Source organism: Streptomyces hiroshimensis (assembly GCF_014650335.1).
In the GTDB taxonomy this organism is placed as follows: domain Bacteria; phylum Actinomycetota; class Actinomycetes; order Streptomycetales; family Streptomycetaceae; genus Streptomyces; species Streptomyces hiroshimensis.
On record NZ_BMUT01000007.1, the window covers coordinates 248148 to 305818 of the forward strand.

At 72.7% G+C, this 57671-nt stretch carries 47 protein-coding genes (2 of these 47 cut by a window edge); 12 read left to right on the forward strand and 35 right to left on the reverse strand.

The window, feature by feature from the left end; translation table 11 throughout:
* From IE241_RS18070 to IE241_RS18105, 8 genes are all read right to left on the reverse strand, one after another.
* Positions 1-868, reverse strand: the 5' portion of a protein-coding gene (locus IE241_RS18070; RefSeq protein WP_190022791.1) for an alanine racemase. 563 nt of this gene lie to the left of the window's left edge; the window shows 868 of its 1431 coding nt (coding positions 1-868); the start codon lies at positions 866-868; its stop codon lies off the left edge, out of view.
* Complete coding sequence (locus IE241_RS18075; RefSeq protein ID WP_190022792.1) at positions 868-1935, reverse strand: amidinotransferase; 1068 nt, start codon at positions 1933-1935, stop codon at positions 868-870. The genes IE241_RS18070 and IE241_RS18075 overlap by 1 nt, the downstream gene beginning before the upstream one ends.
* 46 nt (positions 1936-1981) lie before the next feature.
* Entirely contained in the window at positions 1982-3010 is a 1029-nt protein-coding gene (locus tag IE241_RS18080; protein ID WP_190022793.1) for a fatty acid desaturase family protein, read from the reverse strand.
* A gap of 42 nt (positions 3011-3052) precedes the next feature.
* Positions 3053-4051, reverse strand: a complete 999-nt coding sequence (locus tag IE241_RS18085; protein ID WP_190022794.1) for a hypothetical protein — start codon at positions 4049-4051, stop codon at positions 3053-3055.
* Positions 4048-5295, reverse strand: coding sequence for a metallopeptidase TldD-related protein (locus IE241_RS18090; RefSeq protein ID WP_190022795.1), 1248 nt, complete (start codon positions 5293-5295; stop codon positions 4048-4050). Before IE241_RS18090 ends, IE241_RS18085 begins: the two co-directional genes overlap by 4 nt.
* Positions 5285-7333 carry a B12-binding domain-containing radical SAM protein gene (locus IE241_RS18095; protein WP_190022796.1) on the reverse strand — a complete coding sequence of 683 codons (2049 nt, stop codon included), beginning with the start codon at positions 7331-7333 and terminating at the stop codon, positions 5285-5287. Before IE241_RS18095 ends, IE241_RS18090 begins: the two co-directional genes overlap by 11 nt.
* Complete coding sequence (locus IE241_RS18100) at positions 7330-8664, reverse strand: radical SAM/SPASM domain-containing protein (RefSeq protein WP_190022797.1); 1335 nt, start codon at positions 8662-8664, stop codon at positions 7330-7332. Before IE241_RS18100 ends, IE241_RS18095 begins: the two co-directional genes overlap by 4 nt.
* Before the next feature lie 147 nt (positions 8665-8811).
* Positions 8812-9309: a YybH family protein gene (locus IE241_RS18105; protein ID WP_190022798.1), complete on the reverse strand. Its 498-nt coding sequence runs from the start codon at positions 9307-9309 to the stop codon at positions 8812-8814.
* A gap of 475 nt (positions 9310-9784) precedes the next feature.
* Here IE241_RS18105 and IE241_RS18110 point away from each other — a divergent pair, with 475 nt between their 5' ends.
* Entirely contained in the window at positions 9785-10333 is a 549-nt protein-coding gene (locus IE241_RS18110; RefSeq protein ID WP_190022799.1) for a hypothetical protein, read from the forward strand.
* Positions 10334-10385: 52 nt separating this feature from the next.
* Positions 10386-11231: a DUF4097 family beta strand repeat-containing protein gene (locus IE241_RS18115; protein ID WP_190022800.1), complete on the forward strand. Its 846-nt coding sequence runs from the start codon at positions 10386-10388 to the stop codon at positions 11229-11231.
* A gap of 63 nt (positions 11232-11294) precedes the next feature.
* Here the strand turns inward: IE241_RS18115 and IE241_RS18120 are convergent, their stop codons facing one another.
* The 5 genes from IE241_RS18120 to IE241_RS18140 form a co-directional block, all read right to left on the reverse strand.
* The gene (locus tag IE241_RS18120; RefSeq protein WP_190022801.1) at positions 11295-12284 is read right to left on the reverse strand and encodes a zinc-dependent alcohol dehydrogenase family protein; all 990 of its coding nucleotides are present in this window, start codon (positions 12282-12284) and stop codon (positions 11295-11297) included.
* Positions 12281-13153 carry a carbohydrate ABC transporter permease gene (locus IE241_RS18125; protein ID WP_190022802.1) on the reverse strand — a complete coding sequence of 291 codons (873 nt, stop codon included), beginning with the start codon at positions 13151-13153 and terminating at the stop codon, positions 12281-12283. Before IE241_RS18125 ends, IE241_RS18120 begins: the two co-directional genes overlap by 4 nt.
* Positions 13150-14124, reverse strand: coding sequence for a carbohydrate ABC transporter permease (locus tag IE241_RS18130; protein WP_190022803.1), 975 nt, complete (start codon positions 14122-14124; stop codon positions 13150-13152). Before IE241_RS18130 ends, IE241_RS18125 begins: the two co-directional genes overlap by 4 nt.
* Complete coding sequence (locus IE241_RS18135) at positions 14121-15479, reverse strand: ABC transporter substrate-binding protein (RefSeq protein WP_190022804.1); 1359 nt, start codon at positions 15477-15479, stop codon at positions 14121-14123. Before IE241_RS18135 ends, IE241_RS18130 begins: the two co-directional genes overlap by 4 nt.
* A gap of 69 nt (positions 15480-15548) precedes the next feature.
* A complete protein-coding gene (locus tag IE241_RS18140; RefSeq protein ID WP_229899445.1) occupies positions 15549-16310 on the reverse strand; it encodes a DeoR/GlpR family DNA-binding transcription regulator in 762 nt (253 codons plus the stop codon).
* Between the two features lie 627 nt (positions 16311-16937).
* On the opposite strand from IE241_RS18140, the gene IE241_RS18145 reads away from it, so the two are divergent.
* Genes IE241_RS18145 through IE241_RS18160 form a run of 4 tightly spaced genes read left to right on the forward strand, consistent with a single transcriptional unit; the run spans position 16938 to position 20570 of the window.
* A complete protein-coding gene (locus IE241_RS18145; RefSeq protein ID WP_190022805.1) occupies positions 16938-17483 on the forward strand; it encodes a nucleoside 2-deoxyribosyltransferase in 546 nt (181 codons plus the stop codon).
* 18 nt (positions 17484-17501) lie between these two features.
* Positions 17502-18365 (forward strand): beta/alpha barrel domain-containing protein, encoded by an 864-nt coding sequence (locus IE241_RS18150; protein ID WP_229899446.1) that lies wholly within the window; start codon positions 17502-17504, stop codon positions 18363-18365.
* Positions 18362-19267 (forward strand): creatininase family protein, encoded by a 906-nt coding sequence (locus IE241_RS18155; RefSeq protein ID WP_190022806.1) that lies wholly within the window; start codon positions 18362-18364, stop codon positions 19265-19267. The genes IE241_RS18150 and IE241_RS18155 overlap by 4 nt, the downstream gene beginning before the upstream one ends.
* Positions 19257-20570 (forward strand): NtaA/DmoA family FMN-dependent monooxygenase, encoded by a 1314-nt coding sequence (locus IE241_RS18160; protein WP_190022807.1) that lies wholly within the window; start codon positions 19257-19259, stop codon positions 20568-20570. The genes IE241_RS18155 and IE241_RS18160 overlap by 11 nt, the downstream gene beginning before the upstream one ends.
* Here the strand turns inward: IE241_RS18160 and IE241_RS18165 are convergent.
* A complete protein-coding gene (locus IE241_RS18165; protein ID WP_229899447.1) occupies positions 20567-20953 on the reverse strand; it encodes a winged helix-turn-helix transcriptional regulator in 387 nt (128 codons plus the stop codon). The two genes, IE241_RS18160 and IE241_RS18165, sit on opposite strands and share 4 nt — an antisense overlap.
* A 119-nt stretch (positions 20954-21072) precedes the next feature.
* Between IE241_RS18165 and IE241_RS18170 the strand changes: the two genes are divergently transcribed.
* Positions 21073-22626, forward strand: a complete 1554-nt coding sequence (locus tag IE241_RS18170; RefSeq protein WP_190022808.1) for an MFS transporter — start codon at positions 21073-21075, stop codon at positions 22624-22626.
* Between the two features lie 37 nt (positions 22627-22663).
* Here IE241_RS18170 and IE241_RS18175 read toward each other — a convergent pair whose 3' ends face one another.
* The 3 genes from IE241_RS18175 to rpmF are packed head-to-tail and all read right to left on the reverse strand — an operon-like array spanning position 22664 to position 24245.
* The gene (locus IE241_RS18175; protein WP_190022809.1) at positions 22664-22864 is read right to left on the reverse strand and encodes a hypothetical protein; all 201 of its coding nucleotides are present in this window, start codon (positions 22862-22864) and stop codon (positions 22664-22666) included.
* A gap of 8 nt (positions 22865-22872) precedes the next feature.
* The gene (locus IE241_RS18180) at positions 22873-24069 is read right to left on the reverse strand and encodes a GTP-binding protein (RefSeq protein WP_190022810.1); all 1197 of its coding nucleotides are present in this window, start codon (positions 24067-24069) and stop codon (positions 22873-22875) included.
* Positions 24070-24074: 5 nt separating this feature from the next.
* Positions 24075-24245: a 50S ribosomal protein L32 gene (gene rpmF / locus IE241_RS18185; RefSeq protein WP_190022811.1), complete on the reverse strand. Its 171-nt coding sequence runs from the start codon at positions 24243-24245 to the stop codon at positions 24075-24077.
* A 176-nt stretch (positions 24246-24421) separates the two neighbouring features.
* Between rpmF and IE241_RS18190 the strand changes: the two genes are divergently transcribed.
* Positions 24422-25681, forward strand: coding sequence for a lipase/acyltransferase domain-containing protein (locus tag IE241_RS18190; RefSeq protein WP_190022812.1), 1260 nt, complete (start codon positions 24422-24424; stop codon positions 25679-25681).
* 18 nt (positions 25682-25699) lie between these two features.
* Here IE241_RS18190 and IE241_RS18195 read toward each other — a convergent pair whose 3' ends face one another.
* Positions 25700-26515 (reverse strand): LysR family substrate-binding domain-containing protein, encoded by an 816-nt coding sequence (locus IE241_RS18195; RefSeq protein WP_190022813.1) that lies wholly within the window; start codon positions 26513-26515, stop codon positions 25700-25702.
* Positions 26516-26573: 58 nt separating this feature from the next.
* On the opposite strand from IE241_RS18195, the gene IE241_RS18200 reads away from it, so the two are divergent.
* Complete coding sequence (locus IE241_RS18200; RefSeq protein ID WP_190022814.1) at positions 26574-26978, forward strand: DUF5997 family protein; 405 nt, start codon at positions 26574-26576, stop codon at positions 26976-26978.
* 126 nt (positions 26979-27104) lie between these two features.
* On the opposite strand, the gene IE241_RS18205 is transcribed toward IE241_RS18200, so the two are convergent.
* Complete coding sequence (locus IE241_RS18205) at positions 27105-27497, reverse strand: hypothetical protein (protein ID WP_190022815.1); 393 nt, start codon at positions 27495-27497, stop codon at positions 27105-27107.
* A 156-nt stretch (positions 27498-27653) separates the two neighbouring features.
* Between IE241_RS18205 and IE241_RS18210 the strand changes: the two genes are divergently transcribed.
* Entirely contained in the window at positions 27654-28010 is a 357-nt protein-coding gene (locus tag IE241_RS18210) for a hypothetical protein (protein ID WP_190022816.1), read from the forward strand.
* 6 nt (positions 28011-28016) lie between these two features.
* Here the strand turns inward: IE241_RS18210 and IE241_RS18215 are convergent, their stop codons facing one another.
* From IE241_RS18215 to IE241_RS18260, 10 genes are all read right to left on the reverse strand, one after another.
* On the reverse strand, positions 28017-28844 hold the full coding sequence (locus IE241_RS18215) for a HalD/BesD family halogenase (protein WP_229899449.1): 828 nt from the start codon (positions 28842-28844) through the stop codon (positions 28017-28019).
* Entirely contained in the window at positions 28841-30085 is a 1245-nt protein-coding gene (locus IE241_RS18220; RefSeq protein ID WP_229899451.1) for an MFS transporter, read from the reverse strand. The genes IE241_RS18215 and IE241_RS18220 overlap by 4 nt, the downstream gene beginning before the upstream one ends.
* The gene (locus IE241_RS18225; RefSeq protein ID WP_229899453.1) at positions 30085-31329 is read right to left on the reverse strand and encodes an ATP-grasp domain-containing protein; all 1245 of its coding nucleotides are present in this window, start codon (positions 31327-31329) and stop codon (positions 30085-30087) included. The genes IE241_RS18220 and IE241_RS18225 overlap by 1 nt, the downstream gene beginning before the upstream one ends.
* 54 nt (positions 31330-31383) lie before the next feature.
* The gene (locus IE241_RS18230; protein ID WP_190022817.1) at positions 31384-32394 is read right to left on the reverse strand and encodes an isopenicillin N synthase family dioxygenase; all 1011 of its coding nucleotides are present in this window, start codon (positions 32392-32394) and stop codon (positions 31384-31386) included.
* A 78-nt stretch (positions 32395-32472) separates the two neighbouring features.
* Entirely contained in the window at positions 32473-33069 is a 597-nt protein-coding gene (folE, locus tag IE241_RS18235; RefSeq protein WP_229899455.1) for a GTP cyclohydrolase I, read from the reverse strand.
* A gap of 3 nt (positions 33070-33072) precedes the next feature.
* The gene (locus IE241_RS18240) at positions 33073-33801 is read right to left on the reverse strand and encodes a 7-carboxy-7-deazaguanine synthase QueE (protein WP_308433714.1); all 729 of its coding nucleotides are present in this window, start codon (positions 33799-33801) and stop codon (positions 33073-33075) included.
* Between the two features lie 70 nt (positions 33802-33871).
* Positions 33872-34237: a 6-pyruvoyl trahydropterin synthase family protein gene (locus IE241_RS18245; protein WP_190022818.1), complete on the reverse strand. Its 366-nt coding sequence runs from the start codon at positions 34235-34237 to the stop codon at positions 33872-33874.
* Complete coding sequence (locus IE241_RS18250) at positions 34234-34914, reverse strand: 7-cyano-7-deazaguanine synthase (RefSeq protein WP_190022819.1); 681 nt, start codon at positions 34912-34914, stop codon at positions 34234-34236. Before IE241_RS18250 ends, IE241_RS18245 begins: the two co-directional genes overlap by 4 nt.
* A gap of 64 nt (positions 34915-34978) precedes the next feature.
* On the reverse strand, positions 34979-37447 hold the full coding sequence (locus tag IE241_RS18255) for an ATP-grasp domain-containing protein (protein ID WP_190022820.1): 2469 nt from the start codon (positions 37445-37447) through the stop codon (positions 34979-34981).
* 41 nt (positions 37448-37488) lie between these two features.
* Positions 37489-38757: a Rieske 2Fe-2S domain-containing protein gene (locus IE241_RS18260; protein ID WP_229899482.1), complete on the reverse strand. Its 1269-nt coding sequence runs from the start codon at positions 38755-38757 to the stop codon at positions 37489-37491.
* A gap of 405 nt (positions 38758-39162) precedes the next feature.
* On the opposite strand from IE241_RS18260, the gene IE241_RS18265 reads away from it, so the two are divergent.
* Together IE241_RS18265 and IE241_RS18270 are read left to right on the forward strand one after the other, a co-directional pair.
* Positions 39163-41625 carry a tetratricopeptide repeat protein gene (locus IE241_RS18265; RefSeq protein WP_190022822.1) on the forward strand — a complete coding sequence of 821 codons (2463 nt, stop codon included), beginning with the start codon at positions 39163-39165 and terminating at the stop codon, positions 41623-41625.
* A gap of 187 nt (positions 41626-41812) precedes the next feature.
* A complete protein-coding gene (locus IE241_RS18270; protein WP_190022823.1) occupies positions 41813-42469 on the forward strand; it encodes an HAD-IA family hydrolase in 657 nt (218 codons plus the stop codon).
* Positions 42470-42533: 64 nt separating this feature from the next.
* On the opposite strand, the gene IE241_RS18275 is transcribed toward IE241_RS18270, so the two are convergent.
* From IE241_RS18275 to aceB, 6 genes are all read right to left on the reverse strand, one after another.
* Positions 42534-45302, reverse strand: a complete 2769-nt coding sequence (locus IE241_RS18275; protein ID WP_190022824.1) for a discoidin domain-containing protein — start codon at positions 45300-45302, stop codon at positions 42534-42536.
* 208 nt (positions 45303-45510) lie between these two features.
* Complete coding sequence (locus tag IE241_RS18280; protein WP_190022825.1) at positions 45511-47121, reverse strand: PfaD family polyunsaturated fatty acid/polyketide biosynthesis protein; 1611 nt, start codon at positions 47119-47121, stop codon at positions 45511-45513.
* Positions 47121-49589, reverse strand: a complete 2469-nt coding sequence (locus IE241_RS18285) for a 3-hydroxyacyl-ACP dehydratase (protein ID WP_190022826.1) — start codon at positions 49587-49589, stop codon at positions 47121-47123. Before IE241_RS18285 ends, IE241_RS18280 begins: the two co-directional genes overlap by 1 nt.
* Positions 49590-49600: 11 nt before the next feature.
* On the reverse strand, positions 49601-55648 hold the full coding sequence (locus tag IE241_RS18290) for a type I polyketide synthase (RefSeq protein ID WP_229899457.1): 6048 nt from the start codon (positions 55646-55648) through the stop codon (positions 49601-49603).
* 235 nt (positions 55649-55883) lie between these two features.
* Positions 55884-56771, reverse strand: coding sequence for a 3-hydroxybutyryl-CoA dehydrogenase (locus IE241_RS18295; RefSeq protein WP_190022828.1), 888 nt, complete (start codon positions 56769-56771; stop codon positions 55884-55886).
* Positions 56768-57671: the 3' portion of a malate synthase A gene (gene aceB / locus IE241_RS18300; protein WP_190022829.1), read on the reverse strand. Its footprint extends 704 nt past the window's final position; the window shows 904 of its 1608 coding nt (coding positions 705-1608); the start codon falls outside the window, past its right edge — the gene reads right to left on this strand; its stop codon occupies positions 56768-56770. The genes IE241_RS18295 and aceB overlap by 4 nt, the downstream gene beginning before the upstream one ends.

Sequence of the window (57671 nt, forward strand, 5' to 3'; positions counted from 1 at the left end):
GGTCGAAGGGTGCCACGCCGCGCGGCGCGACGCCGAGGCCGCCGCCCGCGTCGAGCACGCGCAGGGCGAAGCCGTGCTCGCGGGCGGCCCGGACGGCCCAGTGCAGCCGCGCGCGTAGGTGATCGGCGTGGGCGTCGGCGTCGAGGTTGTTGGAGACCACGTGGAAGTGGTAGCCGACGAGGTCGAGGCCGGGCAAGGAGCGGGCGACGGCGGCCGCCTCCGGCAGGTCGTCCTCGCCGATGCCGAACTGCGTGGCGTGGCCGTCCATGCACAGCGCGCCCTGCAGCGGGCCCGTGGCCGCGTTGACGCGGAGCACGACCGGGACGCGGCGGCCGGCCCGGTGCGCGGCGGCGGCGATCCGGTGGAGTTCGAGGGTGCTCTCGGCGCTGACGAAGTCCGCGCCCGCCCGGACCGCGGCCGTCAGCATGGCGTCGGTCTTGCCGGGCCCGGTGGCGATCAGGGCCCGGGCGGAGGCTGCGCGGGCGGCACCGGCCTCACCCTCGGAGGAGACGTCGAATCCGTCGGTCCCGGGGGCGAGCGCTTCGAGCGTGGCCGGGAAGGAGTTGGCCTTCACGGCGTAGAAGACCTCCGCCCAGTCCGGGAGCCGGGCGCGCAGCAGCGCCGCCCTGCGGGCCGCCGCTGCCGGGTCGTGGACGTAGGCGCACAGCGGCTCCGGCCCGGCCTCCTGCGCGAGCCGGCGCAGCCGCTCGACGACCGGGCGAGGCAGGGCCGAGGGCGGCAGGGCCGGGCGGACGCCGGTGCCGGGCGACCACTGCTGGGCGGGCCAGGGGACCGCCGGGGCGGACTGCGGGACGGGCTGAGGGACAGGCTGAGGGACGGGCTGCGGGGCGGGCTGCGGGGCGGCCATCAGAAGTACGTCTCCAGGGGGCCGGTGCGCCGGATGTCCAGCGTGGCGCAGTGGAAGGCGCCGCCGAAGGCCGTGTAGTGCTCGAACGAGCAGGGGACGGGGTCGAACCCCCACTGCTCGAAGGCCTTGATGAGCGGTGTCTGGGACCGTTCGACGACCACGTGGGCGGGGTCGAGCATGAGCACGTTCAGGCTGCTCCACACGCTCATCAGCCCCCGCTGCATCACCGGGGTGACGACCGGCTCCGGGGGGATGAGCACGTCCCAGGACCGGAAGGCGGAGGGAAGCCCTTCCGGATCGATGAACTCGGGGTTGACCAGGACCTTCCCGGGTGCCAGGGGCAGCAGGGAGGTGTCGATGTGCATGGCCCGCGGGTAGCGGGAGACGACCTCGTGGACGCGGTACTCCGGTCCGAGGTGGCGGCGCAGCCACTCCAGGCCGAGGGCGTTGGTGACGTGGCTGCGCTCCATGAACAGGTCCCGTCCGCAGCGCATGACGTCGGCCGCGTCGAAGACCGGTTCGGCCTCGGTGACCAGGTACGTCATCTCCTCGCCGGGCGGCGGGATCTCGTAGCCGGGGCGGTACTGCGCGTCGAGGAGGCGGGGCTTGGGCGCGGCGGTCCAGCGGGCGCCGCGCTCGAAGTACTCGGCGAGCAGGCCGCGGTAGGGCCAGGTCTCGAAGTACCGGTTGCGGTCGGCCATCGGCACTTCGATGATCTCGTCCCCGACGACGAGCAGGAGGTCGCGCGGGTTCGCGGCGGAGATGCCGTTGGCGACGGCCCAGGCGGGGGTCGCGAACGGGCGGGAGGTGTCGGGAGGGTCGGGGCGGCGCACGGTGACGTGGGCGTCGTGGAGGATCCCGATGAGCTCCTCCAGGCCGCGCTCCGCTTCCTCCACCGCGTCCTGGGGCATCCGGGTGCCGGCGGAGGCGCCGAGGTGCTCCTGCGCCGCGGGCGGTACGGAGATGCGGTCGAGCACCTCCCACGACGACGTCATCGCGCCGTCGACCCTGCCGACGACGACTTCCTCCAGGGGGTCCCATTCGTTGTGCGAGGAGACCACGGGCATGAGGGGGCTTCCTTCCGTGCGGGGCGGCGGGACGACGAGGACGGGGCTAGCGGGTCATGCAGTTCTCGTCGCTCGCCCGGCCGCCCTGGTAGGCGATCTCCCCCTTGAGGACCTTGCGGTAGAAGCTCCAGTACGAGGTCTCGGTGACGAGGATCTTCTCCTGCATGGCGGCGTGCAGCTGCGGCACGTTCACCATGGGGACGCCCTGGTGGTAGTGGTGCGCGGTGTGCAGGTTGTTGTAGTTGGTGAGCCAGCGGGCGAATGTTGAGGCGTGGATGGTCCTGGTGTTGCCGAGGACGTTGTCGTCGGTCTGGGTGTTCAGGCCGAAGTGCTCGGGCATCTCGATCAGGAAGTGGGCCGCCTCGCTCACCAGGAGCGCGGGGGCGAACCAGGCCAGGACGACGAACCAGTCGCGGGTCAGCACACCGGCCGCGACCGCACCGGCCAGCAGGACGAGCAGCAGGGCGTACTCACTCTGGATCGCCCGTGCGGCGCGCGGCCGCTCGACGCCGGGGATGGGGCGCCGGGCGGCTCCGCGGCCGAGGTTGCGCAGGACGTCGGCGTAGCGGCCGGGGTGGAACGCCGCGAGGGCGAAGCCGTGCACGCTGTCCAGGCCGTGGAAGCGGTAGTTGAAGAACTCCTGGTTGCGGGGGGTGCCGAGGAAGGCGTGGTGCCGGAGATGCTCGTACTTGTAGTGCGAGTACGAGCTGAACATGAACACCCCGCAGACGAAGCCCCAGGTCCGGTTCGCCCACCGGGCGTGGAAGGCGTGCTCGTGGAGGCACTCGTGCTGGAGCTCCACCAGGTAGGCGTACATCACGCCGAGGACGAGGACGGCGGCCACGCAGGTGACGGGGTTGCGGAATTCCAGCAGGGCCGTCCAGCAGACCACGATCACGGCGAAGGCGACGGCGATCTTGGCGATGAAGCGGCGCGGGCGGCGTTCGAAGTACGACGCCGGCAGGCCGCGCCGGGTGTCGGTGCCGCGGACCGGCGCCAGGGCCACGTCGTGGGAGCCGTCGAGGGAGCCGTCGAGGCCGAGCTGTTCCCCTTCGCGGGGAGCCGTGCGGGACATGGCTGTTCCTCCTTCTGCCGGGGGGTGGGGGCGCTCCGCGGGTTACGGATGCGCAGGGACGATCAGCCGGCCGGCCGTCAGCGCCGTGGTCACACAGGGGGCCTGTGCGTAGGACTCGCGGCCGATCGGGTCGCGGGCGAGTGCCGGGCGGGCCGGGGCGCAGGCGGCCCCGGCCTCCCGCAGGAGTGCGTCGGGCGCGCCCCGCACCCGCAGGAGCCCCCTCCCCCGGGCCTGCTCCGCACCGTCCACCAGGCAGTACGCCGCGAGCCAGTCGGGACGGCCGTCGGCGCAGCGGCCGCAGGGCGTGAGGGAGTCGAGGAGGAGGGCGCGCGGGGGGAAGGCCTTGCGGGGTGGGCGGTCCGCTACGGCCGGGGGGCGGGTGCCGGTGCCGAAGGTGCCGTGCGGCACCAGCCAGCGGTCCGGTTCGGCCAGCAGCTCGCACGCCCGGCAGAGGTCGGCGTGCGGGCGCCCGGTCGCGGTGACGAGCCCGTGGAGGGGGAAGTCGTGCGGCGGATAGGGCGAGGAGCACCCGCTGCCGGGCGCGCCGGCGGTGCCGTCCTCCTCGTGTGCGGCGGCGGTCAGCGCCAGCAGCGCGGCGGGGCCGAGGACGACGGGGTCGCCGGGGCGGACGTCGCCGGGACCGGCGGCGGCCGCCCAGGGCAGGGAGCGGGGCGGGTCCGTGCCGTCCTGCAGGTGGAGCACGCGGTCGCGGTCGCGGACGAGGAGGTACGTACGCGCGGATACGGCCACGCGGCGGCCGTCGCACGTGACGTCCGTCGTGATGCGGCCGGCCTCCACGAGCAGGCCGTCCTCGCCGAGGGCGGGTGCGGCGCGGCCGCGGAGGGCGCGGTGGACGGCGAGGGCGTGGCGCCCCGGGTCCGGCTCCTCGCCGGTGCCAGGCGGCGCGGTCGTCGCCGACAGCCTCCATGTGCCGCTTTCGCCGGACGCGGCGGTCATGGCCAGCCGGGTGCGCGTCTCGCCGGTCCCGGCGTCGAGGCGCGCGATGTCGTGGCTGCGGGTGACGGTGACGGCGGGGGTCATGGTGTGCACCGCAGGCGGGAGAGCCGGAGGGCGGGCGCGCACATGCCGACGTCGAAGAGCAGCTGGCCGTCCTTGCCGCACAGGGCGTTGTCGCCGAACTCGGCGTGCGCGCCCGTCTCCACGACGCGGGTGAGGACGTCGGCGCGCTCGCGCAGGCGGCCGCGGACGTATTCGCCCGTGCGGCGGCCGGAGCGGATCAGCTCGCCGAGCACCAGGCGGGCTTCGAGGGTGGCGCCGGTGCGGATCCCGTCCGCGAGCCGGTGGACGAGGAGCCCGTGGCCGGCGTTCTCGACGAGCGCTCCGGTCTCGGCGTCGCCGGGCCGGCAGACCACGTTCGACATGCGGGGCACCGGCCGGTGCAGCACCGATGCGGCGCGGCTGTTGGCGGTGGGCATGGCCGCCTCGGCGGCGGCGCTGGAGAGGCTGTGCAGCTGGCGTACGAGCCTGCCCTCGTGCACGATCCGCTGCCGGCCGAGGCAGACGATGCCTTCGTCGTCGGTGTCGTAGTGGGCCGGTCCGCCCTCGGCGAGCGGGTCGTCGTCCAGGGTGATCAGCTCACCGGCCACGCGGCAGCCGAGCCGGTGGGCGAGGGCGGGCGTGCCGCCGGGGGACGCCTCGGCGAAGTGGCCCGCCGCCTCGTGCAGCAGGACGCCCGCGGCCTGGGGCATGAGCACCGCCGCGCACTCCCCCGGCTCCGCGGCCCGGGCCGCGTCGACGGCGGCCAGCAGCCGGGCGGCCGACTCGCACCACGCCGGGTCGGTGAGCCGGGGCAGCGCCGGGCCGCGGCCGCTGCGCCCGACGGGGACCTCGTGCCCGCCGGGCGTGAGCAGGCCGCCGGTCAGGGACCAGACGCGGCGGGCCTGGGGGGCGGTGGTGCCGTGCGCCGTCCCCGCGACGACGCGGACCGAGGAGACCTGCGAGAACTGCAGGTCGGCGCGGCCTCCGAAGCGGTCGCGGAGGGCGGTGAGGGCGGCCAGGACCTCGTCGTGGTCGTCCGGCGGCTCGGGCTCGGGGAGGCCGGTGCGCCAGGGGGCGGGCGGGTCGCCGGAGAAGATCCGCGTGCCGCGGCCCGGGCCCCGGTCGTGGCGGCCCATGCGGGTGGACAGGCGGTGGGCCGACGTCCCGCGGGGGCCGGCCGTCACCAGGCCGCCGACGGCGCGCTCGCAGGCGACGGTCTCCCCCGCCGGAGCCTCGGCCGGTATCGCCGGGGCGTCAGCGCGTATCGCCCGGGCGTCAGCGGGCATCGGTGTCGCCGTTGACCGGTGCCTCCAGCAGCAGGCCCATCCCGGCCAGCGAGCGGACCAGCTCCAGGCCGCGGCGGAGCGTGGTGTCCGGGTCTCCGGCCTCCTCGGGGAAGACCTCGGCGATGAGCTGGCGCGCGGTGCGCCGGCCGTCGGCGCGTTCCAGCAGGTCGCGTGCGCTGCGGCCGAGCTGGATGGTCTCGATCTTGTCGCTCGCGCTCTTCCGGGTGACGACGTAACTGCTGCCGTTCGCGGAGCCCTTGCCGTCCTCGGCCGCGGGTTCCTCCGCCGGGCCGCGCAGCATCCGGTGCAGGTCGTGCGGGAACTCGGCGCTGAGGAAGTCCCCGGCGCGGAGGGCGGATTCGGGGCCGACGCTCGGTGCGGCGGGGCGCGGGGGCGGCTCGGGCAGGTCGGCCGCGGCCAGCCGCATCATCTCGTAGCGCACGAGGGACGCGGCCGGCGAGTCCTCGATGCCGAGCCGGACGGTCTCCTCCTGGGCGAAGACCAGCAGGTCGCGCGCCTCGCTCTGGTGACGGAAGCGGGTCCCCGGCGCGTGCTCGGCGTTGTACTCCTCGATCCAGGCGACCCAGCGCTCGTACCAGTCCATGGGCGAGTCGTAGTACGGCAGGAGCCGCGGCCACAGGGACGCGAGAACGACGACGTGGCCCGAGAGCTCCTCGGCGGCGTCGATCAGCGCGTCGCCCACTTCCGGGCAGGCGAAGCGGTAGTCGGTGCAGAACATGTCCTTGTGCTCGCGCCGGTACTGCTGGATCTGTGCCATGGGCCGGTCGGTGACGGGGATGTCGTAGTACTCGGCGGGCCGGTTGAGGGTGGGCGCGTACTGCTTGTACATGGGCGACTGGTGCAGCGGCACGAGCGTGAAGAGCTGGCTGCGGCCCTGGCCCTCCTCCAGGAACTGGAAGAAGCGGGTGAGGGTCTCGGACATGGTTTCGCGGGTCTCGGTCGGGTAGCCGACGATGAAGCCGGTGACGGGACGGATGCCCGCGGCCTTCGTCGCCCGGACGACCTCCAGGGACCGTTCGAGATCGAGGTTCTTCTTGATCCAGCGCTGCATCTTCGGCGAGCCGCTCTCGATGCCGTAATAGATCTCCTCGCAGCCCGCCGCGCCCATCTTGTCCAGGAGTTCGGCGTCGATGAGGTCGGTCCGGGTGCTGCAGCCCCAGGTGACGCCGAGGTCGCGGGCGATCACGGCGTCGCAGAACTTGTGGGCCCAGGGGCGGTCGCAGGTGAAGATGTCGTGCGAGAAGTTCACGCTGGTGCGGCCGAAGGCGTCGCGGACGTACTCCAGCTGCCGGATGATGTCGTCGATCGGCCGCATGCGGAACTTGCGCTCCCAGAAGGGTGCGGTGGCGCAGAAGGAGCAGCGGAAGGGGCAGCCGCGGCCGACGTCCAGGTACAGGCGGGCGCCCTTGGACATGTCGTAGGCGTAGTAGGCGGGCCAGGGCAGCTCGGCGAGGTCCTGGAACAGCGGCCGTTCGGCGTTGACGACGGCCCGGCCGTCCTTGCGGTGGGTCAGGCCGCGGACCCCCGAGGGGTCCTGGCCGGCGTGCAGGGTCTCCAGGAGCTCGGTGAAGGTCGCCTCGCCCTCGCCCCGCACGATGAAGTCGGCCCAGGGGAAGCGGTCGAGGAACTCGGCGCTGATGGGGGTGACGGCCGGCCCGCCGAGGCAGATCCGGGTGTCCGGGGAGCGCCTGCGCAGGGCCTGCCCGAGGAGGACGGTGTGGACGAGCGAGTCCGCGTCGGTCATCAGGCCGACCAGGGAGTCGCCGGCCGCGAGCACGGACCGGGCGAGGCCGTCGTAGAGGGCGTCGTCGTTGGGGACGGCGCCGTCGAGCAGCAGCTGATTGGTCTCGACGACCTCGATCGCGGCGGGCGCCCCGGCCGCGTCGGCGGCGGCCTTGAGGGACAGCAGGCCGACGGGGACGAAGTTCTGCATGGGCGGCGGGTCGCCGGGCCGGGTCCGCAGGGACATCCCGCCGTGGTTGAGGTGCGGGCTGGTGGCGAGCGCGACCTTCATCATGAGCGCTCCCCGGGTACGGTGCTGTGTTCGCCGCGGCGCAGTTCGACGCGCGGCTCGGCCATGATGCGTTCGCGGAAGAGCTCTTCCCGGCGCAGGATGCTCTGCCGCTGGAAGTCGCTGGTGCCGCAGCCGTCGAAGGTGCCGTTGAGGATGCTGGACTGGCTCGGGCAGCGCCCGGTGCAGAAGTACTTGTCGTCGTTGATGGGGCAGCCTTCGCAGGTGTCGCGGTAGTTGTCCCAGGTGATCTTTCTGACGAGCCAGTCCTCGCTCTCCCAGATCCCGGCGAACGGCGTCAGCTGGACGTTCCCGCCGCACAGCACCTTGTTCCCGGCGCAGGTGCTGCACGGGAAGACGTCCCCGGCGGAGTTCACGTAGCAGACGCCGCGCCCGCTCATGCAGCGGCGCGTCGCGAAGACCATGGTGTAGAGGAAGTCCAGCACCTTGCCCGCGCACAGGCCGAGGGTGCGGTCCTTCTCGCGGCCCCACTCCTCCTCGTCGATCCAGAACCGGGCGGTCCGCTCGACGTCGTGCATCGAGCTCGCGAGGTCGTGGTGGAGGGCGCCGCGGCCCATCGGGATGAACGGGACGCTGCGCAGGCTGACGTCGTTCTCCTTCGCCCAGCCGATGATGACGGGGAGGTCGTCGACGTTCTCGTGGGTCGTGGTGGTCATGATGCTGGTGTTGAATCCCCGGTCCCGGAGTTCGGCGAGCCGGCGCGTGACGTAGGCGAATTCGCCCTCGTTGCGGTATTTCCCCTGTCCGTGCAGGCCGTCGATGCTCATGCTGATGATGACGTCGTCCTGCGGTATGCGGGAGAGGATGCGTTCGCCGAGCGTCGTGCCGTTCGTGGCGATGCCGATGACGAATCCCAGGTCGTACGCGCGCTGCACGATGTCGCAGAAATCGGGGTGCATGGTGGGTTCGCCGCCGGTCACGATCAGCGAGAAGACACCCATGGCCGCCCATTCGTCGAGCAGCCGCATGATGAGCTCGGTGGGCAATTCCGAGCTGCGCGCCCGGCCGCCCTCGACGAAGCAGTGCGGGCAGCGGAGATTGCAGGAGCGGGTGATCTCCAGCCACACCATGGCGGGTGCCCGGAAATGGAAATCCGTCTCCACGGAGAGTCTTTCGACGAGGTGGTCCGTGCACCGTTCGGGTGGTTCGCCCGCACGCAGCAGGGCTTCGGCGCCCTCGTCGTACATGGCCACCGAACCGTCCGGGAACGCGGCCAGCCAGCCGAAGTCCTCCCGGCGGTAGCGAATCAGCGGCCGGGTCCTCGGTGGCAGCCGCCGGGCGTATTCGGGCGTACAGGACGAAACGTGCTGCAGCAACGTACCCCTCCATCGTCTCCGTCGTCGTCCGTCTCCCTCGCGCGGGACGGACGCTCCCTCGCGCGCGGCACGGACGTGAACCGCCGGGACCCTCGCCCGGTGAGCACGAGAGCCCCGGCGGTCGTCGGGTGCTCCGGTCCCCCGCTGCTACTTGGGGGTACCGACGGTGCTGGCCGTGGTGGCCGTGCGCTCTTCGATGACGGAGATCTCCTCGACGGCGCGCTCGGGCGAGTCGGGGACGGACGGCATGTCCTGGGGCGAGATGTGCAGGTGGGCGATGCGCAGCTCACCACGCGCCCCGCGGGTCACCACGAGGGTCTCGCGCAGGTACTGCTGCTCCTCGCCGAGGGCCACCCGGCAGTGCAGGCTGACGAGGGCCGTGTCGCCGAGGATCCGGATCTCGGGCGAGAGCAGCTGGCTGCGCCGGGCCGGGCCGGCGGAGAGGGTGAACACCCGCTGGAATTCCTCACGGCTGTCGATGCGGGTGGGCGACGACAGAATGAAGAAGGTGGCGTCGGGGGCGAACAGGTCGAAGTACCCCTGGTCGCAGCGGTCATATGCCGACCGGTACTCCTCGAGGAGCTGCTGGACGGCTTCCCTGGTGATGGCGCCCGCGGTCACCGTGGGCACGAAATCTATGGTCATTGAGCGATTCCCTTGTTTTTCGGCTGCTCCGGCTGCGTCGACTGCATGAGGGACCGGAAAGGGACGTCGTGCGGGAGCACCCCCAGCGGAGGCTGAGGGAGGGTACCTGCGGAGAATTTCTCACTCTCGCCCTTGCATCAGATCGCAAGGCTCACCCAGTCGCTCGCATGTTCGCTGGTACCCGACTATCACCGAGGGTGAGTGGGCTGTCAATACCCGGGAACTCCCCGGGAAAGGCGCCCAGTTGGGAGGTTTGATCGCGGCCTCGATCAGCGGTTTTCGGCACGGAATCCGATATTCACGCGGGGCGTGAATTCGGGAATCCCGTTCCGCATACAGGACCGCCCGCCCCGGGCGCCCGGACGGCCGTGGCGCAGATCTGGCGCCACGGGCTGGACGACCGGCCGCGACCGGCCCCGGCCCGCAGGCCCCGGGCGGTTTGCGCATGGCGCCACGGCGGTGCGAGGATGACGCCATGGAACTCATGCGGTATGTCGACAATCTGCGCCAGGAACTCCTGGTCGCAGCCGAGGCGGGCGACGCGGAATCGCGTGAGGTCGCCGAGCGTCTCGTCGCGCCGCTCTCCTCCGCCGTCCGGCTCGTGCTGCTCGACGCCCTGTCCGCCGCCGCGGACGAGATCACCAGCGATCTGGCGCCGGGCTCGGTCGAGGTCCGGCTGCGCGGGCTCGACCCGAGCTTCGTCGTCACGCTCCCCCCGGCCGACCACGGCCCCGGCGACGCCGAGGGCGGCTTCGAGCGCCCGCACGCCGGTGCGGTGCCCTCGCTGCCCGCCGCGCCGCCGGCGCCCGCGGGCGGGGAGGACGGCGCGACGTCCCGCATCAACTTCCGGCCGCCCGAGCACCTGAAGGCACGGATCGAGGAGGCCGCCGGGCGCGAGGGCCTGTCGGTCAACGCCTGGCTGGTCCGGGCGGTGTCCGCGATGCTCGACTTCGACGAGCAGGCGCGTCGTCCCGAGCGCCGCGCGCCGCGCGGCGGCCAGCACTACACGGGCTGGGTGACCTGACCCCGGCCGGTACCGGAGCACGACCACCCTTCCGACCAGCGGGGACGACACCATGCCTGTTTTCGAGACGCCGCACCCCATCACCGTCTCCGTCGACCTCCCCGTCGGAGACGTCCGCCTCCGGGCGGGCGACCGCACCGACACCGTGGTCGAGGTGCGCCCGAGCGATCCGGGCAGCGCGGCGGACACGAAGGCCGCCGAGGACACCCGCGTCGAGTACGCCGGGGGCCGGCTGCTCGTCAAAGGGCCCAAGCCGCGCGTCTTCGGCCGGGCCGGATCCGTCGACGTGACGATCGGCCTGCCGTCGGATTCGGAGGTCCAGGGGACGGGCCAGATGACCGCCTTCCACTGCAGCGGGCGTCTGGGCGAGTGCCGGATCAAGACGTCGACGGGCGGCATCCACCTCCAGGAATCCGGCCGGCTCACCGCCACCACCTCGCTCGGCGACGTCACGGCGGACCGGGTGGACGGCACCGCCGCGATCACGACCGGGACGGGCGGGGTACGGGCCGGCGCGCTGACCGGCCCGGCGGTGATCAAGAACTCCAACGGGGAGACCTGGGTCGGCGAGGCCTCGGCGGACCTGCGGGTGCGCTCGGCCAGCGGCAGCATCGCCGTCGGCACGGCGCACGCGGACCTGGAGGCCAAGACCGCCCACGGGGACATCCGCGTCGGCGAGGTCGTGCGCGGCTCGGCGGTGCTCGCCACGTCGAGCGGCCAGATCGAGATCGGCATCCGCCCCGGCACGGCCGCACGCCTCGACGTACGGACGAAGTTCGGGCACGTCCACAACCTCCTGACGGCCTCCGACGGGCCCGGACGGTCGGATGAGAGGGCCGAGGTGTACGCGACCACGTCGGTCGGCGACGTGACGGTCCGCCGCGCCGGGGGCGCGTGACGCGGACGGCGCCGCCGTAGCCCGCGCCTCCACGTCCAAGGCACCGCGTCTAAGGCACCGCGTCTAAGGCACCACCACGATCTTGCAGCCCTCCCCGGCCCGGAAGCGGTCCATCGCCTCGGGGTACCGCTCCAGCGGCAGCCGGTGGCTGATGAACACCCCGGGGTCGAGGACCCCGGCCGCGAACAGCTCGGCGGCCCGCTCGTAGCTGTGGAGTACCGCCATGGATCCGGTGATGGTGATCTCGTGGTGGTAGATGCGGTACGGCTCGATGGTGGCCGTGGCCGCGAGCTCGCTGACGCCGAACTGCAGGAACGTGCCGGCCTTGGCGACCCGCCCCAGGCCGTCCTGGATGGCGGCGGCGTTGCCGGTGGCGTCGATGACCACGTCCCAGCCGCGCGCCTGCTCCAGTTCCTGCGCCGAGGCGGCGGTCCGCGTACAGCCCAGGGCGCGGGCCGTCGCCAGCCGCGCGGGGTTGACGTCGACGACGTCCACGGAGCCGGCCCCCGTGCGCTTGGCCAGCTCCAGCATCATCAGGCCCATCGTCCCCGAGCCGTAGATCAGCACGTCGGCGCCGAGCCGGCTGCCGAGCACGTCGTAGCCGCGCACCGCGCAGGACAGCGGCTCGATGAGCGGCGCGTCGCGCACGTCGACGTGCTCGGGCAGGCGCACGCAGTTGGCCGCCGGGGCGAGGGCGTACTCGGCGGCACCGCCCGCCGCGGTGACGCCGATCGCGCCCCGGCGGTCGCACAGGTTGCCCCGCCCCATGCGGCAGTAGCGGCACTCCTGGCAGTAGAGCGAGGGGTCGACGGCCACCCGGTCGCCGACCCGCAGCCGGGTCACGCCGGAACCGGTGCCGACGACCTCCCCCGCGAACTCGTGCCCCGGTACGACCGGCAGGCTCGCGGCGCACCCTCCCTGCACGATGTGCAGGTCGGTGCCGCACAGCCCGCACGCGGCCACGTCGATCACGACCTCGTGCGGGCCCGGGGCCGGGTCCGCGAGCGTGGCGATACGGATCCGGCCCGGGGCTTCGACGACGGCGGCCTTCATTTGACGGCTCCTAGGGAGAGGCCCTGGACGAGCTTGTCCTGGGCGGCGAAGCCGCCGGCCAGGACCGGCAGCGAGATGACGACCGAGGCGGCGCAGACCTGTGCGAGGAAGAGGCCCTGGCTGGTGATGAACCCGGTCAGGAAGACCGGCGCGGTCTGCGCGGTCACCGCGGTCAGGGCCCGGGCGAAGAGCAGCTCGTTCCAGCTGAAGATGAAGCAGATCAGTGCAGTGGCCGCGATCCCCGGGCCGGCCAGCGGGGCGACCACCCGGCCGAGGACCGCGGGCAGCCGGGCGCCGTCGAGTCGGGCGGCCTCGACGAGGGAGACGGGGATGTCGGAGAGGAAGGACTGCAGCATCCACACGGCGACCGGCAGGTTCATCGACGTGTGGAGGACGACGAGCAGCCAGATGTTGTCGAGCAGCGAGGTGTCCCTGGCGAACAGGTACACGGGCAGCAGCCCGGCCACCACCGGCAGCATCTTCGTGGAGAGGAAGAAGAACAGCGCGTCGGTCCACTTGCGCACCGGACGGATGGACAGCGCGTAGGCCGCGGGCAGCGCGAGGGTCAGGACGAGCACCGTCGACGTCACTCCGGCCGTGGCCGAGTTGATCAGCGCGGGCCAGGGGCTCGTCCCTCCCCCGGCCCCGAAGAACGTGCGGTAGCCGTCGAGGGTCAGGGAAGCGGCGACCGACGGGGGGTTGGTGGCGGCGTCGCTCTCCGAGTGCAGGGAGGTGAGCACCATCCAGGCCACCGGCAGGAAGAGGACGAGGCCTGCCAGCCAGGCCAGCAGCCCCGGCAGGAGGCCGCGGCAGCGGGCCCGGCGGGCCTCCGGCGGCAGGGCGGCGGCGTCGGCATCGGCGGCGGTCATCCTCGGGACACCCCTCCCCGGAACAGGGACGAGACCACGCGCAGGGCGAATGTCGCGATCACGGCCGAGCCGGTCACGACGAGCACTCCGGCGGCGGAGGCCTGCCCGTACTCGTGGGCCTGGTAGAAGGTCCGGTAGATCGCGTACGGCAGATTCGCGGTGCCCAGGCTCCCGGAGGTGACGGTGAACACCGCGTCGAAGTTCTGCACGATGTGGATCGCGCCCAGGAGCGTGCCCAGTTCGAGGTACCGGCGCAGGTGAGGCAGCGTCACGTACCGGAAGACCTGCCAGTCGCCGGCGCCGTCCAGCCGGGCCGCCTGCACCGTCTCCGGGGAGCGGCTCTGCAGCCCGGCCAGCAGGATGAGCATCATGAACGGCGTCCACTGCCACACCAGCGCGGCCTCCACCGCGGGCAGCGGCATCGAGGAGATCCAGTCCGGCTGGGGCGGGCTGTCGACGCCGAAGAGCCGGCCGGCCCAGGTGAGGGCGCCGTTGAGCAGCCCGTACTCGGGGTTGTAGAGCACGTGCTTCCACAGCAGGGCGGCCGCGACGGGCACGAGCAGGAAGGGTGCGATCAGGAGGGTGCGCACCAGCCCGCGGCCGCGGAACGAGCGGTCGAGCAGCAGGGCGAGCAGCAGTCCGAGGACGAGACTGGTGACGACCACGGAGGCGGTCAGGACCATGGTCGTGACGACCGCGTCCCGCAGACCGGCGTCGTGCACGACGGCGGTGTAGTTCGACAGGCCGGTGAAGCGGCGCTCGCCGGGCCGGAGGGCATTCCAGTCGAAGAGGGAGATGACCAGGGTGGCCGCGAACGGCAGCTGGGTGACCGCGATCAGGAACACCAGCGCCGGCAGCAGCGGGGCACGGGTGGCCCAGGCCCGCAGGGCCGGGGGCTTCGGCCGGGGGCCGGCGGTGCGGGGCACGGCTCCGGCGCGGGCTGCGGGCGCCGCCGTCAGCGGATCGGTCATCGGTTGCGGTACTCCTCGCCGATCTTGGCCGCCATCGCCTGGGACTTCCGCAGCGCCTCCCCGACGGACCGGCGCCCGGCGATGGCGGCGCTGATCTCCTGGGAGACCCTGGTGCCCAGGTCGGAGAATTCCAGGATGCCGACGAACTGAATGCCGGGGGCCGGGCGCGGCTGGGTGCCCGGGCTGCGCGGATCGGCGCTGCCGATGGCCTCGCGGGTGACCTCGGCGAAGGCGCCCGCCGCCTTGCGGTAGTCCTCGTTCGCATAGGTCGAGGCCCGCTTGCCGGCCGGCGCGGCGGCCCAGCCGGCCTCCTTGCCCACCAGCGCCTCGTACGCCTTGCCCGACGCCCAGGAGATGAACTTCCACGCCTTGTCCGGGTGCCTGGCGGCCTTCTGCACTCCCCAGGCCCAGGTGTAGAGCCAGCCGGAGGACTTCGTCCTGTCCACCGGGGCCGGTGCGTAGCCGATCCTGCCCTTCACCGGGGACCCGGCGGCCTCCAGCGATCCGGCGGCGGCCGTCGCGTCGTACCACATGGCGGTCCTGCCCTGGGTGAGGCTGTTGAGGCACTCGGCGTAGCCGGCCTGGGCGGCTCCGGCCTCACCGTGCTTGCGCACGAGGCCGACGTAGAACTCCGTCGCCCTGACGAACTCCGGCGCGGTGAGCTGCGCCCGCCAGTCCTCGCCGAACCAGGTGCCGCCGAAGGTGTTGACGACGGTGGTCAGCGGGGCGATCACCTCTCCCCAGCCGGGCTGGCCGCGCAGGCAGATGCCCTTCATGCCGGGCCGTGCGCCGTCGGCCTTCGCGGCGAGGCCTGCGACCTGCTCCCAGGTGGGGCGGGCGGGCATGGTCAGGCCTTTCTCCGCGAAGACGTCCTTGCGGTACATGAGGAAGGACGACTCGCCGTAGAAGGGCTCGGCGTACAGCCTGCCGTCGTCCGCCGTCAGCGAGTCCCGGACCGGCTTGAGGATGTCGTCCTGGTCGAAGGCGGTGTCCTGTGCCGCGTACGCGTCCAGGGGGAGCAGCCAGCGGTTCTTCGCGTAGAAGGGGACTTCGTAATTGCTGATGGTGGCCACGTCGTACTGGCCCGTCTGGTGGGAGAAGTCCTGGCCCGTCTTGTCGCGGACGTCGTTCTCCGGGAGCAGCGTGTAGTTCACCTTGATGCCGGTGGCCTTGGTGAAGTGCGCGGCGGTCAGCTTCTGCAACTGCGCCATCTGCGGGTTGTTGACCATGAGCACGTTGAGGGCGTCGCCGCCGAAGGCTGCGGTGCCGCCGGCCCCGGCGCATGCGGCGAGCAGTCCGGACGCTGCGGCGGCCGCGACGAGCGCCCTCGGGCCGCGTGGGGTTCGGTGGGTCATCGCAGGGCTCCCGGTCTGGGGTGGAGGCGTCCGGTCGGGTTCCAGGGGCGCCGGTCGGCAGGGGGCCGGTCATACGCGGATGACCTGGGGGCCCATGAGCGAGTAGCGGTGCGCCTCGGCCAGGGGCAGCGCCGTGTCCGTGATGATCGTTTCGAAGTCGGAGACGTCCGCGAACCGGCAGAAGCTGCCGGCCCCGAACTTGGTGTGCACACCGGCGAACACCCGGCGCCGCGAGACCCGTACGGCCTGGGCCTTGACCTCGCCGACGGCGGGGTCGGGCGTGGTCAGCCCGTACTCCCGGGAGATGCCGTTGGCACCGATGAACGCCAGGTCGATCACGAACCCGGCGAGCATGCGGGTGGCCCAGTGGCTCACGGTCGCCAGGGTGCTGCCGCGCACCCTCCCGCCGAGCAGCAGGACGGTGACGAGTTCGGCGGACGCCAGGCTGCTCGCCGCCGCGAGGGAGGCGGTGACCACCGTCAGGGGACGGTCGCGGGGCAGTGCCTGCGCGATCAGCTGAGGGGTGAACCCCTCGTCGACGAAGACCGTCTCGGCGTCCCCGACGACCTCCCCGGCGGCGGCCGCGATCCGCTGCTTCTCCAGGACGTGCATGGTGGTCCGGAAGGCCAGCGTGGTCTCGTAGCCCGCGCTCTCCACGGGATACGCGCCCCCGTGGGTGCGCCGGACCAGCCCGTGCTCCTCCAGGACCCGCAGGTCGCGGCGGACGGTCTCTCTCGACACACCGAAGTCGACGGCGAGTTTGCCGACGTCGACCATTCCGTTGCGCCGGGCCAGTTCGAGCATCCCCCGTCTTCGCTCTTCGGCTTCCAAGGTGCACTCCCTGCCGCGTGGTGGTGGCACCGCGATGCCCGTACGGGCCTCCGGGTGCGTTTCTACAAGTGCCCGGGTGGAGTGGGCATGCCCGGCGCAGGGGAGTTCCTGCCCGGATCCGCCCGCCGGGGAACGCGAAGCGATGCGGCGGGACCTGGCCTTCGCCGGCCGGCCCCGGCGTTCCCGCGCCCGGTCGCGGCGGTGCGGGCAACCGCTTCATGACCGTCCCGCTCCTTCCGCTTTCCCGTCCGGCGGTCGGAGAGGGGGTGGGCGGAGCGCCGGGTCCAACGACGACAAGCGTGGCCGGTATTCAACCGGGCCGTTCCGGCGCGCCCCGGCCTCTCAGGCGTCCCTGGCCGCCCCTTTGCGGGTTGTCATTTCTTTTCGGCGCGTCGTTCCGGGCACCCCTGAACCCCGGTACGGGCATTCGCCGTGCCCGCTCGGTCATCGCCCGTGCAAAGCGCCTGCGTTCAGGGCCGGTTGATGATTCGGCCAACCGTCCCGGCGTTGATTGACGCTGCTTGAGGGCCGGTGCCACGCTTTCTTCATCGTCGATGACGCACACCGGGAAGATGTGAAGAAGCAAGTGAAGAAGCGCATGCAGAAGCAAGTGAAGGAGCAATCGCGGTGAAAATCGTAAGGAATCGTCCCGGCCCCCTCACCGGCCTCGACGTATTCGTCGGCGGACCGATCCAGCACGCCATTCTCCCCGGCGGGTTCACCGCCTCGCTGCAGGATGCGATCTCGACCGCGATCGCCGTCGTCGAAGAGAACGGCGGGAACATATTCTCCGCCCACGTCGTGGAGAAGTTCGGTGCGGAGACCGATTCCTTCACCCCGGAGCAGGTGTCGGTGCGCGATTACCGCTGGATGCGGAAGTGCGACGTCTTCGTCCCCGTTCTCCCCCTGCTGGACGACAAGACGCTGCACCGGACGGACGGCACGCACGTGGAACTCGGCTGGGCCACGGCCATGGGCCGCCCCGTCGTCCTCATCACCCGGCAGCCCTTCGCCGAATCGGCGAGCCACCTTCTCAAGGGCCTGCACCGTGTGGGCTCCGTACACGCCGTCGACTTCGACGAATTCGCCGGGAAGCCGGACCTGCTGATCGACGCCATCGTGTCGGCCACCGGACAGCAGCAGAAAGCCGTCCAGGCCGGCATCCCCGCCTGACACCTCCCGGAGGACCGTGTGTCCGCTGTTCACGTACTGGGCCTGAGGATCAGGAACGCCGTGATCGTCGGGTCCGGGCTCCTGACGGACCAGGAGCGCAACATCCGCAGGCTCCTGGAGACCGGCGCAGGAGCCGTGGTCACCAAGACCATTCACCCCAGCCCGCCGAGGGGGCTGGACGAGCGGCTCGTGCGGCTGCCCGTGGGCATGCTCAACAGCACCACGTACTCGAAGCGGACGGTCGACCACTGGCTCATGGTGCTCCGCTCCTTCGCCCAGGACGACCTGCCGGTCATCGCCTCGCTGCACGCCGACACCCCCCGCGAGCTGGGCGCGCTGGCCGCCGAGGTGCAGGCCACGGGGTGCCGGGCCCTGGAGCTCGGCATCTCGTGCCTGAACGAGGGGCCGGGGCTCACCGACGACACTCCGGAGCGGGTGTACGCCTACGCCGCCGCGACGCGGAGCCGGACCTCGCTGCCCTTCTCGGTGAAACTGGCCATCGGCGAGGGCCTGGAGGCCCGGGTGCGTGCGGCGCTGGCCGGCGGGGCCGACGCCGTGACCGTGAGCGACACGATCCCGGGGGCGGCCGTGGTGCCGGACACCGGCGAGCTGGAGCTGGGCGGCACCTTCGGCTATTCCGGCCCCGGCATCAAGCCGCTCGTCCTCGCGGCCGTCTGGCGCCTGCGCAAGCGCGGCTTCGATCTGCCCGTGCTGGGCTGCGGAGGCGTCGCCTCGGGCCGCGACGTCGCCGACTACCTGAGCGTCGGCGCCCAGGCCGTGCAGGTCTACACGGCGCTGCACACCGACACGTACGCCACCTTGGACCGCATCGTCGGCGAAGCCGCGGGCCTCGCACAGGGCCCCCTGGAGGCGGCCACATGAGCAGCCTGCTCCCGGACCCCTGCTCCTCCCCCGCTCCCGTCTCCGGTTCCTTCGCCGATCTCACCAGCTCCTGCGTCGAGGAGCGGGTGGCCGCGGCCCGTACGCTGGTCTGGCCGATCGGGGCCACCGAGCAGCACGGTCCGCACCTCCCGCTCTGCGTGGACACCGTGCTCGCCGAGGAGTTCGCCCGGCAGCTCGCGGCCGACCTGGGCGGGATCACCCTGCCCGTGCAGTCGGTCGCCGCCCGCTCGCTGCCGCAGAGCGGCGGCGGGCTGTCCTTTCCCGGCACGGTGTACGTGAACGGCGACACCCTCATCCGGTTCCTCCGCGACGCCCTCACGTCCCTGGCCGGGCTGCCGTTCCTGCGCCTGATCGTGGTCAACGGGCACTACGAGAACGAGCCGTTCATCTTCGAGGCCCTGGAGCAGGTGCGGCAGGAAGGGCTGGTCGAGGAGCAGGAGATCTTCGCCTTCAGCTGGTGGAGCCTCGTCCAGGAGTCCTGGCTGACGGCGGAGTTCCCCGCCTTCCCCGGCTGGCACGCCGAACACGCCGGGCTGACCGAGACGAGCCTGATGCTGTACCTGCGGCCCGACCTGGTGGGCGCATCCCGCCCGGACCACGACCGCCCGCCGCGCAGCGGGGTGTACCTGCATCCCGTCGACACGGAGCAGACCACCACCGGCGGGGTGCTGTCGCCCACGTCGGGGGCGAGCGCCGCCTTCGGGGAGAAGCTGTTCCGCCATGTGACCGCGGAGGCGGCCGCCCTGGTGCGCGGCGGCGAGGGCCTGCTCTTCGCCCGCTCCCGGCCGGACCGGCGCGAGGCGTCCACCGGGAGCGGGCCGGCATCCACCGGGAGCGGCGCGGCATCCACCGAGAGCGGAGGGAAGACGCATGACGCGTAAGTTCCACCTCGCCTTCATCTTCAACTTCACGCCCGACGACTGGCAGGGGCCGTTCGGTACGGGCGGGTCCCCGTGGGACGGAAAGTTCCACACCGAGGTCGCCCGGGCCCTGGAGCGCGCCTGCTTCGACTACGTGATCGTCGAGGACAAGCTGATGGTCCCGGAGAGCTACGGCGGCTCCACGGAGGCGGCCCTCCGTCAGGCGATGTCCGTTCCCAAGCACGATCCGGTGCCGCTGGCCGTGGCCATGGGGCTGGCCACCTCGCACCTGGGCATCGTCACCACACTGTCCACGATGGCCTATCCGCCGTTCATGACCGCACGCCTGGCCTCGACGATGGACAGCATGCTGGGCGGGCGCTTCGGGTGGAACATCGTCACCAGCGCGGAGACCCTGGCGGCGCGGAACTTCGGCATGGACGAGCTGCCGCCGCGTAACGTCCGGTACGAGATGGCGGACGAGTACGTCGACGTGGTCCGGCAGCTGTTCGCCTCCTGGGACCGCGACGCCGTCGTCCTGGACCGGGAGAAGGGGATCTACGCCGACCACACCAAGGTGCGCCCGATCCACTTCAGGGGCAAGCACTTCAGCGTGCGCGGCCCGCTGAACACCGTGCCCTCGCCCCAGCACCGCCCCGCGTTCGTCCAGGCCGGCGCCTCTCCGCGCGGGCGGGTCTTCGCCGCACGGAACGCCGACTCGATCATCGCCATCGCCAACGGCGTCGAGGGGATGCGGAAGTTCCGTGACGACGTGCGCCGCCACGCCGCGGACTTCGGCCGCGATCCGGACCGCATCAAGGTGCTGTTCTGCGTCACGCCCGTGCTGGGCGAGACCGAGCAGGACGCCCGCGACAAGCACGCCCGCATGGTCTCCTCACCGCAGTTCATCCACGACATCCTGGCCCAGACCTCCGCGCTCACGGAGATCGACTTCGCCCGGTTCGACCTCGACGAGCCCCTGCCGTACCGGCTGGAGACCAACGGCGAGCAGGGCTCCCTCGACCAGCTGCAGCAGTGGGGCAGCGGCAAGACCCTGCGCGAGCTGGTCGTGGACGGCGCGGGCGGGCTGGTGTCCTCGGTGGACCTGGTCGGCACGCCGGATCAGGTCGCGGAGCGCATGGGCGAGGTGATGGAGGAGGCCGGGGGCGACGGCTTCATGCTCACCACGCCCCTGCTGCGGCTGAACCGGCGCTACATCGCGGAGGTCACCGACGGCCTCGTCCCCGCGCTGCAGCGCCGCGGCCTGACCCGTGCGGCCTACGAGCCCGGCCGCACGCTCAAGGAGAACCTCAGGGAGTTCTAGGGAGTTCCGACGGCCGTGGCGGTGGGCTGCTCCTGCGCGGAGCGGTCCGCCGCGCGGTACGTGTCGCGGTACCAGCGGCCCCATGTGTCGAGCTGGTCCGCGATGGCGTCCAGGCTCCGGCCGGCCTCGGTCAGCGCGTACTCGACGCGCGGCGGCACCTCGCGGTACACGGTGCGGGTGATCAGCCCGTCCGCCTCCAGCTCGCGCAGCTGGCGCGTGAGCATGCGCTGGGTGATACGGGGCAGGGCGCGCTTGAGCTCGCTGAACCGCAGCGTCCCCGTGAGCAGTTGTTTGAGGATGGCGAGCTTCCAGCGGCCGCCGAGCACCTCCATCGCGGTCTCGATCGCGCAGTACTCCGGCGTCTCCTGGCTGCTGTCCCGCACGGGGACCACCTCCAAGTCGGTGGGCAGAGTCGATATGCAGAGTCGGTATACAGAGTGGTACTACGGCACATTCATGACCGTTCTTGTATGCCGCGTGGGTAGCGTCCCATAGTGCGGGTATGGCGAAAAGCGAGGCACCGGCACGCGCGGAAGCGGGAACGGAAGCGGAGTCGCCGGTCACCCCGGGCAGACGCCGGGCGGTCCTGGCCGTGCTCTGCACGAGCCTGCTGCTGTGCGGCATCGACCTGACCGTGCTCCACGTCGCCGTACCGAGCATGAGCAGGGACCTGCACCCGAGCGGAGTGCAGCTGCTGTGGATCGTCGACGTCTATTCCCTGACGCTCGCCGCCCTGCTGGTCACGTGCGGCACGCTGGGCGACCGCATCGGCCGCAAGCGCATGGTGCTCGGCGGCTTCGCCGTGTTCGGCCTGGCGTCCGCGGCCGCCGCGTTCTCCGCCTCGACGCCCCAGCTGATCGCCGCGCGGATCGCCCTCGGCGTCGGCGCCGCCATGATCATGGCCTCGACGGTCGCCGTCATCAGGGTCGTCTTCACCGACGCCCGTGAGCGGGCCGTCGCCATCGGCATCTGGACGGCGGCGCACAGCGTCGGCGCGACCATAGGACCGCTGGTGGGCGGGCTGGTGACGGAGCGGTGGGGCTGGGGCGCCGTCTTCCTCGTCAACGTGCCGATCGTCCTCGTCATCCTGGCCGTCGGCGCGCGCGTCATCCCCGAGTCGAGGAACCCCGCGCCGCGCCGCTGGGACCTGGCGAGCGTCGCGCTGTCCGTCACGGGCCTCGGCGGCGTCGTCTACGCCCTCAAGCAGGCCGGCGAGCGTCTGAGCGTGGACTGGGCCGTGGTTGTCGCCGCCCTCGGCGGGGCCCTGTTGCTTCACGCCTTCGTACGGCGGCAGCGGCGGCTCGCCGAACCCCTGCTGGACTTCTCGCTGTTCGCCGACCGCCGGTTCTCGACGGCCACCGTGTGCGTCATCAGCTGCTTCGGCAGCTACGTCGCCCTGCTGTTCTTCCTCACGCAGTGGCTGCAGCAGACCGGGGGCTACTCCCCCCTGCGGGCGGGGCTCGCGCTGATGCCCCTGGCGGGCGCCAACGCCGTCGGCGCGACGACCGCGCCGTGGCTGTCGGCCCGGTGGGGCAACCGGTGGTCGCTCACGGGAGCGCTCACCGTCTTCGCGGGCGCCCTGGCGGTACTGACCCTGGTCGGGGAGACGGCCCAGTACGGCACGCTCATCGGGCCGATGCTGGTGGCCGGGTACGGGGCCGGCATCGTCATGACGCTGGGCGCCGACTCCATCATGAGTGCGGCGCGGCCGGAGCGCTCCGGCGAGGCGGCCGCGATCCAGGAGACGTCCTTCGAGCTGGGCGCCGGCCTGGGGGTGGCCGTGCTGGGGACGGTGCTGACCGCGACGTACCGCGTGGCCCTGCCCGCGTTCCCCGGGCTCTCCCCCGAGCAGCGGACTTCCGTCGAACAGTCGTTCAGCGGGGCGGCGGAGACGGGGGACGGGCTCGGTGCGTCCGCGGCCCGCGGCGTACTGGGCGCCGCCCGGCGGGCCTACGACGAGGGGTTCACGGCGGTGTCCGCCGTCGCCGCCGCGTGCCTCGCGGTCACGGCGGTCCTGGTGGCGCTGGTGCTGCGCCCGCGCCGAGAGGGCCCGTAGGCGCGGCCTCGGGCGGGGCTCCGCGCCGGGCCCGCCCTCAGTCGGTCAGGACCCTCACCACGGTCCGGATCACGCGCCACACCCAGCCCAGTGCGCCGATCTCGATCGCGGTGTCCGCGGCGTCGACGGCCAGATCGGCCCGCTCGGCCCGGTCCGGGCGCCGGCAGCGCCGGCACGTGCGCCGCCAGAAGCGGCCGTCCCTTCCACAGCGCCTGCACGCGCCCCCGCGGTTCCACATGGGCATGATCATCCCACGGGCGGCCCCGGGACCCCGGCCTCGCAGGCGTCGTCGATTCCGTGGGTGTCCCACGCGGGGAACGGGTCCGCGGCAGGGAGGCCTTCGCCGTCCTGCATGAGGCAGCCCGCCAGGGCGGCGCGGAGTTCGTCGGCGCGCAGGCCGGTGCCGATGAAGACCAACTCCTGGCCCTGGGCACTGCCCGGCTCCGAGCCGGCGTCCGCGCCCGTGTCCGTGTCCCGGAATCCGGAGGGCTCGAAGCGGGCGACAGAGCCGGCCTGCGACCACAGGCCGGTCACCCGGGGCCGGCTCGCCAGCCGGAAGAAGCCCTTGGAGCGCAGGACCCGGCCGTAAGCCCCGCTGTCGAGGCCTACGGTGACGAACTCCCACAGGCGGCCCGGGTGGAACGGGGTGCCGGAGCGGAAGACCGTGCTGGAGATGCCGTACTCCTCGGTCTCCGGGACATGGTCCCCGTTGAGCTCCATGACCCAGCCCGGGGCCTGCTGCGCCCGCTCCAGGTCGAACAGCCCGGTCCCGAGGACGTCGCCGAGGTCCACGCGCCCGTGGGTGGCGGTCACGACCCGGGCAGGCGGGTTGAGCCGGGCGAGGGCGGCCCGCAGCCGTCCGGCGCTCTCCGCGTCGACGAGGTCGAGCTTGTTGAGCACGATGACGTCGGCGAATTCGATCTGGTCCATCAGCAGGTCGCTGACGGTGCGCTCGTCGCCCTCGTACTGGTCGAGCCCGCGTTCGGCGAGCCCGTCCCCGCCTTCCAGCTCAGGCAGGAAACCCGCGGCATCGACGACCGTCACCATGGTGTCGAGGCGCGCCAGGTCGCCGAGGGTGGCGCCGTCGTCGCGGGGGAAGGCGAAGGTCGCCGCCACGGGCATCGGTTCGGAGATGCCGCTGGACTCGATGAGGAGATGGTCGAAGCGGTCCTCGCGGGCGAGGCGGCCGACCTCCTCCAGCAGGTCGTCCCGCAGGGTGCAGCAGATGCACCCGTTGGTCATCTCGACCAGGCGCTCCTCGGTCCGCGACAGGGCGGCCTCACCGCCGCGCACGAGCGCGGCGTCGATGTTGATCTCGCTCATGTCATTGACGATCACGGCGACCCGCAGGCCCTCGCGGTTGCTCAGCACGTGGTTGAGCAGGGTGGTCTTGCCCGCTCCGAGGAAGCCGGAGAGAACGGTGACGGGCAGTCGTCCGCGCATGCCCGTCAGCCTTCGGGGCGCAGCAGCCCGCGCTCGTAGGCCTTGACCAGGCGCTGCGGCACCAGGCGGGCGACGCCGTCGACCGTGAGGGGCACCAGCTGCGGCGTGACGGCCTTCCACTGGGCGCGGCGGTGGCGGGTGTTGCTGCGGGACATCTTCCGCTTGGGAACGGCCATGGGGTTCGGGGTCCTCTCCGGTCGGTACGGACCCGACGCTATATGAAAATGGATCCCATTACCAACTGTGGAGGCGATCTTCCGCCGCGCTTGCGTGGCATTCACGCCAAGCGGCCGCCTCCGGCGCCGGGACCTGGCAGGGTGACCGGCAGTCGTGACGAGTGAGGTGGTCGGGCGTGCCCGGTAAGTCCTGGCTCCGGTTCGTGATGGCGGCGCTGATCGTGCTGGCCGTCCTTCCGGACACCGCCGGCGCGTCCTCGCCCGGCAGAACCCCGGTCGTGCTGTTCCCCGCGTTCCGCCTCACCCGGCTGCAGGTGAACGTCGAGCGCCAGACGGCGGCGCCCGGCTGCCCCCGGTCGGGCACCTTCCAGGACTGGTACCGCAACGATCACCCCAGCACCGTCTTCAGCCAGGTCTGCCAGGACCGGCTGCTCACCCTCCGCTACGACGGCGACCGGTCGAAGCCGATGCCGGAACGCTTCTCGGAGCAGCCCGGGGTCACGGTCCGGATCGCCGGCCACGGCAGGACGGACAGCGCGCCCTTCTACGAGCCGCTGTACCGGGCGCTCGAAGACCGGGGGTACCGGCGCGACGCCGACATCCGGGTGGCGGGCTACGACGCCCGGCTCACCCCGGACATGGGCGGCTTCCTGGAGCGGACCCGCAGGCTCGTCGAGCGCACGTACAGGGAGAACGGCAACCGCCCCGTCCACCTCGTCGGCCACTCCAACGGGCCGCTCTACGCGCAGTACCTGCTGACCCACACCTCACGCGCGTGGCGCGACACCTACGTCCACGGCTTCACGTCCCTCGCGGGGAACCTCCCCGGGCAGGGCCTGCTCTACCCAGTGCTGTTCACCGGCCTGAACGCCCAGGACTTCGGCTACCCGGCGACGCGGGAGAATGCCGTCAGCAGCGCGCTCATGTACCTCACCGCGCCCTCGACGTACATGAGCGCCTCCGATCCCGCGGTCTTCGGGAACCGGGAGGCCGTGGTCCGGGACACCTCGACCGGCCGCTCTTACACGCCGCGCGACTACCGGAAGCTGTTCGCCGACGCGGGCCTGCCGGTGGCCTCGGAGCTCGCCGATCACTACCTCGGCTTCGTCCGCTTCACCGGCCCCCGCTGGTTCCCCGGCGTCGATGCGTACGCGGAGAAGGGGTCCGGGCTGCCGTCGGTCGTCGGTGCACAGCTGGACGGACTGAAGCCGGGGCAGGTGATCACCACCGACCGCTTCCTCCACCGGGACGGCGACGGCAATCAGGAGGACATCACCAACGAGGCGGTCGAGGCCTGGCGGGCCATGCCCTGCCACCGCTTCAGCCTGACCGACAACCCCGGCATCGAGCACTTCGCCCTGCCCGGCGACCGGAACGTGCTCGGCCGCCTGCTCACCCGCCTTGCGCAGCCGCGCTCGCGGTGCCTCAGCGGGTGAGGGAGGCGCACGCCCGGGTCACGACTTGCGGCGGGGCTTTCCGCGCTGGGCGCCCTTGGAGCCGGCCGCGCCGCCCCGGGGGGCCTTGCCGCCGGACTTGCCGGCCGCCGGCTTGCGCTGCGCGCCGCCGCCCGTGCCGGGGCGCTTCTGCTTGGGCTGCGCCTTGCCCTGGGTCTTGGCCTGGGCCTTGGTCCGTTCCTTGGTCTGCCCCGCCTGGGGCAGGGGTCGGCCCCGCGAGCTGTTGACCGTCCGCCCGCGGACGATCCCGATGAAGTGCTCGACCAGGTCGGTGGTCTCATCCTGCGGCCACGACAGGGCGACGCGGGATTCGGGGGCGTCCGACAGCGGCCGGTAGGTGAGGTCCTTGCGGTGGTGCAGGCGGGCGAGCGACTGCGGCACGACGAGCACGCCCACCCCCGCCGCCACCAGCTCGATGGCGTCCGCCGTCGTGGCGGGACGCTCGATCGCGGGCTGCCCGGGAAGCGTCTCCCAGCCCAGGACGTCGTCGAGGGGATGCAGCACGATCTCGTCGGCCAGATCCTCCGGGGACACCTCGTCGACCGCCGCCACGACGTGGTCCTTGGGGATCACGACCACGGTCGTCTCGGTGTAGAGGGGGATCGCGCTGAGGTCCTGCCGGTCCACCGGCAGCCGTACGAAACCCGCGTCGGCGTCGCCGCGCCGCAGCGTCTCGCACGCTTCGGCGGCGGGCACCGCCACGAGCGTCAGTGGGACTTCGGGCAGCCGCTCGTTCCAGATCCGCACCCACTTGGTGGGTGTCACTCCAGGGACATACGCGAGCCGGAACGAAGGGGAGTCTTCCGAGCCTGTCACCCCGCCAGGTTACCGGTCGTGGTCAGAGGTAGCTCACATGCTCGATACCCTTGACAGCATGACGTCGCACAAGACCACCCAGACCATGAAGCCCGCGACCGCGGCGAAGAAGCTGGGTGTGTACCTCCAGGCCACCCCCGCAGAGTTCCAGGAGGGTGTCGTCTCGCGCAGCGAGCTCAACGCACTGCAGGCCGATCCGCCCCAGTGGCTGCAGGAGCTGCGCCGCAACGGCCCGCACCCCCGGCCCGTGGTCGCGGCGAAGCTCGGCGTCTCCATCGCGGGCCTGGCCCGCGGCGGGGTCACGGAAGCCCTCACCACCGAGCAGATCGACGCTCTGAAGGACGCGCAGCCCGAGTGGCTGCAGCGCGAGCGCGCCGTCCAGGCCGAGGTCCGCAAGGAGGCCGCGCGCATCAAGGAGAAGAACGCGGCCCGCGACGGTCAGGCCGACGGCCCGAACGCCTGACCCCTCCGTGACCTTGGTCACCCGCCTCACCTGCCTCACGCGTCGGCGCCGGTCGGGGCGCACGGCCGTCGGCCGGTAAGCCTCCGGCCGGCCGCCGGGCCGTGAGGATCAAGGAACGCGGGGACGTCAGCGGCGCAGGTCGCGGGAGAGGTCGATGAGCCCGCCCGCCAAGGTGACGACGACCTGTTCACGGAACTCGTCCGGCGTCAGCTTCACCGGGGTGTCGGGGCCGGTGTGCCCGGTGATGACACCCGACGGCGCCTCCGCCTTCGCGGCCTGCTCCTCGGATATGCCGTCCAGGGAGTGGGCTACGGCTCCGGACACCGCGCTCTGCATCGACTTGGCCACGCTGAGGTCGTCGACGGAGAACCCCACGTAGGCCGCGATCACCTTGCCCGAGCCGTCCACCACGCGGATGCCCTTGGCGATGGCGTTCCCCCCGCTCACCGTGAGCGTCGGGATGCCGTCCTCCGACTGCGTCAGTGAGAGCGTGCCGCGCTTGATCGCCGGATTGGCCATGGCGTCACTTGAGCCACCAGGCACATCTGCCGCACTGCGGTCGGCCATGATGCTTCCCCTTCGCCGGAGTGTCGGGACGCGCTCTCCCTACTACCCCGGCAGCCGGGCGCCGATACGCGAGGCGTAGAACCGTTCAACGGGGCTACGCGTACCGATATGACTACTTCTCACCTCGTCGGTCCCGAAGGGCCGAGGGCCGGGGTCCGCCCTGTCGCCGAGGTCCAGCAGGCCCATCGCCGGCTCGACCGGAAGGCGGCGGGGCCGGTCCGGCAGACGCAGTACACGCGCGGCGCCCTCACCGCGTACCTCTGGGCTCTGGGCCGGGGACAGGTGTCCCCGGTGACCGGCGGCCGCTGCGACGGGCGCCCGGACCTGCCCGCCCTGACGGCCGAAGCGGACGCCGCCCAAGCGCAACTGGAGGACTTCACGCAGCGGACCGTGCCCAGGGACTACGTTCACGGAGTGCTCGACACCCTGGCCTGGGTGTGCGGCCACAGCGACGCCCGTCCCTGACCGGGGTCAGGCGGCCCGGTGCACCGGCCGCGCCGCACCGGCCTCGGGGTTCTCCCACCAGCGGTCGTTCCCGGTCAGCTCCTTGCCGAGATCGCGCTCGGCGGACCAGGAGACGACGAGCATGGTGCGCACCGCCCCGTCCTCCGCCAGCGGCACCGTCCGGTGCATCGTGGTGTCGCTGCGCAGCAGGTAGAGGTCCCCCGAGGCGAGCCCGTAGGTGTCGATCTGCCGCTCGCACAGGGTCTCGTTGATCCGGGGGTCGTTCTTGTCCCAGTGCGTGTGCGGCACGGCCTGGACCATGCCGCCGCTCGCGATCGGGGGCATGCGCAGCGCCCAGTTGAACGCGAAGCTGTAGTCGTCCCAGTGCCAGCCGTGGGTGTCCGACGCGAACTCCTGGTGCGTGATCAGATAGCGCTCGTCATCGGACACTTCCGGAATGATCCGCTCGCGAGTGATGCCCGCCAGGAAGGTCAGCAGGACCTCCGAGCCGGTGACGGCGCGGATCAGGTCGCTCTGCTCGACGTCCTGGCTCTTGACCACGCTCAGATTGCGCGGTGTGCCGCCGGTGGTGCCGAGCACGAGGTCGCGGCGCTCCTTGTGCTCCCGGATGAGCCGGTCGGCCTCGGCGCGCACGGCGTTTATCAGCTCTTCGGGGACGATCCGCATGTGCGCGTCGAACTTCACGAAGCCGGTGCGCTGGAAGCGGTCCGCCAGCTGCTGCACCCGCTCCGGCGTGTAGTTCTCGGCCAGGAATTTCCCGAGCGTCTCGTCGATCTCGCCCACGTTGATCTCGCTTACGGTGATCTCGTCTGCGTTGATCTCGCCTGCGTTCATGGCGCGTTCTTCTCCTTTGCTGAGGGGTCGGGTTTCGTTTTCCAGCCGATCGCCGCGGCCAGGAGGGCCACGGCCGGTACCAGCAGGAGCGCCGTGCCGCCGCCCTGCGCGGCGGCGACGTGCGCACCCGCCGCCGCCCCCACCGCCCCGCCGGCCTGGTTGAGGCTGCTGAGCCAGGCCATGGTCTCGGTGACCCTCCCCTCGGGGGCGAGGTCCCCGGCGAGGGTGTACAGGGTGCCGAAGGCGGAGCCCACGACCGCTCCGGCCACCGGGCAGACCAGGAGGACCGTCAGCGGCGACAGGCGCGCGGCCAGGGCCAGCAGGCCGGCCCCCGCCGCGAACGCGCAGAGCAGTACGGAGATCCGCGGGCCGCGCGACAGCAGGGCGGGGGCGGCGCCCAGGGCGAGGCTGCCCAGGATGCTGCCGACGGACATGGCCCCCAGGTACAGGCCCGCGTACCCGGCCGCGCCGGAGGCCTGGGCGTGGAGGGGCAGTACGACGTCCACGACGGTGATCGCGACGACGAAGAGGCCGTGCGCGGCCATCAGGCGGCGCAGGGGTGCCGAGGCCAGGGGCCCGGCCGCCCGGTGACCGGGACGGGCCGGGCGCGGTGCGAGCGGGAAGCCGGTCAGCACGCCGACCGCACCGGCCATGAGGGCCGCGATGGCGGCGAACGGCGCGAATCCCGAGACCGACAGGCTGAGCCAGCCGGTCAGCACCGGGCCGGTGATCAGGGCGGCGTTCGTCAGGGTGGTGTCCAGGGCCATCGCGGTGGGCAGCGTCCGGGCACCGGCGCTTGCGAACCAGACCGAGCGCATCATGATGCCGACCGGGGGAACGGTGGCTCCCACGACCGCCGTGAGGCAGCAGATCGCGACGGCGGACACCCCGTGGGCCACGGCCAGGAGCAGCAGGGCGCCGGCCGTCAGGTATCCGGCGAGGCAGACGGGCAGCACCACGCGGGGCGAACGGCGGTCGGCGAGCCGGCCGCGCAGGGGGGCGGTCAGCCCCTCCCCCACCGCCAGGCTGCTCACGGCCAGGCCCGCGACGCCGTAGGAGTACTCCCGGCCGATGAGCAGCAGCAGGCTCAGGGGGACCATGCCGGCCGGGAGCTTCGACGCGAGGGCGGCCGCCGCGATCCGCCGGAAGCCGGGGGCTCCCAGCAGGTCGCGGTAGCCGGCGAGCAGCCGGCGCGGTGCGGGCTCGGTCGCCGCGGCGGGCTCGGCGGGCTCGGCGGACATCAGTGCGGATCCGGGGCGATCTCCAGCCTGACGGTCGCCCTGATCTCGGCGAGCACGCGCTCGACCGTCTGCTGATCGGGGCCCGACACCCAGGCGCCGACGGGAATGGTCTTGACCTCGTGGGTGACGGGGACGTGGTCACCCGGCTCGTAGGAGACCAGCACCTTGTCGACCAGCGGATGGCTGCGGACCTGCTCCAGCCCGTGCACGGCGACGAGCGTGCCGGGGGCGTCGTCGTTGCGGACGGCGATGGCCCCGAAGAGCGCGCGGCTGCCGATCGGCTTGTCCATGATCTCCGGGCGGCGCCCCAGGTAGCACTGGAGGGAGTCGTGGAAGGGCCGGATGTCGGTGTACTGCTCCCACTGGTCCGTGGCGGGGCCGCCGGGGAGCCTGGCCCCCAGCTCGATGAGATGGACCCCCCGGGCGTTGACCTTGACCTCGGTGTGGCTGGGTCCGCGGTGCACGCCGAAGGCGGTGAGCAGGTGCGTGACGTGTTCCGCGACCCGGTCCCAGTCGGGGTCCTCGGGGACGGCCTGGACGTTGTCCCAGAGCGGGAAGTCGTAGTCCCGGGAATCGGGCTGGCGGTACTCCCACATGTCCACGACGCGGTGGTCGCCGTCGCTGCTGAAGCAGTTGACCGCGAACTCCCGGCCCCTGACGTACTCCTCGACCAGCCACTCGTCCGGCCAGCTGAAGAGGCCGTTCTCGTCCTCGATCCTGAGGTTCTCGGCGGCCTGCGCGTCCCTGACCAGCGTGACGCCGTTCGCGCCGGCGTCCATGGTGGGCTTGACGATGACCGGGTAGCCGATCTCCGCGGCCGCCGCCGGGACCTCGGAGAGCTCCCGCACCCGGCGGAAGGCCGGGATGCGGACGCCCGCCCCGGCCGCGTGGGCGCGCATCGCGGCCTTGTTCCGCCGGGCCCACGCGAGGGAGACGTCGTTGCCCGGCAGCCCGAGGGCGTCCGCGACGACGTCGGCGAGGTGGACCGCGGACTCGAAGGCGGGGACGACGGCCCTGATCTCGTAGTCGAGGCTGCCGAGGGCTGCCAGCGCTTCGGAGGCGTCCGAGGCGTAGAGGGACAGGTCGTCGCCGTCGGTGTGGTCCGGCCAACGGGCGTTCAGTTCGCGGACCCCCAGGGTGTACAGGGCGACGACGGCCAGCCCCATGTCCGCGGCCGCCTTCTTGTAGCCCTCCCCGCTCTTGAGCGGGTCGACCAGGAGGACGGCGGGTTTGCACTCGTTCACGGTGTCCCTCTCACGGGAGTCGTCTCGGCAGGGCTCGCGGCGGGCACGGGCGCGTCATGCGGCCGGTGCCCGCATGCCGGGGTGGTGGGCCGCGACGACCTCGGGAAAGGCCCGCAGCATTCCCTTCATGACGTTTTCGCCGTAGCCGGCGAACAGCGGGTTGGCGGGGTCGTCCTCGACTCCGCCGGCCGCGCTGACGTAGGGGCTCGGCAGCGGCCGCATGGCGGCGTGCAGCTGCGGGTTGTAGAAGAACGGCGCGGAGTAGCGGTCGACGCCGGGGGCGGGCCGGCGCACGCGGTGGGTGGTGGCCCGCAGGTAGCCGCGGGTGGCGACCTCCAGGAGCTCGCCGAGGTTCACCACGAACGCTCCCGGGACGACGGGGACGTCCACGAACCGGCCGTCGCCGACGTCGACCTGCAGTCCGCCCTTGTCGTCCTGGAGCAGCAGGGTGAGCAGGCCGTAGTCCTTGTGGACGCCCACTCCCTGCTCCTCCTCGCCCGCCGCGGAGGCCGCCGGCCCCGGGTAGTGCAGGAGCTTGAAGTGCACGTGCGGGCTCGGGGCCACGACGTCGTCGAGGAAGTCCGCGGGCGTGTCCAGCGCCTCCAGGATGAGCCGGAGCAGCCGGTGCGAGACCCCGGTCAGCCGGTCCGTCCACTCCAGCACCGCGGGGCGCAGGCCCGGCAGCGCGGACGGCCACTGGTTGGGCCCGGCGAGCCACAGGTAGGAGGGGTCGCCCGGGCCGGGGCGCAGGGCCGGGCACTCCGGTCCCACGTCCAGCTGCCGGCGCTGGTCCGGCAGGCCCTGTGTCCGTTCGCGGCCGAGCTCCGAGTACCCGCGGAAGTAGGGCGACTTGAGGATGCTGAGCTCGTCCCGCTCGGATTCGGGCAGGGCGAAGAACTCGCGGGCGAGTCCGAGCAGGGCGTCGGCGCCCTCGACGCCGTGGCCCACGAGCTGGAAGAAGCCGATGTCGTGGACGGCCGCCCGCAGGGCGTCCAGGAATGCGGCGCGGGATTGCGCACTCCGTTCGGCGTCGCGCAGGTCGAGCACGGGGAAGATCTCTGGCAAGGCGTGTCCTTCGTCGGTGGGTGGGGCTGTCTGCGGGTGCTCCCGCCTTCCGGTGTCAGGCGGTGCCCTGGCTTCCGGTCAGGCGGAGCCCCGGACGAAGGTCAGCAGTTCGGAGCGTGCGGGGCTGTCCTCCGCGAAGGCTCCGTGGAAGGAGGTCGAGGTCATCCGGGCACTGGTCCTGATCCCGCGCATGGTCATGCACAGGTGCTCGCCCTGGCCGATGACGGCGACGTCCTGCGCTCCGGTGATGCGCATGATGTCGTGCGCGACGTCCGAGACGAGGCGCTCCTGGACCTGCAGCTTGTGGGCGTGCTGGTGGGCGATCCGGGCGAACTTCGACAGCCCGAGCAGTTGCTCGGCGGACCGGTAGGCGATGGTGAGGGAGCAGTTGAAGGGGAGCAGGTGGTGCTCGCACAGCGACCACACCTCGATCCCCGAGACCAGCACCATCTGCCCCGAGGAGGTCGTCTCGAAGAGGGTCTCGATGGTGCCCGGGTCGTAGTTGGTGAACTCCCGCCACCAGCGGGCGTAGCGCGCCGGGGTGTCCTTCAGGCCGTCCCGCGTCGGGTCCTCGCCGATCTCCAGGAGGAGCCGGCGCGCGAGGCGCTCCAGGGGATCCGCGTCGGTCTCGCCGACGATGCCCCGCAGCTCGGCGTCCATCTCTGTGTTGAGCATCGCTCAGACACCTCTCTTGTGTCCCCAGACCAGGGTGTGCAGCCTGGTCGTGATGTTCCAGCCGCGGTCGATGACCTCGGATACGAGTACGTCCATGTGCTTGCCGATCGCCTCGCTGCTCTGCCCCTCGGGCATGATCCAGACCGATCGGATGCCGTACTCCCCGACGAGGCCGGCGACCTCGTCGAGATCGCTCGTCCCCCGGCAGACGAACTTGAAGGTGCTGGAGGGAAGCCCCGCCAGCCTGTGCAGGGCGGCCGGCACGATGCGCCGCCCGACCGGGTCTCCCGCGTGCGAGAGCTTCGGCGAGACGTTGAAGCGCACGCCGGCCGCGATCAGGTCCTCGTCGGGCTCCCTGGTGCCGTTCGTCTCGATCTCGATCTCGACGCCACGGCCGGTCAGTTCGCCGACGAGCGGTACCAGCCGCTTCTGCTGGTTCAAGGGCTCGCCGCCCGAGATCACCACCATGCCGGTGCCGAAGGCGAGCAGCTTTTCCGCGACTTCGCCGACGGGCATGAGATGGAGCTCGGCCTTGGGATCGAACGCGGTCGCCGCGTCGCTCTCCCCCGCCCAGTCCCAGGTGTACGGGGTGTCGCACCAGTGGCACGAGAGGTTGCAGCCTCCCAGCCGCAGGAAGGCGCACCGGCGGCCGATGGACCGGCCTTCGCCCTGGAAGGCCGCTAGGTGGGGCCGAAGATCTCGTTGACGACGAGTTCCGGTTCCACAGGGCACCACCTCCTTTTCTTGTCGGGACTCTTCTGGTCAGGCCCTTCTGGTCGGGCCCTTCAGCGGTGAGCCGGGGTCAGGGCCGGTACTCGGCCCAGGTCTTCGGCGTCTCGGAGACGCGTACGGCCGTCAGCTCCGGGTAGACCGTGAACCACTGTTCGTAGATCCACACCGCGAGGTTCTCGGCCGAGGGGTTCTGCTCCTTGACCACGTCGTTCAGGTGCCGGTGGTCGAGCAGCTCGTCGATCCACTTCTTGAGCTCGGAGAGCTCCCCGTAGTCCCGGACGAAGCCGGGCGGGGTGAGCCGGTCGCGTCCGGCGCTCAGCTCGACCTCGACGACGTAGTTGTGGCCGTGAAGGCGGCCGCACTGGTGGCCTTCGGGCAGTCCGGCCAGCTGATGGCTCGCCGAGAAGGCGAACTGCTTGGTGATGCGCAGGGTCATGATCCACCGTCCTGATAAATCGTGGGGTCTTGTACTCCGGCGTCGCGGAAGGCTTCCTGCCGTTCCCAGCAGGGTGCGCAGCGGCCGCAGTGGGTCTCCTCGCCGCGGAAGCAGGTCCACGTCCGGGTCCACGGCACGCCGAGCCGCTCGCCCAGCAGGACGACGCCGCTCTTCTCCATCCCGGACAGGGGCGCCAGCAGGTCGAGGTCCGGGTGGGCGTATCCGCGGGTCGCGATCCTCTCCATGGCGATGAAGGATTCGAGGAACGCGGGGGTGCTGTCGGGAACCGAGGTGACGTCGCCCGCTATGACGCCGATGGCGACGGCCTCGGCCTTCTCCACGACGGCGATCGCGAAGGCGACGGCGAGGAGCAGGGCATTGCGGTTCGGAACGATGTTCGGGCTCTCCCCGTAACCGCTCCAGGTCTGCTCGGGCACGTCGACCGAGGGGTCGGTGAGGGAGGAGCCGCGGAACATGGCGCCGACGGCGCGCAGGTCGGCGACCTGGTGAACGGCGCCGAGCCGCTCGGCCGCGGCGGCCGCGAAGTCGTGCTCCTTGCGGTGCCGCTGGCCGTAGTCGACCGACAGCAGGTGTACGTCGTTGCCCTGCTCCTTGAGCTGGTGGGCCATGGTCACGGAGTCCATGCCCCCGGAGACGATGGCGATGATCTTCGACAATGGGTGTCCTTGCTGAGGGGTGGGTGCCGGCCGGTGCCGGCGGGTGGGCCCGGCGACGGCGTCGTCAGGCGAGCGGGGTGCCGTGGACGGTCACGGCCGCGGCCGCCTCGTCCAGCGCTGCCGCGCAGCTCTGCTCCGTCCCGGCCACCGCGATGACGAAGGCGTAGCGGGAGCGGACGGGGTCCTTGGGCGGCAGCCGGAGTTCCTTGCCCGGGCCCGCCAGGACCTGGACGTCGTGGGTAGCGTCCGGGAGCCGGTCGCGGTCGACCTCGACGGACGCGGTCGTCAGGTCCCGGTCGGGGTAGAGGAAGCGGATGGCGGCGACGGCCGACCGCGTGGGTTCGGTGTCCGGCACCGCGCCGACGGCCAGGTCGGCCGCGATCAGGCCGATGTCCACGCCGGTGGCGAGCCCGCCCAGGTAGGGGATGCGGTCTCCGCCGACCCGGGCGTTGATCTCCACGACGCGCGGTCCGTCGCCGGTCAGCCGCAGCTCCGTGTGGGTGACGGTATCGGTGAGCCCGAGCGCGGTGTGCGCGTCCTGGAGGACCTTCAGCAGGCGGGGGTCGTCCAGGAGCGGGTCCCCGGCCAGGACCAGGTGGCCGGTCTCCTCGAAGCCGGGGGCGTATCCGAGCGACTTGCGGGCCACGAACAGGGCGGTGACGCGGCCGTCGCGGCACACGGCCTCCACGCTGATCTCCGGGCCGTCGAGGAACTCCTCGATCAGGATCGGGCGCTCGTACGTGGCGACCTCGTCGAACCAGATCCGGCCGGCCTCCTCGAAGGCCTCCTCCAGCTGCTCCGGACCGGCCGCGAAGGTCACGCCGCAGCTGGCCGAGAGGGCGCGCGGTTTGACGACCACCGGATAGCCGATCCGGTCGGCGGCCTCCCGGGCCTCTTCGAGGCCGGCGACGGCGATCGACTCGGCCTGCGGGACCCCGGCGCGCCTCAGCGCCTCGCGCCCGGCGTACTTGTCGCGGCAGGCGCGGACCGCCTCGGGCGGGCTGGTGCGCAGGCCCAGCGCGGTGGCCAGCCCGGCGGCGGCCTCCACCCGCGTCTCCTCGTAGGTCAGCACCCCGGAGAACTCCTCCGAAGCGGAAGCGGAAGCCGAAGCCGAACCGGCCCGGGCGAGGGCCGTCATCGCTTCGACGTCCAGCGTGTCCACCACGCCGTGGCCCTCGATGTAGGGGAGCTCCCAGGTCGGAGGCTCCGGGCAGAACAGGTGCACCCGGTACCTGGTCGCCATCGACCGGAGCATGTACTCGCGCCAGACCTGCCCGCCGCTGCCGATCAGCAGCAACAGCGGCCTTTCGGCGGCGTCCACGGCGGGCGTGGTGTCCGCGGCGTCGGCGAGCTCCACGGCGAACTGCGCGACGGACTCCTTCGCCCGGGCCAGGGCGGTGTCCGCGTCGGCTCCGGTGGCGAAGGCGAAGCCCGCCCGGTCCTCCGAAGTCCGGACCGGAGGAATCACATCGCCCACCGCCGCCGTGAGGACGGCGTCCTCCACTCCCTCGCAGGCCAGAGCCTCCGCCACGCCGCCGACGGCCGTCACCCGGCCCTCCGGAGGCGTGCAGAACCAGATGGCCGCGGCGCCGGCGAACGGCTCCCGCACCATGTCCACCGGCTCCCCCGACAGCCACGAGAACGTGAGCTGGTGGATGTCGAAGCCCGTGGCGAGCCGGACGAGCTCGACGATCGCGTCGCCTCCCGGGCGGGTGTGCGTCTCGATGAGACGGGGCCCCCGTGCGGTGAGGATCATCTCGGTGTGTCCCGGGCCCTCCTGCACGCCGAGGGCGGTCAGCACCGCCTTCGTCTCGTCGGCGAGCGCGGCACGTTCCGCGGGCGTGATGCGCGCGGGCACCACATGGCCGATCTCGACGCGGTTGTCGTTCGTGAACTTCTCGGTGACGGCCAGGAGGTGGTGCTCGCCGGCGGTGCTGTGGGTCTCGACGCTGAATTCCCGGCCCACGAGGAACTCTTCGACCACCCACGAGGCCGCGCCCTCCCCGTCGCCAATGCCTTCCCTGTCGCCGGTGCCGCTGAAGTCCAGCTCCTCCGCCGCGCTTTCGAGCTCCGGCGGGTCGCCGATGACGTGGATGCCGCTGCTCCCGCTCCCCCGGGCCGGCTTGAGGATCACCGGGAATCCGTGGGCCGCGGCGAATTCCCGGAGGTCGTCCCGGTTCCGCACCGTCGCGGCGGCGACCTGCCGCACGACCGTGCCCCGCAGGACGTCGCGCATGAGCGCCTTGTCGTTGACGGCCGAGATCGTCCGCAGGGCGTTCGCGCCGAGCCCGAGTACGTGGTTGATCTGCGCGACAGCCTGGAGGTACGTGTCCCCCGCTGTCAGGGCCAGGTCGAACGGCGCCGCCTCATGCAGCGCGATCGCGGCACGGACGGCCTGCTCGGGCGTGAGCCCGGGCACCGCGGTCACGGCATCGGCCAGATCGTGGTGGCGCTGGGTCACCGAGGACTCCGGGCCCATGTAGGTGATGTGCAGGCCCGCGTTCCGGGCCGCCTCCAGCACCTCCGTGCGCATGCCCCCGATGATCAGGACGCTTTTGACGACAGAATTCCGTATCACTCCGCGATACCTGCGATCTCTTCGTACTTCGCCTGGAGGTGCTCCGGGCGGCCGGCCTGGACGGAGTGGAATCCACCGATCCCGAACAGCCCGCTGCGCTTGCGGGCGGCGAGCTTCTCCTCGAAGACGGCGCGAGGCATTCCTTCGGTGTAGTAGGACTTGCTGTGGATCGGCAGCTGGATCCTCACGTTGGCCTCGGGGTCGCGCACCGTTCCCGGCGGGTCCTCGCCCCTGGCGACCTGCTCCATCGCCTCGAAGTACCGGCGGCGCAGCATGGTGATGCCCGCGTCGCTGCGCCCCAGCTGCTCACGGGTCCGGTCCGTGACGGCTCCCTGGCCCGCCCAGGTCGCGAAGTCCTGGTTCAGGGTGTGCGACATGATGACGTCACCGGTCGCCGGGTCGGTGTAGGGGCCGTACCAGTACGGGACCGTGTCGGAGCCCTGCTCGCCGGTGGGCGCGTCGTCCGGGAGCACGGAGTACTGCCAGGTGATGTTGAGGGTGCGGCGCTCGTCCACCGGCACGCGGAACTCGATCGTGCTGCCGGAGACGAGGGTGTACGGCCACAGGCAGAGGATTCCTCCGTCGGCCACGTTGCTGGTGCGTGCGTACTCGCCCTTCGGGGCGTTGACCGTGTCGACCACCCGGCCGTTGACGAATCCGTACGCGAACTCCAGGAATTCGATGTCCAGATGGGTCGCGACGTAGTCACGGGCGTCGGGATTGCCGCGCACCACGTTGCCGTTCGAATGCAGCCATTCGAAGTGGACCGGGTCGACGCCGTTCTCGTGGCACTGGAACCAGTTGCACGGGAGTTCCGTCATGATGACCTCGACGAAGCCGTGGCTCCAGCTGAAGGGTTCGAAGTCCGGCAGCAGCGGCGCGGGGTCCGGGCCCAGATAGGCCCAGACGAGACCGCCGAGGGTCGCGGTGGGGTACGAGGCCGTGCGGACCTTGTCGCGAAACCCTCCGGACGGGCCCGCCTCCTCGAACGGCTGGCTGACGCAGCGGCCGCTCGCGTCGAACGCCCATCCGTGGTAGGCGCAGCGCAGGGCGTCGCCGTCGACCCAGCCGAGGGCGAGGTCGGCACGCCGGTGGGGACAGTGGCGGGAGATCAGGCCGTGGCCGCCGTCCTGCTTGCGGAACAACAGGAGGTCCTCGCCCAGCAGCTTGACCGGCTTGACCCGCCGTTCGCGCAGCTCCATGGCCGGGGCGACCGGGTGCCAATACCTGCGCAGCAGTTCACCCATGGGCGTGCCGGGGCCCACTTCCGTCAAGGTCCGGTTCTTCTCCGCTGACAGCACTGTGATCCTGTCTTTCGCGCCGTGAAAACGAATGGGGAAAGGAGCATGGAAAGGAGGGGAAAGGGGGAATCAGGGGGGGGTGGAAAGGGGGTTGGGAAGGGGATTGGGAAAGAGGTGGCCGGAAAGGACCGTGGAAGCGAATTCCGTTCTTTCCTGTGGACAGCCTGTGGCGCGACGCCACCGGTGTTCAAGGTGTTGCCTGTTGTCCGAGCGGTTGGGCAACGGCTGACAACGGCGGCACCGGAGCGGGTGCCCCGGGCCGGAACACGCCTCTCACCTGCACGGACACGGTCGGCTGAGCTGACGTAGGGTGAGAAACGGGGCGGCGCGCACGGCAGGGCGGCCGACAGGAGTGCCGGGGGGAAACGGGTGCTGATCGGGGAGCGGATCCGGGCCCTGCGCACGGAGCGCGGGTGGTCGCTGGCGCAGCTGTCGCAGCTCGTCAACTACAGCAAGAGCTATCTGAGCCGGGTCGAGAACGGCACCCGTGCGGTCTCCCCCGAGGTCGCCCGGCTGTGCGACCGCGTGATGGACACGGACGGCGAGCTGACGCGGCTGGTCACGGCGGCGGAAGCGTCCGCGCTGGGCTGCCGCGAGCCGGAGGCCCGGACGTCGGAGGCCCGGACGGCGGACGCTCGTACCGAGGAGGCCCGTACCGAGGAGGCGCGGGCGGCGGGGGGCCCCCGGCGTCCCGTCCCCGCGCAGCTGCCCGCCGCCGGGGAGATGTGGGGCCGGGACGGCGAACTGGCCCGTGCGGAGGCGCTCCTCGCGCGGCACTCCGGGCCGACGGTGCTCGTGGTGGACGGGATGGGCGGCGCGGGCAAGACCACGTTCGCCGTCTCGCTGGCCCGGCGCCTGGGCCCGTCGTACCCCGACGGGGCGCTCTTCACCGACCTGCAGGCGCACGGCCCGGACGGCAGCCCGGCGGTGCCGGGCGACGTGGCCGCGGGGCTGCTGCGTGCTCTCGGGGCGGCGCCGGAGGACGTCGTCGTCGATCCGGCCGAGCGCGCGGCGCTGCTGCGGAGCGTCCTGGCGGAGCGCCGCGTGGTCATGGTTCTCGACGACGCGGACTCGGCCTTGCAGGTCGCGCCGCTGCTGCCCGGCACGGGCCACAGCCTCGTCCTGGTCACCAGCAGACGGCGGCTGACGGGCCTGAGCGTCCGGCACGACGCGATGCGCCTGAGCCTGGAGCCGCTGTCCGCCGACGAGGCCGTGCTGCTGCTGCGTCGGGCGCTCGACCGGCGCGCGGTGTCCCCGGCAGCGGTGCTTCCGGCTCCGCTGTCTCATGAGGCCGTGCCGGCCGGCTCCCCCGGCGGCGATGTCGTGCTGGCCGCCATCGCGCACCGCTGCGCGTACCTTCCGCTGGCGCTGCGCATAGCCGCCGAGCGGGTGGCCGACCGGGGGGAGGTCTTCGCCGCCGCGCTGGCCGAGGAGCTGGGCCGGGCGAGTTCGCGGCTGGACGCCCTGGCGGTGCCGGGAGAGGCCGAGACGGCGGTGCGCCCGGTGTTCGCCTGCTCGTACCGGACGCTGCCGGAGGAGCAGGCGCGGGCGTTCCGGCTGCTGGCACGTCACCCGGGCGTCGTGGCGGGAGTGGACGCCGTGGCGGCCCTGCTGGGCGAGCCGTCCGCCGTCGCGTCACGCCTGCTCGGCGAATTGCACGCCGCCCATCTGGTGGCGGAGGTCGCGCCCGGCCGGTACCGGATGCACGACCTGCTGCGGGAGTACGCGGGGGAACGCGCCGAGGCCGAGGAGTCCCCGGAGATCCTGGCGGCCTGCACCGGGCGGGTGCTCGGCTGGTACCTGCACACCGCCGAGGCCGCTGCCGACCAGTTGCTCGGGCTCGGACGCCACCGCGTGCCGCTCGATCCGCTTTCCGAAGGGTGCCGCCCGCTGCGCTTCGCGTCCGTCACCGCGGCACTGGAGTGGTACGAGGAGGAGCGCGTGAACCTGCTGGCCTGTGCGCGGGCCGCCCGCGCGGCGGGCAGCGCGGTGGCCTGGCAACTGCCCCACGCGCTCTGGAGCTTCTCGTTCCTGCGCCACCACCATCACGATCAGCTGCAGGCCGGGCGCATCGCCCGCAGCGCCGTCGGCGCAGGCGCGGGGGCGCCGCTGGCCGAGGCGTGCGCGGAGCTGGTCCTGGCCAGCGCTCACGCGGGTCTTCGGCAGCATGCGACGGCGGACGGGCACTACCGCCGGTCGATCGAGCGGTTCGCCGCGGCGGGGGACCACACCGGCGAAGGGGGCGTGCTCCTGGGCTACGCCTTGTCCTGCATGCGGCAGGGCCGCGTCGCCGAGGCGAACGGGCACGTCGAGCGCGCCCTGGAGCTGTTCACGGCGGCCGGCAGCGGCTGGGGCACGGCGATGGCGCTCATCGGAGTGGGCGAGGCGCTCCTGGCGCAGGGCCGGCCGCGGGCGGCGCTCGCACCGCTGTCCCGGGCGCGCGAGCTGCACCGCACGCACGGCTCGCTGTGGCTGCAGGCGTCGTCCTGGACGCTCACCGGGACCGCCTACCGGGAGCTGGGCGAGCACACGAGCGCGGAGGACTGCTACCGCGCTGCGCTGGAGCTCCACGGCCGCACCGGGATGCTCGCCGGCACCGCGCAGGCCCTGCACCAGCTCGGCATCTGCCTGAGCCTGCAGGGCCGCGCGCAGCAGGCGCGGCGGGCCTGGCTGCGGGCATGGGCGATCTACGAAGCGCTGACGGATCCGCGCGAACAGGACGTCCGGCGCTCCCTCGCCGGGCTGGCGCCCTGCCGCGCGGCGGCGGGCGGCGACGGTCCGGGACAGCCTGCCCGCTCACGAGCCGGGCGCCCGGCACTTCCCGCCCCCTGAGACGCCGGCCTCGCGCGGCTGGGCCCCGCGATCCGCGAGCGGCACACCAGCCCCGGGATTGGCTGACCGACACCAGCCGCCCGAAGGGCACTGCGGCTCCTGCTGTGACAGAGCGGGCACCATGCAGGCAGGTGGGACGGCAACCGCCCAGCTCACCTGCATGTTCACGCCATGTACGCTCCCAGCCATGCGATTTACGGCGAGTGCCCTTCTCTTCGACAGTGACGAAACGCTGGTCTCCTCCCTGCAGTCGGTCCAGCACGTCTGGAGCCGGTGGGTCGAGTCGTACGGCATGACGCTTGAAGAGGCCATGGCCCGCGTCGAGGTGCACGGCCGGCCGGCTGCCGAGATCGTCGCCGCTCTCCTGCCCGCCGAGAAGGTCGCCGAAGGGCTCCGGCGTCTGGTCGATGCCGAGGTGGCCGACGCGCTGGCCGGTGGCGTGACGCCCGTTCCCGGGGCGGCCGCATTGCTGGCGTCGCTGCCGGAGGACCGCTGGGCCGTGGTGACGTCCAGCAGCCGGCGTGTGGCCGAGACCCGCCTGGCCCAGGCGGGCATTCACCCCAAGTTCCTCATCACGTCGGACGACGACATCACCCACTACAAGCCCCACCCCGAGCCGTTCCTGCTGGCGGCCGAGCGGCTCGGGGTCGACCCGTCCCGCTGCGTCGTCGTCGAGGACGCGCCTGCGGGTCTTGCGGCCGGACGGGCGGCCGGCATGGCGACCGTCGCCTTGACGACGACGCACCGCCCGGACCAGCTCCGGGCGGACGCCACGGTCGCCGACCTCACCGCCGTGTCCGCGCGGGTCGACGAGGCCGGAGACCTGGAGATCACCGTCGGCTGAGCGGGCCGCTCGCCCCGGCCTTCCCCGGCCCGCCCGCCCAGCCGACTGCCGACTGCCGACCGCCTTATGAGACCGTCAGCTCGGCAATGCCCGTACGGGACTTGGCGGCGGCATCGCCGCGCACGACCACGCGTACGTACCGCGCAGACTCCTGCTTGCCCGTGTGCGCGTCGGCGGCGGCGTCGCGCCAGTGCCGGCCGTCGGGAGAGATCCGGACATCGTACGAGGCCGGCGCCGGGCCGTTCCAGGTCGGGGTGACCTTGGTGACGGGTACGGGCTTGCCCAGGTCGGTCGTGAGGGTGCCGGTCGGCCCGTCCGGGACCCAGGCCGTGGACGTGTTGCCGTCGACGGCGGCGGCCGCGTACATACCGGGTTCCTCGGAGGAGGCGGTGACGGGGGTGCACCGGGCCAGGTTGCCGGTGGGCGCGAGGTCGGGGCGGCGGGTCTTGAGAACGGCCGGGGCGCCCTTGGTGAGGATCTGTTCGCCCTGCGGGGTGTCGAGGGTCATGGGCGCGCCGTCGGTGAGCCGCACGGTGGTCTCGTGGGCGCCGAGCTCGATGTCGTACGTGCGGCCCTGCCAGCGCAGGCCGCGCAGGGTGACGCCGCGGCCGAGCTGCGGGGGCAGCATCGGGTCGAGGCGGAGCCGGTCCTCGCGCATCCGCATGCCGGTCAGGCCGTTGGTGAAGGTCTGCAGGAAACCGCCCTTGCCGGTGAGGAAGTCGTGCGCGGGCGAGCCGGCCAGCGGGTCCTCGGCGCCCGCCTTGGCGCCGCGGGCCTCCGAGAACTGCGCGAAGGGGCCGCGGACGAACGGCCTGATGGAGCGCTGCAGGTAGGTGTACGTCGAGCAGCCGGGCTCGCCCGTGCCCGCCGCGGCGATGGCGTGGACCGAGTCCGTCATGGCGGGGCCGTCGGGGTCGGTCCGCTGGGCGTAGTAGTCGAGGGTGCTCGCCGCGGCGCCCTCGGGCATCGGCCACTCCAGGGGGTACATCAGCAGCACCGTGTCGGCCTGCTTGATCTTGCTGCCGCTGTAGCCGTCGTACTGCAGGAAGACCTTGCGCTGCGCGTCGTAAGGGATCCGGATCCGGTCGGCGATCGCCGTCCACTCCTCCGGGGCGCGCTCGCCGAGCAGTTGCGCGACGCGGGTGGCGTGGCGCAGCGCGGTGACGGCTCCGGCGTTGGTGAACACCGCATCGTCGACGCCGTTGCTGTACTCGTCGGGGCCGGCGGTGTCCTTGATGGAGTAGCTGCCGTCGGTGTTGCGGGTGACGCGCCCGGCCCAGAACTCGGCGATGCCCTTCATGACCGGCCAGCCGCGCTCGCGCAGCCAGCCGGTGTCACCGGTGGCGAGGTAGTACTGCCAGGTGGCGAGGGAGATGTCCGACTGGAGGTGGATCTGGGTGCGGCAGTGGGGCGGGTCCACACTGTGGCACTCCTGGGCGAGGTCGCCCTTGCTGCCGCTGTTCCAGGGGTAGAAGAGCCCCTGGTAGCCGAGCTTGCGGGCGTTCTCGCGGGCTCCCGGGATGGTCCGGTAGCGGTAGTCGACGACGGTCTTGGCGAGTTCGGGCGAGGCGGCCAGCAGGGCCGGGTACATCCAGGTCTCGGCGTCCCAGAACACCAGGCCCGCGTAGTTGTCGCTGGTCAGCCCGGCCGGGGCGATGCTGTTGGCGGCGCCCTCCCGTGTGCTGGACAGCAGCCCGTACCGTGCGGAGCGCACCCATGCCTGCAGGTCGCGCTGCCCCGGCACCTCGATGTCGGCGCGCCACAGCCGGGCCCATGCGGCGGAGTGGGCGCTCAGCAGGCCGTCCCATCCGCGCCGGGCGGCGCGCAGCGAAGCGGCCGTGGCGTCCTGGCGGGGCGAGCGCGAGGTCAGGGCGGTGTCGACGCCCACGTACTTGGTGAGCTCGTACGCGTGGCCCTCGCGGACGGGGAAGGTGAGCGACTGCTGTGCGCTCAGGTCCTTGGCCGCATCCGCCGGGCGGGCCTTGGCCGTGCGCACGCCCTGTCCGGCGCGCAGGGTGGAGGCGACGGCGCCGTCGGTGTCCGTGCCGTCGGTACGGAAGGCCACGTCCATGGTCCGGCCGTCGCGGCCTGCGGCTGTGGCTGTGGTGCGGTCGCCGCCGCCGGTCTGCCGGATGCGCCGGGCGCCGCGCCCGTCGAGCAGGTCGGTGACGGTGGCCTCGCCGCTCCAGCGCGGCGTCATGCTCAGCCGGACGGCGCCCGCGTGCGGGTCGTTGCGGTCGGCCAGTACGTCGTAGACCAGGTCGGTCTTCCGCCCGTCGGCGGCGGTCCAGGTCAGGGAGGTCCGGACGATGCCGCAGTGCAGGAAGAGGGTCTGACGGTAGCCGGAGATACGACCCGGCTTCGTCGAAGAGTTGAAGGTATCGGCGTGTTGGCCGCCGGTGCCGACGGTGAGCCCGGTCCAGGTGGGCAGGGCCGCGACGGCCTGCCGGTCCCCGGCGGTCTGCGGGTTGTGCGCGTAGAGCCCGGAGACGAACGAGCCGTCGTAACTCGGGGTGAAGAGCGGCCAGCCGGTCTTGGCGCTGCTGTCGGTGTAGCCGGTGCCGTTGGGCGCCACGCGCTGCCCCAAGTAGCCGTTGCCCACGTAGGCGTGGTGGGTGTCGTCGGGGTCGATGCGGCTGGTCCCGAGAGTCCAGCCGTCATCCGTCCGGCAACTGCCGGACGGCGGGGCGACGGAGGCGGGGGGACGGTCGGCGGTGGGGGGTGGTGGTGCTGGCGCGGCGGCCGCGGGCGGCACCGAGGCAACGAGCACGCCTGCGAGCAGCCATGCGGACAGGCGGACGGGGCGCGGCCGCGCGTCGGGAGAGTACGTCATTGGTCTCCGTCGTCTTGTTCTCCGGCGAGAGTCCCGAGACCATAATTTTCATGAACGATAAACGTCAATACCCTCGGTAACTCATAAGGTTCTTGAAGGCGAGGCGATGCCCGACCCTACCAACAGCTCGATCCTGGCCCGGGCGACGGCGGCCCGCTCGGTGAGCTGCGCCATCAGGGTCCCGGTGTCGACGTGGTCGAGGGCCTGTTCACCGAGGACGCCCGCCGTGCTCCACGGGCAGGCGGTACTCCGCGCCGGCCTCCGGGATGCGGGCGCCCGTGGCCCGCAAGTGGCCGACCCGCGTCTGGTGGGCGGCTCCGCGCATCAGATGCTCCGCGACCACCGCGGCCTCGCGGCGGGCAGGCTCCGCCAGGGCCGTGCCGGCGGTCCAGACGTTGAACGCCCCCATCGCCGGGCCGCACCAGATCTGCCGGTCCCCCGCGCGCTCCGGTGCTCCGGTGACGGCCCACCGGGAGGTCATACCGAGGTACCAGCGGAACACCATGGCCATGCGGTACTTCGGATCGCGCTCGGCCCGGGCCAGCCAGTCCGGATGGTGTTCCTTCAGGTACGCGGCCGTGTCCGCCCACGTCCGGTCCAGCGACCGGTGCAGCACGCGCTCCTCCAGACGCCTGCGCTCGGTGTCCGGCAGCTCGTCGAGGCCGCCGTGCTCGTGGTAGAGGCGGTACAGCAGCCCGGCCCGGGCGGGAAACATCGTGCCGCGCCCGAGCACCTGCACCTGGATGCCCTGCTCGAACATGTCGGCGGCCGGTGCCATCACGCAGTCGGCGATCCCGGCCTCCGCCAGCAGCCCCTTGACCGCCGCCGACGTGTCCGCCTCCACTGCGGCCTGGTTCACCGAGCCGGTGACCACGTAGTCGGCGCCCAGCGCGAAGGCCGCCGCCACCGCGTGCGGCGAGCCGATGCCGCCCGCCGCCCCCAGATGCACCGGCGGCAGCGCGTCGCCGTACTCTCGCGCGACCCGCGCCCGCACCCGTGCCAGCGCGGGCAGCAGCACCGTCAGCGGCCTGCGGTCGGTGTGACCTCCCGAGTCGGACTCGGCCGTGACGGCGTCGGCCACCGGCACCGAACGGGCCAGCTCCGCCTGCTCGGTGGTCACCCGGCCCTGGTCCCGCAGCGCGCGCACCAGCGCCTCCGGCGCCGGCCGCAGGAACATCTCCGCCGTCTCCTCCCGGGAGACCTTGCCGATGACGCGGTGCTCCGCGCACACCCCGCCCGTCCGGTCGCGCCGCAGCCCGGTGAGGCGGTATCGCACCAGCTCCGGCGTGAGCCGGACGAACGCCGACGCCTCCACGCACCGCACCCGGTGCCGCAGGCACAGGTCCACCACGATCCGTTCCAGGTGCGGCGCCGCCGGGCTGTGGATGAGGTTGCACGCGTACGGGCCGTCGCCCGGCTCCCGGGCCAGCTCGCCCAGCGCCGCGTCGATCCGCCCCTCCGGCAGCCCCGCCGAGCCGAACGCCGCGAGGGCGCCGGCCCGGGACAGGGCGGCCACCAGGCGCGTACCGGCGATGCCGCCGGCCATGGCCCCCGCCATGTAGGGCAGGCGCAGGCCGTGCCGGTGCAGGAAGCCGGGCGAACCGAGCCGCTCGGGCGGCATCGCCCCCGCGGTGGCCAGCACCTCCGCTCCCCGCGGCGGCACCTGGCACATGCCCACCCGGCCGCCGCTGCGCACCAGGTGGCAGGGGACCTCCAGCGACGACAGCACCCGGTACACGCCCTCGGGATCGCTGTACACACCTTCGGGGGCGCCGGGCACGCTCCCGGGGGCGCCGGGCACGGCAGTCGTGCGGTCCATCAGGCGCTGCCCTTCCGGCCCGTCGGCTGCGCCGGCCGGTTGCCGAGGACGATGTTCCGTACGTGGTAGATCCGCAGGTCGTCGCGCCACACGCTGCCGTCCGCCCGGATCAGCAGCCGGTCCCGCTTCCGGGTCACCTTGCGGATGTGCACCTCGCCGCGGACCTGCCGGTGCTCGCGCAGGATCTGCGCACCGTAGGTCCAGGCGAGCTCCTCGCCGGTGACCAGGCCGAGCTCCGGGCCGGGCAGGCCGTCGGTGAGCCCGGTGTGGAGGGCGAACGCCTGCACCAGCTGGAACAGCATCTGCACGCCGGCCGAGCCGGGCATCACCGGGTCGCGGAAGAAGTGGTGGTCGAAGTACCAGTCGTCGGCGCGCACCGGCTTGGTGCACAGCACGTACCCCGCTCCGTGTTCGCCGCCGTCCGGGACGAGCACCAGGTCCTCCAGCAGTGCCAGCCGTCCGGTGCCCAGCCGCGCGTCGCCCCGCGCGTCCAGCCTGCGCAGCCCGTCCGGCGGCGCGCCCTGCCGGTCCAGCCACGGGGGGACGCAGCGGCCGTTGTCCATGCCCTGCTGGAGGTCCAGCACTGCCTGGGTGAGGTAGCCGTGCAGAGCTTCGCCCTTGTAGAACGGCTCGCCGACCGTGCTCAGTTCGAAGCGGTAGCGGTGCAGCGTCGCGCCCGGCAGGTCGGTGACCGACAGCACGGTGATGCGCTGGGTGACGGTCGTGCCGCGGGGGTCGGCGTCGCGCAGCAGCGTGCCCTTCCCGTTGAGGTTGCGGCACACGTAGGGCTCGTCGGGGTGCTGGAGGGCCACGTCCAGGGCCAGGGCGCTCAGCAGGCCCGCCGGCTGCAGCGAGATCTCCATCAGGGCCAGGGCCGGCACCGATCGCGCGCCGTTCTCCCGGCAGTACCAGGGGTCGGGCGGCATGTCGTACTCGGTGACGCCGCACGCGCCCGTCCTGTCCGCCGCCGTTCCCTTCTTGACGTCCACCCCGCGGTCGATCATCAGGAAGTCGCCCCGGGGCAGGCGAGGGCGTACCGGGCACAGCGAGGCGTCGTACTTCCCGCTCGTGGCGGCCAGCTGCGCCACGTCCCCCTCGGACGCGTGTGCCATGTGCAGTTCGGTGGAGTACGCCGGGCTGCCGCCGGAGGTCAGCCGGATGCCCGCATCGCCGACGTGGAGCCAGGGGTCGAGCTCGGGCCTGCCGTACAGCGCCACGCCCACGTCCCGCAGCCGGGCCACCACCTCTCCGTCCGCGGCCGTGACCTCCGCGTCGGCGGTGACGAAGGGGCGCGGGATCCAGCCCGTTCCGCTGACCTCCACGCGCAGCGTCAACGGGCCGGCGGCCGGGCCGATCAGCTCCACGTGGGCCGTGGCGTCCGGCAGGGGTACCGCGTGCGCTCCCGGCAGGCACAGGTGGACGCCTCGGTGGAAGAGGAACACCCGCAGGGTTTCGGTGACGGCACCCAGCAGGAAGGGCCAGGAGTCCCCGTCGGCAGCCGGGCGGGTGGTGGCGGTCAGCGATCCCTGCTTCCAGTGCCCGCCGCGCGGCGCGATCCCGCTGACCTCCTCCAGCAGCCGCTCGGGCCACTGTTCGGGCCGGAGTTCCGGCGCCACGTGCTGCTGGCCGAAGGCGCTGCCGAGGACCGCCGCCCCCTCACCGCGCGCCAGTGCGTCGAGGTCGCCGGCCGACAGCCGGTCGACGGACGTACGGGCCGGGGGCTTGAACTCCCGCGGGTAGCGGGCGGTGCAGGGCCGGTCCGACGGGCTGCCGCTCGCCGGGCCGGCGGACACGGTCAGGAGCCTGCGGTCCTCCTCGTCGTGCACGTCGCAGTGCGCCGGGCCGCCGGTCCCGCCGGTCCCGCCGGGGTGGTACGACGTGCGCAGGGGCACCGGCACCGGCCCGGAGGGCGGCAGCCTGTGCCATGTGACCTCCACGTGCCCGGACGTCGAGGGCCCGGTCCCGCGCAGCCGCGCGGCCGCCGCGTGCACGACGGCAGCCGGGCCGCCGAGGCGGGACCAGTCAGAGGGGGACGGGGTGAGGGCGGCTCCGCGAGACGGAGGCGCGGGCTCCGAATCCCGTGCCCTGCCCTTCGCGTTGGCCGACCAGTCCGCCTTCAGGTTGCTCAGGGCGCGGCCGAAGTCCAGGCCGCCGGGGACTTGTGACGGCGGCGGCGCAGGGCGATCCGGTACCTGCCGGGGCGCCGCAGGCGGAGAGGCCGGAGAGGTCACGCGCCGCATCTGCCAGGCGCTGATCGCCCGGTGGGCTTCCACGACGGCCGCGTGCGCCCGCTGCACCTGCTGCGCCATGCCGACGGCGAGGGCGTCCGGGTCCGCGAAGCCGCCGCGGACCCGCCCGTCCGGTTCGGGTGCCTCCGTACCCGGGGACGGAGGCGCGGCAGGGGCGACGGTGGCGACGGGCTCGGGCACGCGGCCCACCGGCGTGCCCTCGAAGCCGAGTTCGTCCATGACAGCCGCCCTCACCCGGTGCCCGTACGGCCGGTCACCGCCGCGGTGGAAGTGGAGACGGAGGAGGTGAGCAGGCGGACCGCCTGGACCTCGTTCACGTCCAGCATCCGCAGCCCGGTCCACTTCTGCAGGACCCGGCCGCCGGGTTCGCACGCGGTGACGGTGCAGTATGTGTCCAGCACGGACGTCCTTCCGGCTTCGGCGACGACCACGAACGGCTCGTCGTCGGGCAGGGGTGCGTAGAGGTCGACGCGTTCGGCGCTCACCGGGATGCCGCCGCTGCCCTTGATCCGGTGGGTGATCAGCGCTGCTCCCTGCAGCAGGAGGTCGGAGAGCGCGGGGCTGAACAGCCGTCCGGCGTACGCCCCGGAGGCGAACGCCGGATCGCGCAGCCGCGCGGACAGCACGAGCCGCTCCGCGTCCTCCTCCAGGACGTCCCGCAGCCCGGCCAGGGACGGCCCGTGGAAGATGGTCCGCTCCGTGTAGCAGGGGTGCGGGGTGCCGGTGGGCTCGTAGCGGGGGAGGTCGAGGCGCGGTGCTTCCCCGGGCTCCTCGGCACACTCCACGAGCACCTCGACGTGCGTCTGGCCGTCCTTCCCGTCCGCGTGGTGCATCCGGGCCCGGACGACGCCGGCATCGGCGTCGGCGTCGCCCTGCTCGGCCGGCACCAAGTGGAAGCCCACGGTCCGCGGGTGGTGGCCGTCCAGGTACAGGCCGCGGACGATACGGAGGTCCTGGCACCGTACGGCCGGCATGATGCCGCCCCGGGCACGCTCCACGGTGTGCAGGACCGCTCCGAGCAGCCCCGTCATCGGCACCAGCGGATGGCCCGCCACGCGGTGGTCGCGCAGCATCGGCTCGTCCTCCAGGCCCGTGAGCGAGCGTACGGCGGTCAGCCCCTCGGCGGGCAGGCTGTGGGCCCTGCTCAGCCAAGGCGCAACGGGCCCCACCACGGTCACCTCGCCGGCCGGATGCTCCGGCCCCATCAGGTCGCGGAAGTACGCCGTCCCGGCCTCGCGGGAGAGCACGGGCACGCCGGCCTCGGCGAAGAGCCGGTGCACGCCCTCGGCCATGCCGCCCTCCCACGGCCCCCAGACGACGGGGGTCGCCCGCAGGGCCGGGTACGCCGCCTGCATCGCGCAGACGTGGCGGACCATGGCCTCGTTGGCGAGGGCGTAGTCGGCCTGCCGTACGTTGCCCCACAGGCCCGCCACCGAGGCGAACACCACCAGGTGCCGCAGCCGTTCGGCGCCGAGGGCGTCGAGCACGTGCTGCAGGCCGGAGAGCTTCGTCGCGATCACCGGTGCCGCGGACTCGGCCGTCATCTCGGCCAGCGGCCGGTCACCCAGCACACCGGCCGCGTGCAGCACGCCCGTGATGCGGTCCGCGTACGGTGCCAGCGCCGCCCGTACGGCGCCGGCGTCCCGCACGTCGGCGCTGATGTACTCGGCCCGGACGCCGCGCGAGCGCAGCGCCTCCAGCGCCGACCGGACACCGTCGTCCTCCCCGGGCCGCCGCCCCATGAGGACGTACCCGCACCGGTGGTCTTCCGCCAGAGCGTCCAGGCACCACGCCGTGATGCCGCTCGCGCCGCCCGTGACCAGCAGCGTGTCGTCCTCGGTGAGACGGGGCGGGCCGCCGGGGGCGTGCGGCAGGAGCCGCTGCGGGGTGTCCGACAGGGCCGGAGTGCGCCGGTGCCGCCCGTCCCGGCCCACTTCCAGGACGTCGGTGGCCACGTCCGCGATCTCCTCCAGGAGCGCCTCGCCCACCGCGTCCGGCGCCATGTCCGGAGCGAGGTCGAGCGCACGGCAGAAGACCGGGTACGCCTCCAGGGCGACGGACTTGACCAGGCCGGCCAGACCTCCGGCGAGGGCGGCCACGGGCTCTCCTCCGGCGCCCGCGTACCCCGAGGACCCGTCGAGCTGCGTCACCGTGACGAACGCCGCCCGGCGGCCCGCCCGCGCGGCGTCCAGCAGCAACGCCCTGGCGCGCTTGGCGAACAGAAGGCCGTGGGTCAGCCGGGCGACCGCCTCGTCGGCGCTCGTGATGCGTGAGCGGCTCACCGGCAGCAGGCACAGGTCGATGCGCGAGGCCTTGCCGAGGGCTTCGGCGACGCGGTCGCGCAGCTCACCGTCCGACCAACTGTCCAGCGGCCGGGCGTCCGGGCCTCCGGCGGGCACGCCGGGAACGGTCAGGCGCAGCACGCTCCAGCCGCGGCCGTCCAGCGCCTGCCCGAGGGCGGCACAGAGCTCGCCGCCGTCGTCGAGCATCAGGGCGCACGGCTGCTCGTGGTGGACGCCGGCGAGGACGTCCACGGGCGGCAGGGGCCGCAGCGAGACGTACGCCCGGCCGAGCGGCACGCCGCCCGTGTGCCGCAGACCGGACCGCGGTGAGGTGAACAACTCCTTGAGCATCGTGCTCAGGTCGCCGACCGTACGGGCCTCACTGAAGCGGAAGAGCTCCTCGCGTTTGATCACCGGGTACCGGCGCCACACTTCGGCACCGATCTCCACCTGCTTGAGGGAGTCGATGCCCAGGTCCTCCTGGATGTACATGTCCGGTTCCAGCATGCCGACGTCGTAACCGGTCTTGTCCGCGACGATCTGGCGAAGCACCTGCTCCGCTTCCATCGGGTCGATGTCCGAGAGCTCCTGGACGGGGCTGTCGAGCATCCTGTCGCCGGCCATCAGCGCGGCCAAAGCCGACCGGTCGTTCTCCTCCGGGCCGGTGCCGGGCGTCCCGGCGGCGGCGAGTGCCCGTTCCGCAGTATTTGTCGCTTCCGCGGCATCCGTGACAAGGGGCGGTGCGCCGGGGACCGGTACGGCACCCGAACCGAGGTCAGCATCCACCCGGCCGTTCGTCACCGGCAGTACCGGGGGCGCCCCTGCTGCCGCCGGCGTCCCTGCTGCCGCGCCCGTTCCGCCCAGAATCTCGGCCACCACCTCGCCCGCCCGGGTGTGGGCCTCGCCCACGGCCAGGCTGTGCTCGGTGATCGCGCCCACCGTCATGGCCAGGGCCGCGTCGAGGCCCTGCCCGTTGCCCGTCCGGGAGCGCAGCAGCTCCCTCAGCTCCCGCTGGGTCGCGAGCTGGCCGTCGAGGTAGCGGACGTGAGCGGCGAGGTGGTCGGCGGCGGCCCGGGACAGCGGATCGGTCCCTGCGGGGGCCGCCATTCCGTCGGCGGCTGGCACGACCTGCCCGGCGGTGGGCACGAGCGGCCCGGTGGCAGGCACACCGGCCCGGCCCTCCCCCTGCCGGAGCCGCTCCTGACGGGCCTTGACCGCGAAGTTCGGCCCCTCCAGCAGCCTGGCCACCGCCGACGGTGCCGGGCGCTCCTCCGGCGCCGGGGCGTCGTACCGGTTGATGCCGGCGACCGGAAGTCCCAGCACGGCCAGGCGCAGGGCCGCCTCCTTCAGTACGGCGGCGCTGTCGGGACCCTTCTCGCCCCGGTCACAGGGGACCGCCACCACCGCGTCGGCACCGAGCGTGCTTTCCACCAGGCGGGTCAGCGTGCTGCGGGGCCCGAACTCGACGAAGACCCCGAAGCCGTCGGCCCGCATCTGCCGCAAGCGCCCGGCGAAGTCCACCGGCCGCAGGAGCTGCCCGACCAGGGTGCGCCGGTCCGCGTCCGGCCCCTGCCCGTAGCGCGCACCTGCCGCACCGGCGTACACGGGCACCTCGGGCGCGGCGAAGTCCACCTGCGCACAGGCGTCGGCGAGCGGGCGGGTCGCGTGCTCGACGAGCGGCGTGTGGAACGCGGCGGCCACCGGCAGCCGCTTCGCCGGGACGCCCTCCCGCAGGCAGTGGGTCACGAAGCGCTCGACGGCCCCGGTGGGGCCGCCCACGACCTGCTCGTCGGGGGCGTTCCGAGTGCACACCGACAGCTCCGGGTGGTCTGCCAGAATGCCGGCGACCGCCTCGTCCGCAGCCCGGACGACGGCCATCGCCCCCGCGTCCGACCCCGCCTCCGGCCGTTCCTCCATCGCCCGTCCCCGGGCCCATGCCAGGCGCCGGAAGGCGCCGTCGTCCAGCACGCCGGCCGCCCACAGCGCCGTCAGCTCACCGAAACTGTGCCCCAGAACGCCGTCCGGGGCGAACCCCAGCTCCCGCAGAAACCGGTACTGCCCGGCCGCCAGGGCCCCGATGGCCGACTGGGCGTAGGAGGTACGGTTCAGCCGCTCGCGGGCCGCGCGGGCGGTGTCCTTGTCGCCCGGAGGCGGGAACACCGTACGGGCCAGCGTGTCCCCGGGCGGGGACAGGGCGTTGGCCTTGTCGAAGGCCGCCCGCAGGGGCGGAACCGCCAGCAGCGCCCGCAGCCCCATCTCCGGGTACTGGTTGCCCTGCCCCGTGAACAGCGCCGCCGCCTTCGTGCCGGCCGGCAGTGCCCTACGGCGGTAGTGCACGCCCTCGGCGAGCCGCCACGACTCTTCCTCCGCGCCGTTCGTACGCAGCCGTTCGACGGCGGCGGCCAGCAGGTGCGCCCGCTGCTCGTCGTCCGCCGCGACGAACCCCAGGCGGGCGTGCTCCTGCGGCACGGTGCCACCCTCGGCCGGATCCACGCCGGCTTCGAGGAGCGACAGCAGCTCCCCGGGGGTGGGGGCGTGCCACAGACAGGCGCGCGGCACGAGGTGCAGCACCCGCTCCTCCCGCATGCCGCCTTGGTATTCCTCCAGCACTGCGTGGTAGTTCACCCCGCCGAACCCGAAGGCGGATACGCCCGCGCGCCGCACCGGGCGGCCGGGGTCGCGCACCCACGGCCGGGCAGTGGTGTTGACGTAGACGGCGCCGTCCGGTGTGACCGCCGGGGCAGGCGACTCCACGTTGACGGTGGGCGGCAGCAGCCTGTGGTGCAGGGCCAGCGCCGCCTTGATCATCCCTGCCGCGCCGGCCGCCGCCTTCGTGTGGCCCACCTGTGACTTGATGCTGCCCACGGCCACGTGCCGGCTGTCCCCGGAGGCCTTCATGAACTCGTTGAGCGCCGTGACCTCCACCTCGTCGCCGGTGGGGGTGCCCGTGCCGTGCGCCTCCACCAGCTCCACCGAGTCCGGCGGGCACCCGGCGTCGTCGTACGCCCGCCGGAGCGCCGTCAACTGGCCGTCCTTGCTGGGCGCGTAGATGCTCCTGGCCACGCCGTCGCTCGAACTGCCCAGGCCACGCAGCACCGCGTAGACGCGGTCCCCGTCGCGCTCGGCGTCGGCCAGCCTCTTGAGCGCCAGCATCCCGATGCCCTCGCCGATCAGCGTGCCGTCGGCGGCGGCGTCGAAGGGACGCACCCGGCCGCTGAAGGACAGCGCCGGCGTCTTGCTGAAGCACATGAACGACACGATGGAGTTGTCCGCGTCGCACCCGCCGGTGATCATCAGGTCGGCGCGGCGGCACACCAGCTCGTCGACCGCGGCCCGCACGGCCGCCAGCGAACTGGCGCATGCGGCGTCCACGGTGTGGTTGGCCGCCCGCAGGTCCAGGCGGTTGGCGACCCTCCCCGAGACGACGTTCCCCAGGATCCCGGGGAACGAGTCCTCCGTCCACGGCGGAAGCTCCTGCAGGTAGTCGCGCGCTGCCCGCCGCGCCTCCTCCTCGGCCAGGCCGCGGGCCCGCATCGCCTTGACCAGCAGGGGCGCGAGCAGGCGGGCCGCGAGCGGCATGAGGGTGGTGTTGGTGCCGCACACGCCCAGCACGACGCCCGTACGGCCCGGGTCGTACCACCCGTCGCGGCCGCACGCGCCGTCGCGCAGCACGTCGCGTGCCACCACCAGGCTCAGCAACTGGACGAGCCCGGTGGAGTCGAGCGTCTTCGGCGGCATGCCGAATTCCATCGGGTCGAACGTCACGGGGGTGAGGAAGCCGCCGCGCCGGCCGTAGGTCTTGTCGGGAGCGAAGGGGTCGGGGTCGTAGTAGTCCTCCGGCTCCCACCAGGCGGGGGGAACCTCCTCGGTGCAGTCGCGGCCCGCCACGATGTTGTCCCAGAACGCCCGGAGGTCACGGGCCTTGGGGAACATCCCGGCCAGCCCCACGAGGGCCACCGGGTCCCGGGAAAGGCGACGGTCGAGTTCCTGAGGCATCACGCGATCCCCCCCTGCCTTTTACCTCTTGCCCCCTGGCAGTCATCCCGTACTACCGTCACATGGCTGCCCGGCCGTCGACACGGAGACGCCCCCATCACCCGTTCGGGTGAACGCCGGGCTATTCGTGCGGGGTGTCCCGGGGCACCCGTGCGCGGCGCCGGGCCCCCTCAGGCCCGGCGCCGGGTGCCCGGGACGTTCAGCTCCGGCCATAGGCATGTACGGCCCGGGACGTTCAGCTCCGGGCGTCAGCTCCGGCCGTAGGCACGTACGTATGGAACCCCCTTCCCGTCTTGCGCCCGAGGAGGCCCGCCTGCACCATCCGCTGCAGCAGCGGGGGCGGGGCGTAGAGCGGCTCCTTGAACTCCTCGTAGAGGGACTCCGCGATGGAGGCGACCGTGTCCAGCCCGATGAGGTCGGCGAGCTTGAGCGGGCCCATCGGGTGGGCGCAGCCCAGTTCCATGCCGGCGTCCACGTCGGCGGCGGTGGCGAACCCTGATTCGGCCATGCGGACGGCCGAGAGGAGGTACGGGATGAGCAGCGCGTTGACGACGAATCCGGCCCGGTCCCGGGAACGGACGACCGTCTTGCCCAGGGTGGCGGCGAAGTCCTCGACGGCGGTGACGGTCTCCGGCGCGGTGTGCAGGGAGGCGACCACCTCCACCAGGGGAAGGACGGGCACCGGGTTGAAGAAGTGCAGGCCTATGACACGGTCGGCGCGCCGGGTCGCCATGCCGAGGCGCATGACGGGGATGGAGGAGGTGTTGGTGACGAGGATCGCCTCCGGGTCCTCGACGATCTTGTCCAGGGCGGCGAAGATCTCGGTCTTCACGTCCGGGTTCTCGACCACGGCCTCGATGACGAGGTGGCGGTCGGCCAGGTCGTCGAGGCTGCCGGTGAAGACGAGACGGGCCAGGGCGGCCTCGGCGGACGCCCGGTCCAGCTTGCCCTTGCCGACGGCGCGGGCGAGGGACGCCGTCACACGGTCGCGCGCGGCGTCGGCGGCGGTGGCATCCGCCTCGCAGACCACGGTGTCGAGTCCGGCGCGGGCGCAGACCTCGGCGATGCCGGCTCCCATCTGACCGCCGCCGACCACGCCGATCCGTCGCAGGGACGCGTTCACGAGCGCACCTCCTCGGGCTGACGGGCCAGTCGCCGGACGAGGTACCGGCCGTAGGCGTCGGGGGTGAAGAACGCCGGCAGTTCCCTCGCCAGGGCGGTGCGTTCGAAGAGGTCGCGGGCCTGCGCGGCGCGGGCCTGCGGCTGCTCCCCGGTCAGGGCCGCGGTTTCCGCGTCGAGGAGGGCGAGCACGGTGTCGCGGTCGACGGCGCCGTGGCGTATCCACTGCCATATCTGGCAGCGGGCGATCTCGGCGGTGGCGGCGTCCTCCATCAGCCCGTGGAGCGCTACGGCGCCGCTGCCGCGCAGCCAGGCGTCGAAGTAGCGCAGGGCGACGGCGACGTTCGCGCGGACGCCTTCCCGCGTCGGCGGTCCGCTGATGCGGCGGACGGCGAGCAGGTCGGCGGCGCTGACGTCGACGTCGTCGCGGGTGCGGTCGATCTGGTGCGGCCGGCGGCCCAGGACCGCGCCGAAGACGTCGCGGCAGACGGGCACGAGGCCGGGGTGGGCGACCCAGGAGCCGTCGAAGCCGTCCTCGGCCTCGCGCTCCTTGTCCAGCCGCACCCTGGCGAGCGCCGCCTCGTGGGCCTCCTTGTCCCGGCCCGGAACGTGCGCCGCCATGCCGCCGATCGCGTGGGCGCCGCGCCGGTGGCACGTGCGCACCAGCAGCTCGGTGTAGGCGCGCATGAAGGGGGCCGTCATGGTGAGTCCGGCCCGGTCGGGGAGGACGAAGTCGGGGCGGTGCGCGAAGTTCTTGATCACGCTGAAGAGGTAGTCCCAGCGGCCCGCGTTGAGCCCGGCGCTGTGCTCGCGCAGCTCGTAGAGGATCTCCTCCATCTCGAAGGCCGCGGTGATCGTCTCGATGAGGACGGTCGCACGGACGGTGCCGCGCGGGATCCCCAGC

Coding starts and splice junctions, on each gene's coding strand:
- IE241_RS18075 (WP_190022792.1), bottom strand. CDS start 1,935: ATGCCCGTGGTCTCCTCGCACAACGAATGGGACCCCCTGGAGGAAGTC.
- IE241_RS18080 (WP_190022793.1), bottom strand. CDS start 3,010: ATGTCCCGCACGGCTCCCCGCGAAGGGGAACAGCTCGGCCTCGACGGC.
- IE241_RS18085 (WP_190022794.1), bottom strand. CDS start 4,051: ATGACCCCCGCCGTCACCGTCACCCGCAGCCACGACATCGCGCGCCTC.
- IE241_RS18090 (WP_190022795.1), bottom strand. CDS start 5,295: ATGCCCGCTGACGCCCGGGCGATACGCGCTGACGCCCCGGCGATACCG.
- IE241_RS18095 (WP_190022796.1), bottom strand. CDS start 7,333: ATGATGAAGGTCGCGCTCGCCACCAGCCCGCACCTCAACCACGGCGGG.
- IE241_RS18105 (WP_190022798.1), bottom strand. CDS start 9,309: ATGACCATAGATTTCGTGCCCACGGTGACCGCGGGCGCCATCACCAGG.
- IE241_RS18110 (WP_190022799.1), top strand. CDS start 9,785: ATGGAACTCATGCGGTATGTCGACAATCTGCGCCAGGAACTCCTGGTC.
- IE241_RS18115 (WP_190022800.1), top strand. CDS start 10,386: ATGCCTGTTTTCGAGACGCCGCACCCCATCACCGTCTCCGTCGACCTC.
- IE241_RS18120 (WP_190022801.1), bottom strand. CDS start 12,284: ATGAAGGCCGCCGTCGTCGAAGCCCCGGGCCGGATCCGTATCGCCACG.
- IE241_RS18125 (WP_190022802.1), bottom strand. CDS start 13,153: ATGACCGCCGCCGATGCCGACGCCGCCGCCCTGCCGCCGGAGGCCCGC.
- IE241_RS18130 (WP_190022803.1), bottom strand. CDS start 14,124: ATGACCGATCCGCTGACGGCGGCGCCCGCAGCCCGCGCCGGAGCCGTG.
- IE241_RS18135 (WP_190022804.1), bottom strand. CDS start 15,479: ATGACCCACCGAACCCCACGCGGCCCGAGGGCGCTCGTCGCGGCCGCC.
- IE241_RS18155 (WP_190022806.1), top strand. CDS start 18,362: ATGAGCAGCCTGCTCCCGGACCCCTGCTCCTCCCCCGCTCCCGTCTCC.
- IE241_RS18160 (WP_190022807.1), top strand. CDS start 19,257: ATGACGCGTAAGTTCCACCTCGCCTTCATCTTCAACTTCACGCCCGAC.
- IE241_RS18170 (WP_190022808.1), top strand. CDS start 21,073: ATGGCGAAAAGCGAGGCACCGGCACGCGCGGAAGCGGGAACGGAAGCG.
- IE241_RS18175 (WP_190022809.1), bottom strand. CDS start 22,864: ATGTGGAACCGCGGGGGCGCGTGCAGGCGCTGTGGAAGGGACGGCCGC.
- IE241_RS18180 (WP_190022810.1), bottom strand. CDS start 24,069: ATGCGCGGACGACTGCCCGTCACCGTTCTCTCCGGCTTCCTCGGAGCG.
- rpmF (WP_190022811.1), bottom strand. CDS start 24,245: ATGGCCGTTCCCAAGCGGAAGATGTCCCGCAGCAACACCCGCCACCGC.
- IE241_RS18200 (WP_190022814.1), top strand. CDS start 26,574: ATGACGTCGCACAAGACCACCCAGACCATGAAGCCCGCGACCGCGGCG.
- IE241_RS18205 (WP_190022815.1), bottom strand. CDS start 27,497: ATGGCCAATCCGGCGATCAAGCGCGGCACGCTCTCACTGACGCAGTCG.
- IE241_RS18210 (WP_190022816.1), top strand. CDS start 27,654: ATGACTACTTCTCACCTCGTCGGTCCCGAAGGGCCGAGGGCCGGGGTC.
- IE241_RS18215 (WP_229899449.1), bottom strand. CDS start 28,844: ATGAACGCAGGCGAGATCAACGCAGACGAGATCACCGTAAGCGAGATC.
- IE241_RS18220 (WP_229899451.1), bottom strand. CDS start 30,085: ATGTCCGCCGAGCCCGCCGAGCCCGCCGCGGCGACCGAGCCCGCACCG.
- folE (WP_229899455.1), bottom strand. CDS start 33,069: ATGCTCAACACAGAGATGGACGCCGAGCTGCGGGGCATCGTCGGCGAG.
- IE241_RS18245 (WP_190022818.1), bottom strand. CDS start 34,237: ATGACCCTGCGCATCACCAAGCAGTTCGCCTTCTCGGCGAGCCATCAG.
- IE241_RS18255 (WP_190022820.1), bottom strand. CDS start 37,447: ATGCGCACGGAGGTGCTGGAGGCGGCCCGGAACGCGGGCCTGCACATC.
- IE241_RS18270 (WP_190022823.1), top strand. CDS start 41,813: ATGCGATTTACGGCGAGTGCCCTTCTCTTCGACAGTGACGAAACGCTG.
- IE241_RS18275 (WP_190022824.1), bottom strand. CDS start 45,302: ATGACGTACTCTCCCGACGCGCGGCCGCGCCCCGTCCGCCTGTCCGCA.
- IE241_RS18280 (WP_190022825.1), bottom strand. CDS start 47,121: ATGGACCGCACGACTGCCGTGCCCGGCGCCCCCGGGAGCGTGCCCGGC.
- IE241_RS18285 (WP_190022826.1), bottom strand. CDS start 49,589: ATGGACGAACTCGGCTTCGAGGGCACGCCGGTGGGCCGCGTGCCCGAG.
- IE241_RS18290 (WP_229899457.1), bottom strand. CDS start 55,648: ATGCCTCAGGAACTCGACCGTCGCCTTTCCCGGGACCCGGTGGCCCTC.